This is a genomic window from Pseudomonas sp. HD57-3, from assembly GCF_056113135.1.
The window spans coordinates 4,156,056-4,210,159 of the sequence record NZ_CM148568.1 but is presented as its reverse complement, the minus strand read 5'-3'; the positions used below and the strand labels follow the sequence as shown (position 1 = coordinate 4,210,159).

Below are 54,104 nucleotides of genomic sequence, written 5' to 3'. Positions count from 1 at the left end.
CTCCAGCAATGAAAAGGCACGGCGTTGCACAACTATAGTTGCTGCGCATCTGTCTGCGACTTGATGCATATCAACGCGGGCGGCTGGTGGTCTGCGGGCAGGCCGGTATAATCGGCGCCCTTCGCTCGAACACCTTTTGACCGTGAGCCCCATGATCCTTCCCGAAATCCACGAATTCCTTGGTTGCCGCACGCCTGATGCCTGGGTTGAAGCCGCGCTGGCCGATCAGGAAACCCTGCTGATCGACCACAAGAACTGCGAGTTCAAGGCCGCCAGCACCGCGTTGAGCCTGATCGCCAAGTACCATTCCCACGTCGATCTGATCAACATGATGTCGCGTCTGGCCCGGGAAGAGCTGGTGCACCACGAACAGGTGATGCGCATCATGAAGCGACGCAAGATCGAACTGCGCCAGCTGCACGCCGGGCGTTACGCTTCCAGCCTGCGCAAAGTGGTGCGCAGCCACGAACCGGTAAAACTGGTCGACACTCTGGTGGTCGGCGCCTTCATCGAAGCGCGCAGTTGCGAGCGGTTCGAAGCGCTGGTGCCGCATCTGGACGAAGAACTCGGCAAGTTCTACTTCGGCCTGCTGAAAAGCGAGGCCCGGCATTTCCAGGGTTATCTGAAACTGGCCTATCAGTACGGTGACGCCAAGGACATCGCTCAGGTGATCGAGAGAGTCCGCGCTGCCGAGCAGGACCTGATCGAGTCACCGGACGAGGAATTCCGTTTCCACAGTGGCGTACCCGTCGCTGCATGAATTGTTAAAAACTCTTAAGAGTATGAAACTTCAACGAAAACCGGCCCCAGAGGCCGGTTTTTGCTGCCTGCAATAAACGTCTCGCCATTGAATGCCCGCATAATGTCGCCCACTTCACAAAGCGGTTGGCGGCGGTTGTTATGGATAACCTGGGTTTTGGCAGAGTCCTGCTGGTGGAAGACGATGAGCGGCTGGCTGCGCTGATCGCTCACTTTCTCGAACAACACGGCTACGAGGTACGCACGGTGCATCGCGGCGATCTGGCCGTGGCCGCGTTTCTCGAATTCAAGCCCAAGGTGGTGGTGCTCGACCTGATGCTGCCGGGGCAGAGCGGCCTGCACGTGTGCCGGGAAATCCGCAGCGTGTCCGACACGCCGATTGTCATCCTGACCGCCAAGGAAGACGACCTCGACCATATTCTGGGCCTGGAGTCCGGGGCCGACGACTACGTGATCAAACCGATCAAGCCACCTGTTTTACTCGCGCGCCTGCGTGCCTTGCAACGCCGGCAAGTCCCGGAAAGCGGCGTAGTGAGTTCGCTGGAGTTCGGCAACCTGATCATTGATCGCAGTTGCCGCGAAGTGCGTCTGGCGGGCGAGCTGATCGAGCTGACCACCATGGAATTCGAGCTGCTGTGGCTGCTGGCCAGCGCCGCCGGCAAGATCCTGTCGCGCGATGACATTCTCAACCGCATGCGCGGCATCGCCTTCGATGGCCTCAACCGCAGCGTCGACGTGTACATCAGCAAGTTGCGCAACAAACTCAAGGACAACCCTCGCGAGCCGGTCTGCATCAAGACCGTGTGGGGCAAGGGTTACCTGTTCAATCCGTTCGCGTGGGAGTTGTAGATGCTGCGGTTATTTCTCGGGCTGTTTCTGGTGATGACGGTCGGGCTGGTGGCGGCGCTGCAAACCGTCGAGCACACCTTCAACGCCTTGCTCGACAACCAGATGCAGGCCTACAACCGTGAAGCGGTGCGCGGTCAGGCCTGGTCGCTGGTCGAACACATGCGCGACCAGCAGGGCGCGGCGCGCGAGGCGCAACTGGAGGCGTTACGGCCGCACTACGGGCTGACGCTGAGCCTGGTCGAGGCTGACCAGTTGAAACTCAACGATCAGGAAAAAGCCGAACTGGCCCAGGATCTGCTGGTGATCCGCGATGACTACACCCAGTTCATCAGCAATATCGACGGTGGTTCACAGTTGCTCAGCATCAAGCTGCCGCCCGAGCCGAGCCTGATGCCGTTCTACATTGCCGGGGCTTACCTGATGCTGGCGGTGCTGCTCGGCATCGTCCTGTACTTCTGGGTTCGTCCGCACTGGCGCGATCTGGAAAAACTGCGGCTGGCCGCCGAGCGCTTCGGCGACAACGACCTCTCGGTGCGGATCCAGCTGTCCAAACGTTCCAACATCCGCGACCTCGCCGGTCACTTCAACCTGATGGCGGCGCGCATCGAAGGCCTGATCGCCAATCAGCGCGAACTGACCAATGCCGTGTCCCATGAACTGCGCACGCCGATTGCCCGGCTGTCGTTCGAACTCGACCAGCTCAAGCAACAACCGGACGCCAGCCAGAACCGCGAACTGATCGCCGACATGTACGCCGACCTTGGCGAGCTGGAAGAAATGGTCTCCGAACTGCTGACCTACGCCAGCCTCGAACGCGGCGCGACCGTGATCACCCGCGAAAACATTCAGGCTGCCAACTGGCTCGACAGCGTGGTCGGCAGCGTGGCGCTGGAGGCCGAGGCCGCCGGGGTGCAGCTGTTGATCGTTGATTGCCGGGTCGATGAAGTGCGGATCGAGCCGCGCTTCATGGCGCGGGCGGTGATCAATTTGCTGCGCAATGCCATTCGATATGCCGAGCAGAGGGTCGAGGTGTCGCTGGTGCGCATCGGCGATCAGTACGAAGTACAGGTCAACGACGACGGGCCGGGCGTGCCGCTGGCCGGTCGAGAGAAGATTTTCGAACCGTTCTCGCGCCTGGACGCCAGCCGTGACCGCCGCACCGGTGGCTTCGGTCTGGGACTGGCGCTGGTGCGGCGGGTGTCGCAATCCCATGGCGGGCAGGTCGAGGTCGGTGACTCTCCATGGGGCGGGGCGTCGTTTCGCATGACCTGGGCGCATCTGGATTGATGAGTCTCCCTCCCGGGAAGGGGGAGGCAGTCGATTAACTGAGGACGTAGTCCACCGGTTTCAGCGCCGGCGGCAACGGTTCAGTCCCCAGCTCCGCCAGAATGTCCCGCTCGATACCCCGCACCAGCGCATCGGTCGGCAAATCGTTTTCATCCCGGCCGAACGGGTCTTCCAGTTCATCGGCAATCGCATCCAGGCCGAAGAAGGTGTAGCTGACAATCGCCGTGAACAGCGGCGTCAGCCAGCCCAGCGGTTCGGCCATGGCGAACGGCAGCAAGATGCAGAACAGGTAAATCGTGCGGTGCAGCAGCAAGGTGTAAGGGAAGGGCAGTGGCGTGTTCTTGATCCGCTCGCACACCGCCTGCGCCTGGGTCAGGCTGGTCAGGTGATTGGCCAAGAGCATGTAGCGCCATTCGCTGAGATCGCCTGATTCGTGCAGATCAGAGCATTGCTGGCCGACGGTTTGCAGGATGCGCCCGCTGTAGTCCGGCACCTGCGCATCGTGCTGCGGGGTAATCCACTCGGCGCTGGCAGCAGCTTCGTCTTCCCGGCGCAATCGCGCATTCAGCGCGTGGGCGAAACCAGCGAGGTTGAGCAGCAACAGTCGGCGCTGCGCAGATTCGCGGATCACATGAGTCTCGCGAATCACCGAGCGCACATGCACGATCACTTCGCCCCAGGCCTTGCGCGCTTCGTACCAGCGGTCGTAGCAGGCGTTGTTGCGAAAATTCATAAAGATCGACAGTGACAGACCAAGCAAGGTGAACGGCGTGGCGTTGACCTTGGTGAAGTTGCTCGGGTGGAGCATTTCCACCAGCACGATGGCCGATGCCAGCAGCGTCACCATCAGGGCGCGCAGGGCGATGCGCTTGGCAATCGAGCCTTTGAGGGTGAAGAGAATGGCGAATTGATTGACCTTGGGTCGGATGATCATGCGGCTCTCTGCCTTGAAAACGTGGCGGATCAGCCGCCGGTCATGTTCATGAAACGCACCACTTGCACGTCGTCGTTCACTTCAAAGTTGTGCCGGTAAGGCTTGAGTTTCATCGCTTCGATGATGGCTTTCTCCAGCCGTTCCGGTTGACCCGGATGAGCGCGCAGCACTGCCTTCAAGTCCACCGAATGCTCGTTCCCCAGACACAGTAGCAAACGCCCCTCGACGGTCAGTCGCACCCGGTTGCAGGTGCCGCAGAAATTGTGGCTGTGGGGCGAGATGAACCCCAGCCGGATGTGCGGTGCTTCCGCCAGCCGCCAGTAGCGCGACGGGCCCTGCGTCGACTCGGCGGAGTCGATCAGGGTGTAGCGCTCGGCGATCTTTTCGCGCACCTGGGTGCTGGAAAAGAACGACTCGGCGCGGCTGTGTTCGCTGATGATCCCCAGCGGCATTTCCTCGATGAAGGAAATATCCAGATCCCGTTCGATGGCGAACTGCACCAGATCGTTGATCTCGTGATCGTTGCGGCCCTGCATCACCACGCAGTTGAGTTTAGTGCGGGTAAATCCGGCGGCGCGCGCGGCGTCGATGCCGTCGATCACTTGGGCGAGGTCGCCGGTGCGGGTCATCTGCTTGAAGCGCGCTGCATCGAGGCTGTCGAGGCTGACGTTGAGGCGTTTGACCCCGGCGTCGAACAGCGGACTGGCGAGTTTGCCGAGCAGAGAGCCGTTGGTGGTCAGGCACAGTTCGCGCAGGCCGGGCAGGGCCGCGATCTGCTTGCACAAGCCGACGACGCCGGGGCGAATCAACGGCTCGCCGCCGGTCAGGCGAATCTTGCGGGTGCCCAGTGCGACGAAGCTCTGCGCCAGTTGATGGATCTCCTCCAGCGTCAGTACCCGTTGGCGCGGCAGGAACTGCATGTCTTCGGCCATGCAGTACACGCAGCGAAAGTCGCAGCGGTCGGTGACCGACATGCGCAGGTAGTCGACGCGGCGGTTGTAACCATCGATCAAGACGCGCTCTGACATGACAGCCTCGCTTGGGTGAAATCCGCTATTGAGGGGATTGGGTCGGCTCAGGTTATGAGCAACTTGAGACAGCGTCCAATCACTCTTAATGACCGGCCGATTGATGCTGTCGATGATGAAATAATTATTCGCTGTTTTTCCCTTCTTAGTTTTGCAAGTGCCCGTATTTAAAGGGTTTAACGCCGTGATAGATGCTTTCGATAACGCAGTCATTAATAGCGATTAGACAAGTTTTTGCAGCGGTTCCTATCCTTGGCCCCGTCAAACGAAACGACCGCTTTTTTAACTTGAAAGTCAGTCGTCGCTGTTTAAACCCGATCAGGTTTTTGCCTGTGTGCATCGTCATGGAGAAGTCCCATGTCACAAGTCGACCGTTACAAACCCTACAAGGGCGCCGCTGCGGGTTGGGGCGCTGTCATCAGCCTCACCAAGAACTGGCTGGGCAGTGAAAACGCCCTGAAAAACATCCGCGCCATGCTCAAGACCAACCAGAACGGCGGTTTCGACTGCCCCGGTTGTGCCTGGGGTGAAGCGCCCGGCGCGAGCATGCTGAAGTTCTGCGAGAACGGCGCCAAAGCGGTGAACTGGGAAGCCACCGGCCGCCTGGTCGATCCGGCGTTCTTCAACAAGTACACGGTCTCGACGCTGGCCGAACAAAGCGATTACTGGCTCGAATACCAGGGCCGGATCACCCACCCGATGCGCTACGACGCCCGGGTCGACCGCTATGTCGAAACCACCTGGGACGACGCCTTCGCGCTGATCGCCAAACACCTCAAAGGCCTGAAATCGCCCCACGAGGCCGAGTTCTACACCTCGGGTCGCGCCAGCAACGAAGCGGCGTTTCTCTACCAATTGTTCGTCCGCGCCTACGGCACCAACAACTTCCCGGACTGCTCGAACATGTGCCACGAAGCCAGTGCGGTGAGCATGGGCGAGAGCCTGGGCGTCGGCAAAGGCACGGTGGTCTATGAAGACCTGCACCATGCCGACGCGATTTTCGTGATCGGCCAGAACCCTGGCACCAACCACCCGCGCATGCTCGAACCGCTGCGAGAAGCGGTGAAGCGTGGCGCCCAAGTGGTGTGCATCAACCCGCTCAAGGAGCGTGGGCTGGAGCGTTTTCAGAACCCGCAAAACCCGATCGAGATGCTCAGCAACGGCTGGGAAGCGACCAACACCGCGTACTTCCGCCCGGCATTGGGCGGCGACATGGCGATGATCCGCGGCATGGCCAAGTTCCTGCTGGAGTGGGAGCGCGAAGCCCAGGCCACCGGCGGCGAACCGGTGTTCGATCACGCCTTCATTGCCGAGCACACGTCGGGTCTCGACAGCTACCTGGCCGAAGTCGATGCCACAAGTTGGGAGCACATCGTCGAGCAGTCCGGCGTACCGCTGCATGACATCGAACTGGCCGCGCGCATGTATGCCCGGGCCAAGAGCGTGATCATGTGCTGGGCCATGGGCCTGACCCAACACGTGCACTCGGTGCCGACCCTGCAGGAAGTCATCAATCTGCAACTGCTGCGCGGCAACGTCGGTCGTCCGGGCGCCGGGCTGTCGCCGGTGCGCGGCCACAGTAACGTGCAGGGCGACCGCACCATGGGCATCAACGAACTGGCCCCGACCGAGCTGATGGACGCCCTGGAAAAGCGCTTCAACTTCAAGGTGCCGCGCATGCACGGCCACAACACGGTCATGGCGATTGGCGCCATGGAACGTGGCGAAGCCAAGGTGTTTATCGGGCTCGGCGGCAACTTCGCCCAGGCCACGCCGGACACTCCGCGCACCCACGCCGCGATGCGCAAACTCGACCTGAGCGTGCACATCTCGACCAAGCTCAACCGCAGCCATCTGGTGACCGGGCGTGATGCGTTGATCCTGCCGTGCCTCGGCCGTACCGACATCGATGTCCAGGCAGAAGGTCCGCAAGGCGTGACCGTGGAAGACACCTTCAGCATGGTGCATTTGTCGTTCGGCCAACTGAAGCCGAAGTCGGCGCACCTGAAATCCGAGCCGGCGATCATTGCCGGGATCGCTGCCGCCACATTGGGCAAACACCCAATCGACTGGGAATGGGCGGTCGGCGACTACGGGCGCATCCGCAACCTGATCGCCGACGTGATTCCGGGCTTCGATAATTTCAACGAGAAGCTGCTGATCCCCGGTGGTTTCCACCTCGGCAACAACGCTTCCGACCGGGTCTGGAAAACCGAATCCGGCAAGGCCCAGTTCACCCCGTGCGTGCTGCCGGAGCATCTGATCAGCGAAGGCGTGCGCAACCTGCCGGTCAAACCGCATCTGATCCTGCAAACCATGCGTTCCCACGATCAGTACAACACCACGCTGTACGGCCTCGACGACCGTTATCGCGGGGTTTACGGCATGCGCGACGTGGTGTTCGCTAACGAGCAGGACATCCGCCGGCTCGGTTTCGAACCGGGGCAAAAGGTCGATCTGGTGGCGCTGTGGGGCGACGAGCGCGAGCGTCGGGTCAGCGGTTTTACTCTGATCGCCTACGACATTCCGGCCGGGCAGGCTGCCGCGTACTACCCGGAAACCAACCCGTTGGTGCCGCTGGAAAGTTACGGTGACCGCACCTACACGCCGACCTCGAAATTCGTGGCGATCCGCCTCGAAGCGGCCGAGGCGAGCAACCTGATTCCGTCGTCGGTGGCCTGACCGAACCACGCGATCTAATCCTTTTGCATTTTGACTGGCTGCAGGCGTAAACGCCTGGCGGTGGCCCGGCCGTGTGCTGCCGCTTTTCAGCCTTGATGAGGACATCATCATGTTCAACCTGGAGGCACTGGACCTGGCGCGAATTCAATTCGCGTTCACGGTTTCGTTCCACATCATTTTCCCGGCGATCACCATTGGTCTCGCGAGTTTTCTCGCGGTGCTCGAAGGCCTGTGGCTGAAAACCCGTAACGACACTTACCGCGATCTCTACCACTTCTGGTCGAAGATCTTCGCCGTCAACTTCGGCATGGGCGTGGTGTCGGGGCTGGTCATGGCGTACCAGTTCGGCACCAACTGGAGCGGGTTTTCCGACTTCGCCGGCAGCGTCACCGGGCCGTTGCTGACCTATGAAGTGCTGACCGCGTTCTTCCTCGAGGCCGGGTTCCTCGGGGTGATGCTGTTCGGCTGGAACCGCGTGGGCCGTGGCTTGCACTTCTTCGCCACAGTGATGGTCGCCATCGGTACGTTGATTTCGACCTTCTGGATTCTTGCCTCCAACAGCTGGATGCAGACGCCGCAAGGCTTCGAAATCGTTGACGGTCGAGTGATGCCGCTGGACTGGCTGGCCATCGTGTTCAACCCGTCGTTTCCGTTCCGTCTGGCGCACATGGCGATTGCCGCGTTCGTTGCCACGGCGTTCTTCGTCGGCGCTTCGGCAGCCTGGCATTTGCTGCGCGGCAACGACAGCAAACCAGTGCGCAAGATGTTCTCCATGGCGCTGTGGATGGCGCTGATCGTGGCGCCGATTCAAGCGGTGGTCGGTGACGCTCATGGCTTGAACACCCTGGAACACCAACCGGCGAAAATCGCCGCCATCGAGGGCCACTGGGAAAACGCCGACAACGGGCCGACCCCGCTGGTGCTGTTCGGCATTCCGGACATGCAGGCGGAGAAGACCAAATACGCGATCGAGATTCCGTACCTCGGCAGCCTGATCCTCACCCACAGCCTCGACAAGCAGATCCCGGCGCTCAAGAGCTTCCCGAAAGAAGACCGGCCGAACTCGACCGTGATTTTCTGGAGCTTCCGCGTCATGGCCGGGCTGGGCATGTTGATGATCCTCGTCGGCGTGCTGGGTCTGGCGTTGCGGCGCAACGGCAAGGTCTACCGTCATCGCGGCTTCCAGCATTTGGTGCTGCTGATGGGGCCGAGCGGTCTGATCGCGCTGCTGGCCGGTTGGATCACCACGGAAGTCGGGCGCCAGCCGTGGGTGGTCTACGGCCTGATGCGTACCCATGACGCGGCGTCCCATCACTCGATGGCGCAGATGAGCACCTCGCTGGCGCTATTCGTCGTCATCTACTGCTCGGTGTTCACCGTGGGCATCGGCTACATGATGAAACTGGTGAGCAAGGGCCCGCAGCCGCACCACGAACATCCGCCCGAAGGCACTCAGGTGCAGACCCCGCGCCGGCCACTTTCGGCGGTCACCGACAACCTCGAATCCGCGACCCGGATCCACTGAAAAAGGAGCGTTGAGTCATGGGTATTCAAGGTATCGATCTCTCGTTGATCTGGGGCGTGATCATTGCCTTCGGGGTGATGATGTACGTGATCATGGACGGCTTCGATCTGGGCCTCGGGATCCTGTTCCCGATGATCAGCGACGAGCAGGAACGCGACGTGATGATGAACACCGTCGCCCCGGTCTGGGACGGCAACGAAACCTGGCTGGTGCTCGGCGGTGCGGCGCTGTACGGCGCGTTTCCGCTGGCTTACGGGGTGATTCTGGAGGCGCTGTATCTGCCGCTGATCTTCATGCTCGCGGGGCTGATTTTCCGTGGGGTGGCATTCGAATTTCGCTTCAAGGCGCCGGCTGAAAAACGCCATCTGTGGGACTGGGCGTTCATTGGCGGTTCGCTGCTGGCGACGTTCTCCCAGGGCGTGGTGATCGGCGCGTATGTGGCGGGGATTCCGGTGGTGGATCGGCAGTTTGCCGGTGGCGGTCTCGATTGGCTGGCGCCGTTCCCGCTGGTCTGCGGTGTCGGTCTGGTGATTGCCTACGCATTGCTCGGCAGCACTTGGCTGCTGGTCAAGACCGAAGGCATGCTGGAGTCGCGGATGCGTCACTACAGCCGTCCGCTGGCGTGGCTGTTGCTGGCGATGGTGGTGGTGATCGGCGCGTGGACGCTGCAACTGCACCCGGAACTGGCCGGCCGCTGGTTCAACCATGCGCACCTGACCGTGTTCGCCGGGCTGGTGGTGTTGGCGGTGCTGGCGTTGTTCGGGCTGTTGCGTTCGCTGCGTCAGCGCCACACTCACTGGCCGTTCGTGTTCACCCTGGTGCTGATGTTCCTCGGCTACATCGGCCTGGCGCTGAGCATCTGGCCGAACATCATCCCGCCGTCGGTCAGCCTGTGGGCGGCGGCATCACCGGCGACCAGCCAGCTGTTCGCCCTGATCGGCGCGCTGTTCATCCTGCCGGTGATCCTGATGTACACCTTCTGGAGCTACTACGTGTTCCGCGGCAAAGTGAGGATTGGCGATGGCTACCATTGATTCGCGTGAGGTGAAATCCAGCCCCTGGTACAAACGTCTGGGGTGGCTGCTGCTGATCTGGTTTGGCAGCGTGGTCTCGCTGGCGGTGGTGGCGAGTCTGCTGAAGCTGGCGATGTATGCGGCGGGGATGAGAACCCACTGAGCATAAAAAAACCGGAGCCTGGCTCCGGTTTTTTATTGCCTGCGATTTACCTCCTCCCTTTTGGGGGAGGAGCTGCCTTGATGTTTATTCCCCACCAAACATCGCAGTCCAGTAAATGCCGGCACTGCTCTTCGGATCGACTGCGTAGGCAGCACCAAGTTCACGGTACTGAGGGTTCATCAGGTTGGCACAATGACCGGGGCTGGCGAGCCAGCCGGCAACGACTTTCTGCACCGTGTCCTGCCCGGCGGCGATGTTCTCGCCGACCTGCTGGCCGCTGTAACCGGCAAGTTCCGCGCGGTCGCCAGGGGTGCGGCCGTCGCGGTCCTTGTGGTCGAAATAATTGTTGTTGGCCATCTCGCGGCTGTGTTCCTGGGCGACGCCGCCGAGCACCGCGTTCCACGCCAGCGGCGTGGTCGCTGCGAACGCCTGACCGCCGCACTGGCGCGGTTGAGCGCGGGCGGCGTTGAGTTGTTCAAGGAGTTTCTGGCCTTCAGCCTGACCGTCGCCGAGGCGGGCGGACAGCAGTGGCCGGGCGAGGGTGATGCGCCAGTCACGATCAGCGCGGCTGACGCCGATATCGACGAACTGCGGATCCAGCACCACCTGACAGAAACTTTCCTGAATCGCCTTCATCGCCGACGCCGCATCCCTTGGCCCGTTCAGGGTAATCGCCTGCACGTTGACCATCGGGTAGCGAGCGCTGGACATCGCCTGCTGCAAATCCACCACGCCGCTGGCCGGCAGAATCAGGCGCGGATCGGCCGACAGCGGCGGCAATTCGCTGGACGCCTGGCTGCCACAACGCTGCGGCTGGCTGCGGTAGCTGTTGATCGATTCGATCAATTGCGACTCGTCGGTGGCCATGGCCGAAGTGGCCAGCGCCAGGCCCACGGACAACGCGGCGAGTCGCAGAACGGATGGCATGAAGCGCATGGAAATCTCCCTTGGGCTGAGTGCGCACATCATGCGCGAAAGGGCCCCGGTTCGTGCAATGTCTTTTTCTTCACAACGCGGATTTTTCTGCCGAACGATTCCGTGCAATTTGCCGTCTACACTCTGCGAAGACCCCGGAAACCGGGCGTCTCAACCACGTAACACTTCGCCCGCATCGGGCCCTGCCGGAAGAATGATCATGCGATTGAACGGGTTGCTTTGCTGTCTTGTGTTGACCCTGCTGAGCGGCGCGGCACTGGCCACCGATCAGGCACCGATCAAGGAAAAGGCCGAAGCGAAAGCCGAGGTTCTGGAAGAGAAGGCCGCCGACAAACCCGACGCGCCTCCGGCACCCAAATCCGAAGCCATCACCCCGACCGAAGCGCAGGCGGTCGACCCCGCCGGCGCCGCACCGCTGGACGATCCGATCACCTGTCTGGCGCGCAGTATCTACTGGGAAGCCAAGGGCAAGGACAATGCCGACATGGAAGGCGTGGCGAGCGTGGTGATGAATCGCCTTGGGCATGACGGCTTTCCAGGCACGGTCTGCGAGGTGGTCAAGCAGGGCTCGGAGACCAAGAGCTGCCAGTTTTCCTGGTGGTGTGACGGGCGTCCGGATCAGGTCAAGGAAGATGCCGAATACGCGCTGGCCAAGGAAATCGCCGGCAAGGCGCTGAACCGTCAGCTCACCGATCGCACTCACGGCGCGCTGTATTTCCACGACCGCAACGTTCATCCGAGCTGGGCCAAGGAATACAGGAAAACCGCCGAGACCAAGAAATTCCTGTTCTACAAACCCGCAGGCGGGGACGCGCGTTAGGCGCAGACTTCCCGCACGCAATTGCGCAGCCAGCGATGCGCCGGGTCGGCGTCCATGCGCGGATGCCAGAGCATCGACACGCTGATGTCCGGCATCCGGAATGGCAGGGCGAAGCTGTGCAGACCCGTGCGCAGTTTGCTGGTGTGACGCTCCGGGACGGTGGCGATCAGGTCTGATTCACGGACCAGCGTCAGCGCCGCCGAAAACCCGCCGAACGAGGTGACGATGTCTCGCGTCAGGCCGAAGGCGAGCAATGCTTCGTCCACCGGTCCGCTGCTGCGTCCACGGCGTGACACCAGAATGTGCTGGCCCGAAGCGAAGCGTTTGGCGCTGATCTTTCCGCTGCTCAACGGATGCCCCTCACGCACCACGCCAATCCACTGATCGTGGAACAGGATGCGGCTGTGCAGCGTCGGATCGGTGCTGTCGTCGACCACGCCGGTTTCCAGATCCACCCGGCCAACGCGCAACAGCGTGCTGTCCTTGTCGGCCTTTTGCACAAAGCGCAGGCGCACGCCGGGCGCCTCTTCGGCGATGCGGGCGAGCAGGGCAGCGGCGAAGGTTTCGACAAAACCGTCGGTGTTGCGCAGGGTGAAGGTGCGCCGCAACTGGCCGGGATCGAGCACTTCTGCCGGGCGCAAAACCGCTTCGGCTTCCTGCACCAGGTAACTGACCCGGTCACGCAGCTCCAGCGCGCGCGGGGTCGGCACCAGTCCGCGACCTGCGCGCACCAGCAGCGGATCGCCGGTGGTTTCCCGCAGCCGGGCCAGCGCACGACTCATGGCTGAAGGGCTCAGACGCAGGCGTTCGGCGGCGCGGGCGACGCTGCCTTCGCTCAGCAGCACATCGAGGGTGATCAACAGGTTCAGATCCGGTGCATTCATGACATGGCGTTCCATGCAGGTATCAAGTGCAAAGCATGCGTCTTGCGCCTCGTATTGTCGAGGCTCAGGCTATGTCGCATGACTTCTGCCCAGTGAGCCCCCCATGCACCGAGAACCCCTGAGCCCTTCAGCCCGCTGGGCGCTGACCAGTCTGGCGCTGTCGATGCTGATGCCGTCTCTTGACACCAGCATCGCCAACGCCGGATTGCCCACGCTGGCGGCGGCGTTCGATGCGACGTTTCAACAGGTGCAGTGGATCGTGCTGGCCTATCTGCTGGCGGTCACCACGTTGATTGTCAGCGTCGGGCGGCTGGGTGACAGCTTCGGGCGGCGGCGCTTGCTGTTGATCGGCATCGGCATTTTTACTGCCGCTTCGCTGGCTTGCTCACTGGCGCCGAGCCTGGCCTGGCTGATTGGCGCGCGGGCGGTGCAGGGCCTGGGCGCGGCGATCATGTTCGCGCTGACGGTGGCATTGGTGGCCGATGCGGTGCCCAAATCCCGGGCCGGCAGTGCGATGGGCTTGCTGGCCACGATGTCGGCCACCGGCACCACCCTCGGGCCGTCGCTCGGTGGATTATTGATGGCGCATGTCGGCTGGCAGTCGATCTTTGTGATCAACGTGCCGTTGGGATTGCTCAATGCGTGGTTGGTGTATCGCTATCTGCCGAAGGATCGAATCGTACGTTCGGGTGTTGCATTTGATTATCCCGGCACCGCCGTACTGATGCTGACGCTGGCGGCCTATGCGCTGGCGATGACGATTGAAGGACTCACCCCGACGTTGCTGTTGCTCAGCCTGTTGGGTGTGGGGTTGTTCATCCTGGTCGAGAAACGGAGCAAGGCGCCGCTGATTCACCTGTCATTGTTCACCGACACGCGAATCAGCAGCAGTCTGGCGCTGACCTTGCTGGTGACGACGGTGATGATGACCACGCTGGTGGTCGGGCCGTTTTACCTGAGCCGAGGCCTGGGTCTCACCAGCACGCAGGTAGGACTGGTGCTGTCGATCGGGCCGTTGCTGGCGGCGTTCAGCGGCGTACCGGCCGGGCGGCTGGTGGATCGTTTCGGCGCGCGGCGAATGGTGCCGGGTGCGTTGCTCGGCCTGGCTTGCGGTTGCGGTTTGTTGGCGCTGTTTCCGGTGAGTTTCGGAGTGCTTGCATACGTGCTGCCGATCACGGTGGTGGCCTTGAGTTATGCGCTGTTCCAGGCCGCCAACAACACCGGGTTGATGTCCGGCGTTGCTCAGGATCAGCGCGGTGTGGTCTCGGCCATGCTCGGGCTGTCGCGCAACCTGGGGTTGATCACCGGGGCGGCGGCGATGGGCGCGGTGTTCGCCCTGGCCACGGACGATCCGACTCAGGCGCCGGCCGCGGTTATCGCAGGCGGCTTGCACATGACCTTCGGTGTGGCCACGGCGTTGATGTTCGCGGCGTTTGCGCTCGGTGCCTTCACGCACCTGCGTCTCGCGTCTCCCGTGCCGGAAAGAACAGTTCAAAGCAGGTAACACCATCAGCGCTGCTGACGCTGTAGCGGCCTTGATGCAATTGCATGATGGTCGCGACAATCGACAGGCCCAGTCCGTTGGATTGGGCGGAGCGCTCGCGGGACGGATCGACGCGGTAGAAGCGCTCGAACAACCGCGACAGATGTTCCGCCGGAATGGTCGCGCCCTGATTGCGTACCCGCAGGTAGCTGCCGTCCGCTTCGGCGATGGCTTCGACCTGCAACGTCGAATCCGCTTCGCCGTACTTGATCGCGTTGGCGCACAGGTTGGCCAGGGCCCGACGCAGCAGCATCGGCTCGGCCCAGATCACACCGCTGCCACTGGCCTCGATGGTGACGCCGACATCGGCGGCCAGGCCTTCGAAGTAATCGGCAATGCGTTGCATCTCATCGCCGGCGTCCAGTTCCTGCCGCTGGCTCAGCGCGCTGGCCGGATCGGTGCGGGCGAGAAACAGCATGTTGTCGAGCATCCGCGCCAGCCGTTCGAGTTCTTCGACGTTGGAGGCGAGCAACTGCTGATAGGCGTCGACGCTGCGGTTCTGTTGCAGGGCAACCTGGGTTTCACCGAGCAGGTTGTTGATCGGCGTTCGCAGCTCATGGGCCATGTCGGTGGAGACCTGACTCAGTTGCGCAACCCCTCGGTCGAGCCGGTCCAGCATCGCGTTGAAGGCTTCGATCATCGGCTGCAATTCCCGGGGTGTGCCTTGGCGGTCGAGACGTTCGCCAAGGTTGGCGATGCCGATGCCGTGGGCATGCCGGGCAATCTGCCGCAACGGCAGCAGGCCGCGATACACCAGCAGGCAGCCGACCAGCGCCAGCACAATCGCGGCCAATGATGCGAGGCCGTACACGCTGAGCCGGTAATTGGCGAGCATTGCCGTGCGCTCGGTCATCACCTTGGCGATGAGCACCTGCAGATTGCCCTGGTCGCCGGAGTCGATACTGGCCGCCACCGCCGAGAACGGCACGCCGTTGAGGCTTGGCAGATGCTGCACGTCGTTGAGGGCCATGACATGGTCGACCGGCACGGCGGGCACGTTCGGCAGTGCCAGGTCGCTGGGGTTGACCACGAACAAGGGCGGTTGCCCCGGCGCGCCGATGGTCAGCAGCGCTTCGCGGTTGCCCAGCATGTTCTGGAACAGCGCCGGTTTGGTCTTGATCAATTCCAGGGTGTTGCTGTCGTTGAGGATGGTGCGCAATTGATCGATGCGGCTGACCAACTGGATGTCGTCGCGGCGGGTGAGTTGCTCTTCCAGCTGGTTGTAAAGTGCCGCGCCCAGGCCTGCCAGCGCGGCGAAGGCGAGCACGGCGAACACCAGCGCCAGACGCAAGGTCAGGGAATAAGTGCCGGCGATTTTCATGGGTGGGTATCGAAGCGGTAGCCGATGCCGCGCACGCTGTGGATCAGCTTGAGCGGGAACGGATCGTCGATCTTCGCCCGCAGGCGGCGCACGGCGACATCGACCACGTTGGTGTCGCTGTCGAAATTCATGTCCCACACCCGCGAGGCGATCAGCGAGCGCGACAGCACCTGGCCGGTGTGGGTGGCGAACAGTTGCAGCAGGGCAAACTCCTTGTTGGTCAGGGTGATCCGGTTGCCGGCGCGGCTGACCCGACGTTTGAGCACGTCGATCTGCAGATCGGCCACCTGCAATTGTTCTTCTTCATGGATCGGCCCGCGCCGGGTCAGGGTGCGCAGGCGTGCCACCAGTTCGGCGAAGGAAAACGGCTTGATCAGGTAATCGTCGGCGCCCAGTTCCAGGCCTTTGACCCGGTCGGCGATGTCGTCGCGGGCAGTCAGGAACAGCACCGGCGTGTCGGTTTCCTTGCGCAGCCGGCGCAGGACTTCCCAGCCATCCATTTTCGGCATCATCACGTCCAGCACGATCACGTCGAAGTCGAACTCCAGCGCCAGGTGCAGACCGTCGGCGCCGTCCCGGGCCAGGCTCACGCTGTAGCCCAGTTCCTGCAAGCCGTTGAGCAGGTAATTGCCTGCCTTGGGTTCGTCTTCGACAACAAGGATATTCATGGGCACTGTGCCTCAATTGTCATCGATGCAGCCGCTGCCTTGCACCTGATAGTCCAGCACATGTTCACGGCCCTGGTGGTCGAGGTAGTTGAGCTGCGCGGGGATCACGCCGCAAGCCTGGGAAATATCGGTGCTGGAGAGGACTTTGTCGACATCCAGGTGCACGTAGAAGCCGTTGGTGTCGTGAATGACTGTGCGCTCAGGCATTTCAGCGGCAAACACGGAACCGGTGGCGAGGAGGGCGGTGAAGGCGAGGATCAGGGTTTTCATGATGGGTCACTCGAGTCGTTGAAGTTGATCGGCGTTCTGGCCGGGACAACTTCAAGCTACCGGGCGATCCGCTCGGCAAACCGACAACTCGATGACAAATCTGTAATAAACCGAACCTGTGGGAGCCAGCGCACTCCCACAGAGTATTCAGCTGGCGTGCGTGCTGAGAATGCTCGCGATCTGTTGTGGCTGGCAGTTGAGGTACGGCGAGGATTTCAGCCACTGCTGATCCGGGTACCAGGAGAACATGAATTGGCCATTCTTCAGGCTGTCGATCACCCGTTTGGCAACTTGCGGTCGCACCGCCGGGCAACCCTGGCTGCGGCCCAGACGGCCGGTGCGTTTGCTCCAGAACGGGTTCACGTAGTCGGCGGCGTGGATCACGATGGCGCGGTCGCGGGCCATGTCGTTGACACCCGGTTCCAGACCGTCCATGCGCAGCGAGTAACCGTGGGTGCCCTGGTAACTTTCCTGGGTGCGGAACAGGCCGAGGCTGGATTGAAAACTGCCTTCACGGTTGGAGAATCGGGTGGCGAAGTTTTCCCCGGAGTTCGAACCGTGGGCGACCAGATCGCGCAGCACCAGTTTTTTCCGGGTCAGGTCGAAGATCCACAACCGACGCTCGGTGGACGGCTGCGAATAGTCGATGATCGCCAGGTGACGGGACTGCTTCGCGCCGTTGTTGATCGCACATTGCATGGCGTTCAAGGCACCTTTCAGCGCCTGGGGATTGAGTTCCGGAGCGGCGTGCGCGAGGCTGGTGTACAGAACCGGCGAAGAGGTGCCGGCGGCAAAGGCTGGACTGGTCAGCACGCCAATGGCGGTGGCAGTCAGCAGAAGTCGGCGCAAAAACGTCAACATTTAACGTGAGTCTCCACTTGCTACTTGTTTGGCACTTAGGCTCCTGACGTCCAGTCGTTCCCGGCAAGCCCGCGAATCGGGCCTGACTGTTCACCGCACCTGAGGTAAGGTTGACCGTCAATCAAGACGGCCATGGATTGGAGTAAAGCAGTTGTTCAAAAAGTACGCATGCTACTTGAGCATTTGTTTGCTCGCTGCGCCGTTTGTCGCTTGCGCCGAAGAGCCGTTGCCGGGACTCCCGACGCTGCCGCCCGTGCCGACGGAAATGCCCATCGAGCCGCAGAGCCCGTTGCAGGCTGCGCTGATCAGCCTGCCCCAGGCGTGCCCGACGATCGGCACCAGCCTCAGCGGCCCGGCGCTGGATCAGTTGCGCGCGTTCTACCAGCAGCAGGACTGGCTGCCGGTGTGGGCCGATGGCGGGCAATTGCCGGCCTTGCATGCGCAATTGCAGCTGTTGGCCGACGATGGCCTGAACCCGAAACGCTATCCGGTGGCGCTCACCGCTCCGCAGGACGGCGAACTGTGCGCCGACATCGAGATCAGCCGTTACTACCTGCAAGCCCTGCAGGATCTGCATTACGGTCGCCTGCTGCAATCGCACTTCGAACCCCTTTGGCATTCCGACGAAACGCCACGCGACCGGCAGGCCGAATTGCTCGCCATCGCCGTACCGGGTGTGCACAACGTTCCGGCAGCCTTCGATCTGGCCCGCCCGCAGCTGGCGCAGTATCAGAACCTGCGTCATCTCTACGCAGCTCAACGCCTGAAAGCCTTGCCGCAGTGGACATCGGTGGGCAACGGCCCGTTGCTGCGTCCGGACATGGAAGACAAGCGCGTGCCGGAACTGGCTCGCCGGTTGTACAGCGAAGGTTATCTGAGCAGTGTGGTCGGCACGCCGGACAACGCTTATCACGGCGTATTGGTGGAGGCGGTGAAGAGCTTTCAGGCCAACCATTCGTTACAGGCCGACGGGGTGGTGGGTCCGGGGACGATTGCCGAACTCAACATCAGCCCGCTAACCCGTCGCGAACAGTTACGGGTCAATCTTGAACGTTTCCGCTGGATGGCCCAGGACATGGAGCCGGACGGTTTGCTGGTCAACGTCGCCGCTGCCGAGCTGACGCTTTATCAGGGTGGCATGCCGGTGTGGCAGACCCGAACCCAGGTCGGGCGCGCCGAACGCCAGACCCCGCTGCTCAAATCCCGGGTCACGCGCCTGACCCTGAACCCGACCTGGACCGTGCCGCCGACCATCTGGAAGGAAGACAAGCTGCCGGAAATCCGCAAGGACCAGACCTTCCTCAGCCGCCAGAACCTGCAAGTGCTTGACGCCAACGGCCAGCCGCTGGCCGCCGCCGACATCGACTGGGACAACCCCGGCAACATCCTCCTGCGTCAGGATGCCGGGCCGCGTAACCCGCTCGGGCAGATGGTCATTCGGTTCCCCAACCCGTTCTCGGTGTACCTGCACGACACGCCGAGCAAGGCGCTGTTCGACAAGGGGCCACGGGCGTTCAGCTCCGGCTGCGTGCGGGTCGAGCATCCGATGAAGCTGCGCGATTTCCTGCTCAGCCCGGCGGAGAAGGCGCGCACCGACACCTTGCTCGCCACCGGCACCACCCATGAATTCCGCCTGAGCAATCCGGTGCCGATCCTCATGACGTACTGGACGGCACAGGTCGACGGCCAGGGTCGCGTGCTCTACGCGCCGGACATCTACAGCCGGGACAGTGCGTTGCTGGCTGGGCTTGACCGGGCGCATTGATCCTCAGCGGCTGGCGCGTTTCCAGAAGAACCGCGCCAGCCACGCATCCACGCTCAACTTGCCTGCCCCTGCAAACACCAGCGGCACCAGCGCAGCCAAATAAATCGCCGGCAGCTTGAAGTTGCCGAACCCTTTGTTGGTGATCGCGTAGCCCTGGGCCAGTTCACTCAGCGAAGACCAGTCCGCCGGCCAGTGCACGGCAGCGGTGGCAACGACGGTCACGACAATCAGCGAAATCGCCGAAATCCGCGTGCCGAATCCGATCAGGATCGCCAGCGCGCAGATCAGCTCGGCCCACATCGACAGCTCCCAGTTCAGCGTGGCGGGCAAGTGGTCGAAGGGAAACGGGAACCGCTCCTGAATGTCTTCGAACCAGTTCTGGCCGTTGAATTTCTCCAGTCCCGATTCGAAAAATTCCCAGGCGATGAACAGGCGCAAGGTCAGCGGCGCGAGCCATTGGCCGGCACGGTCGAGGTTCACATGCAGGCCTTTGACGGCCGACGAGAGAGCTGTGGTCATGGGAAGGCTCCATTCATTCGAAAGAAAACGGGGCACCAACGTGCCCCGTGAAAAGGGTTACTCGCCGGCGCCGCACTTGCCTTCGCCGCATTTGCCTTCCGAGGTTTTTTCCGCCGAGTCGGCCTTGGCCTGGGTCTGGCTGTAACCGTGATCCAGTTGCTTGACGCTGAACGCTTCAGAAGCCGAAGCCGCGTTGGACAGGGCCAGGCCACCGGCAAGCAGCAGGCCGAGAGTCAAGGAGGTTTTCGAGCGCTTGGTCATGTTGAATCTCCGATGCGATAGGTGAGTTCAAAGGCTTGATCGGGGCTGCCGATCGACAGGTTCATTTGAACGCCGGGCTGTATCGCTGATGTGTCGCGAAGGGCCGGATTTGTGCGCGGGATGTGTCGGGCGTCGGGCCGTACACACTGAGATACAGAGCGCCGGTGTGATTCGATTGCCGGGCGCAGCGTCTAGCCACGGTGTCCCCACAATCCCATGGGGCGAGACTTCGAGACCCGGCATGCAAGCGCTGTTGAACGAGATCCTTGACGCTGTCCGGCCCCTGATCGGGCAGGGCAAGGTGGCTGACTACATTCCCGCCCTCGGCACCGTGCCGGCCAATCAACTGGGCATCGCCGTGTATGGCAACGACGGCGAGATGTATTGCGCCGGCGACGCCGAGACGCCGTTCTCGGTGCAGAGTATTTCCAAGGTGTTCAGCCTGGTGCAGGCCATCGAACATTCCGGCGAGGCGATCTGGGAACGCCTGGGCCACGAGCCGTCCGGCCAGCCGTTCAACTCGCTGGTGCAGCTGGAGTTCGAACGCGGCCGTCCGCGCAATCCGTTCATCAATGCCGGGGCGCTGGTGATCTGCGACATCAACCAGTCGCGCTTTGCGGCGCCGGCATTGTCGATGCGCGATTTCGTGCGACGGTTGTCGGGCAACCCGCAGGTGATGGTCGACGGCAAGGTCGCCGATTCCGAATACCAGCACCGCGCACGCAACGCTGCGATGGCGTACCTGATGCAATCCTTCGGCAATTTCCACAACGACGTGGAAGCGGTGCTGCGCAGCTACTTCAGCCACTGCGCGTTGCGCATGAACTGCATCGATCTTGCCCGGGCGTTCTGTTTTCTGGCCAACGACGGTTTCTGCAAGCACAGCGGCGAGCAGATACTTACTCGCCGCCAGACCCAGCAAGTCAACTCGATCATGGCTACCAGCGGCCTGTACGACGAGGCGGGCAACTTCGCCTATCGCGTCGGTCTGCCGGGCAAGAGCGGCGTCGGTGGCGGCATCGTTGCGGTGGTGCCGGGGCAGTTCACGGTGTGCGTGTGGTCGCCGGAACTGAACACGGCGGGCAACTCGCTGGCGGGGATGGCGGCGCTGGAAATGCTCAGTTCGCGGATCGGCTGGTCGGTGTTCTGAGGCCGTGTTGCTTTGAGGGAGGCCAACCTATACATTTTCCGGCCGCCCTCAATATGGTGAATCCGCTCCATGTCTCTCGCGCTCGAACGTCTCGTCGCTGGCACGCCTATCCCTTTCGCCGGTAACCGCGTCACCGTGGTCAGCCCCGAACTGGCCGAGCGTTTCCGACCCGGCGACCACCTTTTGGTGGAGCAGGTGAGCGGCGAGCTGTTGCTGATTCCGGTGGTGGATCAGCAGGCCGCATCAGTGGCGATCGAGCGTGCAGCGGCGGCGTTTACCGCGTTGTCCGCTGTGCCGGATGAGGCCATCAGCCGCTTCTTCGATCTGTTCGCGCAACGCCTGGAAAACCCGGACGCTTGGGCCCTGATCGAAACCGCCAACCTCGCCGACATCGAACGAGCCAAGGCTCGCGGTCGTTCCACTACCCGGTTGCTCGCCGACGAGCGCATGCGCCGCGACATGATCGCCGGCCTGCGCGCCTGGCGTGATGCGCCGGCCACCCGTGGCAAAGTGATCAGCAGCGTCGAGCATGACGGCTGGAAGGTCGAGCAGGTGGTGTCGCCGCTGGGTATCGTCGCATTCGTGTTCGAAGGCCGGCCAAACGTCTTCGCCGACGCCGCCGGTGTATTGCGCACCGGCAACACCGCCGTGCTGCGCATTGGCAGCGACGCGCTGGGCACCGCGCAAGCCATCGTCACTCACGCCCTGAACCCGGCGTTGGCCGATGCCGGTCTGCCGGCGGGCGCGGTGTCGCTGGTGGAGAGCGTCAATCACGCCGCCGGTTGGGCGATGTTCGCCGACCGGCGTCTGTCGCTGGCGGTGGCACGGGGTTCTGGGCGTGCGGTCAGTCAGTTGGGCAGCATCGCCCAGCAGGCCGGCACCGCTGTCAGCCTGCACGGCACCGGTGGCGCGTGGCTGATTGCCGATCGCGATGCCGACGCCAAGCGCTTTGCTGCCGTGGTGCGCAACTCGCTGGATCGCAAGGTCTGCAACACGCTGAACGTCTGCCTGATCCAGCGCGAGCGAGCGACCGAACTGGTGCCGCTGTTCCTCGATGCCTTGCAGCAGGCCGGTACGGCGCGCGGTCAGGGCTGCAAATTGCACATCGTCGAAGGCAGCGAAAGCTATCTGCCGAGTGACTGGCAGAACGCGACCGTCGAGGTCTATCGCGCCGAGGGTTACCAGACCGAAGCCCTGGCCGAACCCTTGCCGGAAGCGCAATTGGGCCGCGAGTGGGAATGGGAAGAAACCCCGGAAACCAGTCTGATGATCGTCGACGATCTGGATCAGGCCATCGCGCTGTTCAACCGCTACAGCCCGCAGTTCACGGTGTCGCTGATCAGCGAAGACGCGGCGGTTCAGGAGCGTTTCTACAGCGCGGTCAACGCGCCGTTCGTGGGCAACGGCATTACCCGTTGGGTCGATGGCCAGTACGCGCTGAACAAGCCGGAACTGGGGCTTTCGAACTGGGAAAGCGGCCGCCTGTTTGCCCGCAGCGCGATCCTCTCCGGCGACGGCGTGTTCACTGTCCGCAGCCGCATGACGCAGATCGATCTGGGCGTGAAACGCTGAACAGAACAACGCCGCGCCCGTCGCAATGACGGGCGCGGCGTTGTGTTTTCAAGCAGCATCGACTGCCTGACCGTACACCGCGCACGTCGACGGTTGCTCGGCCAGCGAGACAAAGGTGCGGCGGTCGGCACTCAGCGCGTCGATCGAGCCGGTCTCGATGTCGTACACCCAGCCATGCAGATTCAGCAGGCCTTTCTCCTGGGCCAGGCGCACGCTCGGGTGAGTCTGGATGTTCGCCAGTTGCGCGATCACGTTTTCCCGCACCATCGAACTCAGCTTCGCTGCGTCATTGGCGTGCGGCCGCGATTCGTTGACCACTTTCGCCGACTCGGCGTGTTGCAGCCAGCCGCTGACGGCGGGCAGGTGATCCATGCATTTGCACTGGGCGATGGCGGTCATCGCGCCGCAATCGGAGTGGCCGCAGATCACGATGTCGGTCACGCCGAGCACGGCTACCGCGTATTCCACCGTCGCTGAAACCCCGCCCGGATGCGGGCTGTAGGACGGCACGATATTGCCGGCGTTGCGGATCACGAACAGCTCGCCGGGTTCTTGCTGGGTCAGCAGTTCCGGGACGACGCGGCTGTCGGAGCAGGTGATGAACAAGGTGCCCGGGGTTTGGGTAGTCGCCAGGTGTTTGAACAGTTCGGTGCGTTGTGGAAACGCCTCGTTCTGGAACTTCAGGAAGCCTTCGATCAGGTTTTTCATGGTGTGTCCTCTCAGTTCGAACAGCCGGAGCCGAATTCGCTGTATTGAAGAATGTGTTTTGCGCCGTGGCTGTCGAGGTAAGTCATCTCGACCGGCACTACGCCGCAGACGTCGGCAACCGGGGTGATGCTCACGACTTCAGCGATATCCAGAGACATGCCGTAGCGATAGGCGACGGCCTCTTCATCAGCCTGGGCCTGGGCGGCAAGGCCGGCGAGCAGGGCCAGGGTCAACAGAATTTTTTGCATGGGGCAGCCTCCAGACAGATGGGGTGACGACTTGGCAATTCAGGTTTTGGAGGGACCCGTACGCGGGGTGCGGGCCCGGGATGGATCAGAACGGACGCAGCGGGAGGAACTTGCCGTCCAGGGTGACCACGGCGCGGGAACCGCCTTCAGGGTCTTCGACTTTCTTGATGTCGAGTTTGAAGTTGATCGCGCTGATGATGCCGTCGCCGAACTGCTCGTGAACCAGTGCTTTCAGCGTGGTGCCGTAGATCTGGATCATCTCGTGGAAGCGGTAGATGGTCGGGTCGGTCGGCACACCGTCGAGGCTGCCGCGCAGCGGGATGATCTGCAGGGCGGCGACGTCTTCGGCACTCAGCTCAAGCTTGTCGCCGACCACTTCGGCAGCGGCTTTCGGCAGTGGATGCTGGCCGAGGAGGGCGGCGGTGACGTAAGCCAGGCTCAGGCCGGTGCCGTCGGCCAGATCCTGCCACGACAGGTTTTTCTGAGCCTTGGCATCCAGGGCGCGGGTGGTCAGGGCGATGCGGCTGTCGTTGTAGGCTTGGGATTGCATGGTGCTTCTCCTTTCGGGGTTGGCTTGCTGTGTGGGATTCATCTTCTGCCGATTGATCAATAGCGTCCAAGACCGATATACAATGCAAAGCATAAGCACTGCCTATAGATGGAGCGTCCCATGCTGCTGCGACATTTGCGATACCTGCTGGCCGTGGCCGATCACGGCGGCTTCACCCGGGCGGCCGAGGCGCTGCACGTTTCGCAGCCGACCCTGTCGCAACAGATTCGCCAACTGGAAGAAAGCCTCGGTGTGGATCTGTTCGACCGCACCTCGCGCTCGGTCAAACCCACTGACGCCGGTCAGGCCTATATCGAATGCGCGCGACGGGTGCTGGTGGAACTGGAGGCGGGCAAGCGCGCATTGCATGACGTGAAGGATCTGTCCCGAGGCTCGTTGCGGTTGGCCATGACGCCGACGTTCATGGCGTACCTGGTCGGGCCGTTGGTGCGCGACTACGTGGCGCGGTATCCGGGGATTCACCTGGAGATTTTCGAGTTGTCGATGGATGACATCGAGGCCGGGCTGGCGGATGACTCGCTGGATATTGCGATTGCCTTCACGCCGGTGCGCAATCCGGACATTGAGTGCATTCCCGCGTTTGTCGAGACGTTGGGGGTGATGGTCGGGCGTGAACATCCGCTGTATGACAGTGCTTCTGTGCTGACCCCGGATGACATTGCGCAGCTGGATTTTGCCTTGCTGGCGCCTGACTTCTTCACGCGTTTGTCGATCGATGAGTACTTCCGCCACAACGGCATCACGCCCAAGGTGCAGATCGAGGTGAATTCGGTGAGTACGTTGCTGGAAGTGATCCGGCATGCGCCGATTGCGACCATGTTGCCGGAGGCGATTGCGACCGAGGACCGGGCATTGCGTCGGTTGCGTGTCGAGAGCGAGGCGCCGCAGCGGGGAGCGGCGTTGTTGCGGCGCCAGAATAACTATCACAGTGCGGCATCGGTGGCGTTCATGGAGATGGTGCTGCAAACCCGTTCATGAGCATTGTTTGCGAGCAATAAAAAAGGGCCTGCTCCTTATCGGAAGCAGGCCCTTTTGTTTATTGAAGTCAGAACTTAGTAGAACCGATCAATCACCCGAACTTCGTTGTTGTTCTGCATAGAGTCCCACGCCTGTTTCAGCGTTTGCAGAACATTACCGATGAAGTCCTTGTCAGCCGCGGCTTTCTTGCCGACATAGCCGTGGCCGCGGCGGTACATCTTCAGGCGGGCCAGCAGGTTCTGGTTGTTCCGGTCGAACTCTTCTTCACCAGCATGGGGCGACAGGCAGTCGATATGGACCTGACCCGACTTGCTGATCCACAGAATATGGCTGTCGTGGCTGTCTTTTTGCGCAGCGAACATACGAGCCAGTTCTTCGATAGTAGGTTGATTGTTCAGATTCATGATATTGCCCCTTGACCAGTCTGGTGATCTTTCAAAGTTGATTCGCTAATACAGGTAGCCCATCGGTTAGTTGATCCCTGGCACCGAAACCAGGACGTCAGCGGTCGCCCGTGTGAAGTACGGGGTCATGCGTCTGTTGCATGTAGTCGTGTTGAATAACTGCTACGCAATAGCGTCACAACGAGGAGAAGCAGCGAAAACCGGGAGGCTCCTTGACGACGTTTCCAGGGTCGACCACAAGCGTCTTGAGAATTTTCGCCAGCGCTTCTCGTCCTTGTACTGGACGTTCAGGCCAGGTCAGCTTCTTCAATCTGCCTTGTGGGCAGCGTGTATCCGGAAAAAACAGCTCGGCGGTCAGACGAGCTTGCTCAAGCGTGTTGCCAGTGCTCCCGATCGGGGAGACGTCTGCATCATGCAAAAGCCAAACGACGCCGTCAACGGTTTTGTAGTGATTATTTTTGGTCACTACATATTGTCGGACAAAGTCATTCTGGAATGAAAAAAGCGGCGTTCAGGCAGCGGGAGAAAGGCTGCGCAGGCAGTAAAACGTGCAGGGATAGCCGTCCACTGTTTTGGTCTGGCGGGTAAAGTCGCCGCCGCTCAGCTCGGGGATGAGCCGGGCCCAGAACCGCTGTGCAGGCAGGTTGGCGTCGACATGGAAAATCTGCCATCGACCGGGCAGGTGGCTCAAGAGGGCAGAGGCGACAAACTGCGCGACGCCTTGGCCACGCCAGCGCCGGCTGACGAAGAAGTAGCCGATGTTGTAGTCGGCGTCTTCGATGAGGAGGTGGTCATCCACGGTCACGAATCCCGCCAGTTCTCCGTCGACGTGGATCAGGAATGGCCGCGTCGCCGGCTGGCGCCAGTAATCGTCTTTCAACTGGATCGGGAAGAACCCATGCCCGCCGAGCTTCAGCGGCAGCCACTCGCTGAAGTCATAGGTGTAGAACTGCATCAGGTTTTCGAGGGTGTCCAGTTCGTCGCGCCGGGCGACGCGCAATTCGATGACAGACATGCCGCTGCCTCCTGACCATCACTGCAGAAACAGTAGCGTGCAGCGGGCTATTTGGCTGCCGGTTTCGCCGAGCGTTTGCTGGTTCCGGTGGTTTTGCGCCGGGTGGTCTTGCGTTTGTTCTTCCATGGTGCAGCGGCCTTGCCGGCGGGCGGCGGGCCGCTGATGGTAAGGCTCAGTCCGGCGCAACGGGTTACTTGCTTGCTCATCCACGCCGCCTGTTTGGTGACGAACTCTTCAAGACTCATCTCGCCACTCTGCACCATGTCCAGCGCTTGCTCCCAGATCGCCGTGGTGCCGGGGTCGGCAATCGCGCGCGGCACGGCGTCGATCAGGCTGAAGGCGGCAGGAGTGGCGGACAGGGCCTTGCCGTTTTTCACCAGATAACCGCGATCCAGCAACCCTTGAATGATCGAGGCGCGGGTGGCTTCGGTGCCGATGCCGGTGGTGTCCTTAAGTTTCTGCTTCAGCAGCGGATCTTCCACCAGTTTGGCGACGTTCTTCATCGCCTTGATCAGGTCGCCTTCGGTGTAGGGCTTGGGCGGCTGCGTCCACAGGTCCTTGAGTTTCACGTCCGCCACGGCGTACTCGGCGCCTTCGGTCAGCGTGGGCAAAGTCTGTGGCGCGGGGACTTCACGGCCCTTGGCCGGGGTAAGCGCTTCGGGTAACGCGCGTTTCCAGCCCGGTTCGATGATCTGCTTGCCAACCGCGCGCAAGGCTTCTCCGGCGCAATCGAAATCGGCCTGGGTGCGGTCGTATTCGTGATTGGGCAGGAACTGCGCCAGATACCGCGCGCGAATCAGCGTGTAGACCGCGCGGTGCTTGCCGGTCAGGCGTTCGAGATTTTTCGCGGCAGCGGTCGGGATGATGCCGTGGTGAGCGCTGACCTTGGCGTCGTTCCAGGCGCGGGAGCGGCGCTGTGGCTCCAGATGCTCGCGCAGCGCTTCGAGGCTCGGGTCGGCCTGACGCAGCGCTGCAAGAATCCCCGGCGCCTCGCTGTGCTGGCTCACGGGCAGGTAGCCGCAATCGCTGCGCGGGTAGGTGATGACCTTGTAGGTTTCGTAAAGGGCCTGGGCGATGTCGAGGGTTTCCTGTGCACCGAGGCCGAGTTTCTTCGAGCAGACTTCCTGCAAGGTGCCCAGATCGAAGGGCAGAGGCGCCACTTCGCGCATGCGTTCGGTGCGCAGCTTGATCACCCGGGCGCTGGCAGCGCTGCTGATTGCGGCGGCCGCTTGCTGGGCGAGGGCCTGATTGAGGCAGCGGTCCTGATCGTCACAGGCATCGTTTGGCGCACGCCATTGCGCCGTGAACGGCGTGCCGTTGTGCAGCAGTTGCACATCGATGGCCCAGTACGCGACCGGCACGAAATCGGCGATGCTGCGGTCGCGATCAACCACTAGCCGCAACGTCGGCGTCTGCACGCGGCCCACCGGCAGCACGCCTTGATAGCCGGATTGCCGGCCAAGCAGGGTGAACAGCCGACTCATGTTCATCCCGATCAGCCAGTCCGCCCGCGAGCGCCCCAGTGCCGAGTGATACAGGCTGAAGGTTTCGGCGCCCGGCTTGAGCGCCGCCAACGCCTTGCGAATCGAGGCTTCGTCCAGCGCCGACAGCCACAAACGGCGGATCGGCCCGCGATAGCGACAGTGCTCGACCAGCTCCCGGGCGATCATCTCGCCCTCGCGGTCGGCGTCGGTGGCGATGATCAGTTCGCTGGCCTCGCCGAGCAGACGCTTGACCGCCTTGTACTGGCTGGCAGTACGCGGCTTGACGGTCATTTTCCATTTGTCCGGGATGATTGGCAGGTCGGCCAGTACCCAGCGCTTGTATTTGGCGTCGTAGGCGTCCGGCGGGGCGGTTTCCAGCAAGTGGCCGATGCACCAGGTCACCGTGACATCCGTTCCCAGCCAGCAGCCGTCGCCCCGACGCTTTGCGCCGAGTACAGCCGCAATGTCCTTGGCCTGGGAGGGTTTTTCACAGAGGTACAGCCGCATAACCACCGTCGTCGATCATTGCCCGAAGAGGCGCACAGGATGGCCTGACTCGGGCGAACGGGCAACTTTTATCTGTATGGATATACAGATAAAAGGATTGCCGGTCATGACAGCCCGCGTCGGGGCAATCCGGGACGCTATCGAGAAATTGATTAGCGCCCCCGTTGGCGGCTGTGGCAGGTTCAATCTGCCTAACAGGGCGAGTGACAGGACGATCTCGCCAGAAGATCGCCGTTTTTCTGTCTGATACCGACTCTTCAGAAACAAGGACGTACACCATGTCTCAACCTTCCTCCCAGGCCAGCAGCGCCTTCACCGCCGTCGACACCTTCAGCCACCTGTACGATCGCGGCACCGGGACCGTCAACGGCAAGCCGTCGTTCACCGCCGACCAGGCCGCCGACGAAATCCTGCGCAAGGGCATGTCGTGGCAGGACAAGAATGCCGACGGCAAGATTGATCTGACCTACACGTTCCTGACCGACAAACCGTCGAACTACAACCCCAAACTCGGCAACTTCAGCGAGTTCAGCGCCCAGCAGAAAGCCCAGGCCGTGCTGGCGATGCAATCGTGGTCGGACGTGGCCAACGTCACCTTCACCGAAGGCAAGGGTGGCGACGGTCACATGACCTTCGGCAACTACGACGTCAGCACCGGCGGCGCAGCGTTCGCCTACCTGCCACAGGGCAGCAGCTACGACGGCCAATCGTGGTACCTGATCAACGATCAATACCAGGTCAACAAGACCCCGGACACCAACAACTACGGGCGTCAGACCCTGACCCACGAAATCGGCCACACCCTTGGCCTGTCGCACCCGGGCGCCTACAACGCCGGCAATGGCAACCCGACCTACGGTGACGCCAAGTACGCTGAAGACACCCGTGGCTACAGCCTGATGAGCTACTGGAGCGAGGCCAACACCGACCAGAACTTCAGCAAGGACGGCAGCGGCGCCTACGCCTCGGCACCGTTGATGGACGACATCGTCGCGGTGCAGAAACTCTACGGTGCCAACTACCAAACCCGTGCCGACAACACCGTGTACGGCTTCAACTCCAACGCCGATCGCGACTTCTACAGCGCCACCTCGAACACCTCCAAAGTGGTGTTCTCGGTGTGGGATGGCGGTGGCAATGACACGCTGGATTTCTCCGGCTTCAGCCAGAACCAGAAGATCAACCTCAACGAAGGTTCGTTCTCCGATGTCGGCGGTCTGGTGGGCAACGTGTCCATCGCTCACGGCGTGACCGTGGAAAACGCCATTGGCGGTTCGGGCAATGACCTGCTGATCGGCAACGCAGCGGCCAACGACCTGATTGGTGGCGCGGGCAACGACATCATTTACGGCGGTGGCGGCGGTGATTCGCTGTGGGGCGGTGAAGGCGCGGACACCTTCGTGTTCGGCGCGGCCAGCGACTCGACCATGACCGCGCCGGACTGGATCATGGATTTCACCAGCGGCCTGGACAAGATCGACCTGTCAGGCATCGCCGGGTTCGCCACCGGCGCAGCCACGCTGAACTTCGTCAGCGGCTTCACCGGGCACGCGGGCGACGCAATCCTCACGTACTTCGAACAGACCAACCAGACCAGCCTGATGATCGACCTCACAGGCCAGGGTTCGGTGGATTTCGCCGTGGGTGTGGTGGGGCAGGCCGTGGCGACCGATATCGTCGCCTGATCTGAAAACGGAAATCTGAAACGAAAAAACCGCAGTCCTTCGCAGGCTGCGGTTTTTTTGTTTTTGGACATCGCTCTACGACAGTGAAATCCGTTACTGCTCGGTCTCGAGGATCGACGTGGCGTGGGCATTACGTACTCTGGCAAACCACCAGAGAGCCGCCACGCCCAGCAGCGTCGCCAGCACGGCCAGAATCAGAATCACACGTTGCGTCCCCAATGGCGCGGCGAGCAGTGCGACCAGCAGACCGGCCAGCGGTTGCGACAAGTTGTTGAGCAGGGTGATCACGCCCACGGTCTTGCCGAAGTCCTGAGGGGGAATGACTCGCTGGCGAATGCTGCGCATGTAAACGTTGAACATCTTGTCGAAACCGACGATCAGCAGGAAACCCAGCACATAACCCGCGAGGTTCGGGCTCAGGGCGCTGATGAAGGCGCCGGCGGCGAGCATCGAATAGGCAACGCCACCCAGTACGCGCAACGGCAATACCACCCGGGCGAGGAAAAACAGAATCACGATGGTGGTCACCGCGCCAGCCGCTTGCAGCACGGCGTAGTCGTCCTTGCCGGCGCTGTATTGACCGAGCACCATGGCCGCCGAAGTGGCCAGGGTGACCCCGACAATCAGGTTGACCCCGACCGCCAGGGTGATGATCTTTTTCAGCTCCGCCAGTTCGCGGATATGCCTGAGCGCGATGCGCAGAGGCTGCAGCCAGATATCCTGATGCTGCTCGAACACCTCAAGGGTGATGCGGCTCAAGCGTTGCCACACCAACATGCTGAGGTCGGCCAGCAGGAACAGCCCAGCCACCCACAGCACCACCCAGTGCCAGGCCGAAACTTCGAGCAGTAACGCCGCCACCAAGGGTCCCAAAACCAGTCCGGTCTGGTCGGCTATCTGCGAGTAGGAAAGGGTTTTGGTGTAGCTGTAGTGCTGGAAAATATGCGGCATCAGCACTTCGCGGGCCATGATGCCCTGAGTAGTCAGAACGCCGCACAGCGCTGACAGCACCACCAGCCATGCGATACCGCCGAATACGGCATAAAGCCCTACTGCCAACACGCAGAGCAGCGCCCGGTAGACCTGACTGATGTGCAGGATTCTGATGGGCGAGAACTTGTCGCACAGGGCCCCGCACAGCGGAAACGCGAGAAAGCGCGGCAGCGACTCGACGAAGAATGCGAGCCCCGCCCAGGACGCGCTGTTGGTGGTCTGGAATACCACCAACGGCACGATGAACAACAGGATCTGATCCGCCAGCCGCGACAGGAACAGCGAGATGAAAAAAGCCAGGTAATCCTTACGCATGATGACTCCTGTCGGTGGGCGTTTTTTGGCCGTTTTGCGCGTGATATGAAACCAGAAACCGCCGCCCTCGCAAGCGGCGGTCATATCTGATCGAAGAAAAGCCGTTCGGCTGCGAACCCGACGAGATTCCCCTGCATGGGTTATACCTGAACCGGTGCCTTCGCCGCAGTCAGGAGAAACCGATGAAAAGTTCCGGTCCCAGTCCCGTCATCACCGTCGCCGAGCAGCCTGGCTGCCTGCTGGTAAAATTCCACGGCATACAGGTCGCCGCCTCGGCCCGAGCCCTGGTGCTGCTCGAAGCCAATTACCCGCCGGTCTACTACATCCCGCGCGAGGATATCGACGAGAAATACTTCGCCCGCACCGACCACACCACCTACTGCCCGTACAAGGGCGATGCCAACTATTTCAGTCTGCAAGTGCCGGGGCATGAAGGGGCGAATGCGGTGTGGACGTACGAAAATCCGAAGATTTCGGTGAGCCAGATCAAGGACTACGTGGCGTTTTATCCCGATCAGGTGAAGTTTGAATTGCTGGAGGCGGAGGTCTGAAATTCCGCAGGGTGGCGAGGGCATTGCGCCCCCCGCCACTCGTTTATCAATCAGTTTTTGTCCAGATCGATATTCTTCGTCTCACGCAGACAGATCATTCCCACCACCAGGCTCACCCCGGTAATCAGCACCGGGTACCACAGCCCGTAGAAAATATCCCCGGTGTACACCACCAGCGCAAACGACACGGTTGGCAGGAAGCCGCCGAACCAGCCGTTGCCAATGTGATACGGCAGGGACATCGAGGTGTAGCGGATGCGGGTGGGGAACAGTTCGACCATCAGCGCGGCGAGCGGGCCGTAGCACATGGCGGAGATGATGATCAGGGCGACGATCAGGGCTACGATCATCGGTTTGTTGATTTGCTGCATGTCGGCCTGTTGCGGGTAGCCGGCGAGTGTGATGGCGCCGCGCAGTGCTGCCTCGTCGAAACCGTCGAGTTTCACATCGCCGACGCTTACTTGCACCGCGCTGCCCGCCGGGGCGGCGACGCTGGAGTAGGGCAGGCCTTGCTTGACCAGGAAGGTCTTGACCTTGTCGCACGGGCTGTCGAATTTGGCCTTGCCCACCGGATCGAACTGGAAGGTGCAGGTCGCCGGGTCTGCGACAACGGTGATCGGCGCCTGTTGGCTGGCGTGGTCGATGGCCGGGTTGGCGTAGTGGGCCAGGGATTTGAAGATCGGGAAGTACAGCGCAGTGGCCAGCAACAGGCCGAGCATCAGCACCGGTTTGCGTCCGACCTTGTCCGACAGCCAGCCGAAAATGATGAAGAACGGTGCACCGATCACCACGCTGATGATCAGCAGACTGTTGGCCACTGCCGGGTCCATTTTCAGGAACTGGGTGAGGAAGAACAGCACGTAGAACTGCGCGGCGTAGAAGGTCACCGCTTGCCCGGCGTTGATGCTGAACAGGGCGATCAGCACGACTTTGAGGTTTTCCCATTTACCGAAAGATTCGCGGATCGGCGCCTTGCTGGTCTTGCCTTCCTCTTTCATTTTCAGATAGGCCGGCGACTCATGCAGGCTCAGGCGAATCCAGGTGGAAATGCCCAGCAGCACGATCGACAGCAGGAACGGAATGCGCCAGCCCCAGACTTCGAACTGATCGCCGGTGAAGTAGCGGCAACCGAGCACCACCAGCAGTGACAGCAGCAAACCGAGGGTCGCGGTGGATTGAATCCAGCTGGTGTGGAAACCGCGCTTGCCGATCGGCGCGTGTTCCGCCACGTAAGTCGCGGCGCCGCCGTATTCGCCGCCGAGGGCCAGGCCCTGAAGCATCCGCAGCACCACCAGAATGATCGGCGCGGCGATGCCGATGCTGGCGTAAGTCGGCAGCAGGCCCACGGCGAATGTCGCCACACCCATCAGGATGATGGTCGCGAGGAAGGTGTATTTGCGCCCGATCATGTCCCCCAACCGACCGAACACCAGCGCCCCGAACGGCCGCACGATGAAGCCTGCGGCGAACGCCATCAGCGCGAAGATGAACGCCGTGGTGTCGTTGACCCCGGCGAAAAACTGTTTGCTGATGACCGCCGCCAGGGCGCCGTAGAGAAAGAAGTCATACCACTCGAACACCGTCCCCAGGGACGAGGCGAAGATGACCTTTCGGGTATCGGGGCTGGCGTCCGTGCTGCGCACGGCGTCCAGAGGCTGAACGTGTTCTGACATATCGGTATCCCTCACAGTGATTGTTTTTGTTGTTTCCACTGTCGGCGCCGGCCTTGTGGGCGTGCGCCGCTGTTCCTTTGGTCAAGAGAGTGCGGTCAGTGCTTTTTCTTCGGCGGGAAAACTCCGGGCGGTTGGGTTGAGAATCAGCTGTGCCGCTTTTTCAGCAATCATCAGCGTAGGCGAACAAGTGTTGCCCGAGGTAATGCGCGGCATGATCGACGCATCGGCAATTCGCAGGCCCGGCACGCCGTGCACTCGCAATTGCGCATCGACCACCGCGTCCGCGTCGTTACCCATGCGACAGGTGCCGACCGGGTGGAAAATCGTCGTGCCGATCTTCGCCGCCGCTTCGTGCAGTTGTTCTTCGGTCTGCAGGCTGGCGCCGGGCAGGTACTCCACCGGATTGAAGGCTTGCAGGGCGGGGGCGCTGACGATGCGCCGGGTCAGGCGAATCGCATCGGCGGCCACGCGCAGGTCTTCGGGATGGCTGAGGTAGTTGGGTTGAATAAGCGGGGCTTCTTGCGGATCGGCTGAGCGAATCTCGACCCGCCCCCGGCTCTGCGGCCGCAAATCACACACCGATGCGGTGAACGCGGGGAAGCTGTGCAGCGGCTCGCCAAAACGCTCCAGCGACAGCGGCTGCACGTGGTATTCGAGGTTGGCCGAGGCCTGTTCGGGCCCCGAGCGGGCAAACGCGCCCAGCTGACTCGGCGCCATCGACAACGGCCCGCTGCGGTCATACAGATAACGCAGGCCCATGCCCATCTTGCCCCACACGCTGCCGGCAATCTGGTTGAGGGTGCGGGCGTTTTCCAGTTTGTAGATCAGCCGCAGTTGCAGGTGATCCTGCAGGTTGCCGCCGACGCCCGGCAGCTCATGCACGACGCCGATGCCGAGCTTTTCCAGCAGCGGACGCGGGCCGATTCCGGAGCGTTGCAGAATGCTCGGCGAGCCCACGGAGCCGGCGCACAACACGATCTCCTTGCGCGCCTTGAAGCTCTTTTGTTGACCCTGCCAACGGGCGCTGACCTTCGAGGCACGGCCGTCTTCGAACAGAACGCGATCCACTTCGACTTCGGTCAATACCGTTAGATTGGCCCGATCGCGAATCGGCTTCAGAAACGCCTTCGCCGCATTCCAGCGCACCCCGGCCTTCTGATTGACCTGAAAGTAGCCGCAACCCTCATTGTCGCCCTGGTTGAAGTCATCGATGCTGGCAATGCCGCTTTGCTCGGCAGCGCTGCGGAACGCATCGAGAATCGGCCACGACAGACGCTGGCGTTCGACTCGCCACTCACCTTTGTCGCCATGAAAGTCCGCCGCGCCGGCGAAGTGGTTTTCGCTCTGTTTGAACAGCGGCAGCACGTCATTCCAGGCCCAGCCCGGATTGCCCTCGGCAGCCCAGCCGTCGTAATCGTTGGCCTGGCCGCGCATGTAGATCATGCCGTTGATCGACGAACAGCCGCCCAGCACCTTGCCGCGCGGATAACTCAGCGCGCGGCCATTGAGGCCCGGTTGCTCTTCGGTCTTGAAGCACCAGTCGGTGCGCGGGTTGCCGATGCAGAACAGATAACCCACGGGGATGTGAATCCACGGATAGTTGTCGCGCCCGCCGGCTTCCAGCAACAGCACGCGCTGCTGTGGATCGGCCGACAGCCGATTGGCCAGCAAACACCCGGCCGGCCCGGCGCCGACCACGATGTAGTCGAATTCATCGAGGGAAGTCTGCATTCCCTGACCTCGCTTATTGTTTTTGTTGTCGGTCATCCTAGTTGTTAGCTTTCGTCAAAAGAATGTTAGTTTTTGCGCAGCCGCTGTGCGTTTTCAAACAGCGCTCCCTGACGATAGCCGACAAGGACAAGCCATGTTCGACTGGAACGACCTGCGGTTCTTTCTTGAGTTGCAGCGCAGCGGCCGCTTGCTCACCGCCGCCCGCCGCCTGAACACCACGCACGCCACCGTCGCCCGGCATATCGAGGCCATCGAAAAAAGCCTCGGCACCGCGCTGTTCGTGCAGCACGCCCAAGGCTACGAAATGACCCCGGCGGGGGAGGCGCTGCTCAAACACGCCGAAGCCATGGAAAACGTTGCGCTGCTGGCTCAGGAAGAAATCACCCAGTCCACCGCGCCGCTGGGCAAGATCCGCGTTGGCGTGACGGAAGGGCTGGGCATCATGTTTCTCGCCAGTCGCATGATCGGGCTTTTCGAGCGTTATCCAGGGCTTGAGGTGGAACTGGTGGCGGTGCCGCGCTTCGTCAGCATCCTCAACCGCGAGGCGGAAATCAGCATTCACCTGGAACGGCCGGCGGCGGACATGCTGGTCACCCGCAAACTCACTGATTACCGGCTCGCGCTCTATGCCAGCCGCGCCTATCTCGACAACGCGCCGCCGCTGCGCAGTCGCGAGGATCTCGGGCGGCACGCGTGGATCGGTTATGTCGATGATCTGCTGTTCAGTCAGGAGCTGATGTTTCTCAACAGCTTCTGCCGCAATCCACGGGTGGTGTTTCACAGCACCAGCGTGATTGCCCAACAACAGGCGGCGCGCTCGGGGCTGGGGATTGCGGTGCTGCCTTGTTACATGGCGGCTTCGGATCCGGATCTGGTGGCGTTGTTGCCGGATGAGAGTATCGAGCGCAGTTACTGGATCAGCACGCGGCGGGAGTTGCACAAGTCGGTGCGGTTGCGGGTGGTTTGGGATTACGTCGTGGGTTTGTGTGAAGGCGAGCGCGAGTTGTTGATGGGGCAGTAACGGACGGCTGTTTCATGCAACTAAAACGCCCGGCAAAAGGTCATTCGATTTGCGGAGGTTGAGTCATCTCGCAGAACCTCGACAATGAAGACGTTACCCGTGGCCACTCACCTCGATCGCCGCAATAACCTGTCCCTCGACAGCCTGAATTTCTTTCTCGCCGATGTGCGTGACGGGCTCGGTCCCTATCTGGCGATTTACCTGTTGGCGGTTCACCACTGGGAGCCGGCGAGCATTGGTCTGGTCATGACGATTGCCGGGATCGCCGCGCTTATCACGCAGACCCCGGCAGGCGCGCTGGTCGACAGCACACGCTTCAAACGGGCGCTGATCGCGATTGCTGCGCTGGTGGTCACCGGAAGCTGTCTGCTGCTGCCGTTTGTGACGTCGTTCAGCCTGGTGGCCCTGACACAAGCCGTCAGCGCTGTCGCCGCTTCAATCTTCGCCCCGGCCATTTGCGCGATCACCCTTGGCATTACCGGGCCTCGCGCGTTTACGCGAAGAACCGGGCGCAATGAAACCTTCAACCACGCCGGCAACGCTTGCGCTGCGTTGCTGGCCGGTTTGTCCGCGTACCTGTTCGGCCCGGTCGCGGTGTTTTATTTGATGGCGGTCATGGCGTTGGCCAGTGTGATTGCCGTTTCCTTTGTATCGGCCGACGCCATCGACCACGATCTCGCCCGAGGTCTGGAGCCCAGCGAAACGGGGCAGGGCAAGCAGCCTTCGGGCTTTTCCGTGTTGCTCACCAACCGACCGTTGCTGATGTTTGCGATTTGCTGCGCGCTGTTTCATCTGGCGAACGCGGCGATGTTGCCGCTGGTGAGTCAGAAACTGGCGCAGGCCAATCTGCAGATGGCCACGCCGCTCACGTCTGCCTGCATCGTCGCGGCGCAACTGGTGATGGTCCCGGTTGCACTGCTGGTGGGGGCGAAGGCCGATCTGTGGGGACGCAAGCCGTTGTTGCTGGCAGGGTTCCTGATCCTGCCATTGCGTGGCGTGTTGTATGTGCTGTCGAACGATCCGTGGTGGCTGGTTTCGGTGCAGTTGCTCGATGGCATCGGCGCGGGGATTTTCGGCGCGCTGTTTCCGGTGGTGGTGAAAGACCTGACGCTGGGCACCGGGCATTTCAATATCAGCCTTGGGGCGATTTCGACGGTGTTTGGTCTAGGGGCTGCGCTGAGCAACAGCCTTGCGGGGATTGTGGTTCAGGAGGCGGGATACAGCGCTGCGTTCCTGACCTTGGCGGGGGTAGCGATGGCGGCGCTGGTGCTGCTTTGGGTGGCGGTGCCGGAGACGGTGTCGCGCTCCAATACCGAATCAAAGGCATTGCACAGCAAGGCGCCACCAATGGTTGCGCCATGACTCAACGGTCGCAAGACTTGTTCAACCGGCGGGAATCGACAGTGTCGCCCTCAAACCGCCCTCGACCCGGTTTTCCAGTGTGACTCGCCCGCCCAGACGGGTCGCGATGGTATGGACGATGGTCAGCCCCAGCCCCGCACCTTGGGGATTGCCCCGGCTGTAGAACCGTTCGAACAACCGCGCTCGATCCGCTTCATCGATTCCCGGCCCCTGATCTTCAACGCTCAAATGGTAGAAGCCGTCGGCCTGGGTCAATTGCACGCCGATCACGCCCTGTTCGGGAGAGAAACTGGCAGCGTTGGTGATCAGGTTGTTCAGGGCGATGTCGATGGCGGCAGCATCGGTGAGGGCATTGAAGGAGGGGGCGCTGACGTCGAAGGCCAGTTCCAGATGTTTGCTCAACAGCCACGGCGTCAGTTGCACCAGACTGTTGCGTACGGTTTCACCGAGATCGATGCGTTTGTTGGCAGGCGCCTTGGCCTCTGGTTCGAGGCGGGCCATGGTCAGCAACTGATTGACCAGGCGGCTGGTGCGATCCACCCCGGCGATCAAAAACTCGAGTGACTCGCGCCGCTCCTGTTCAGTGCCGGCCTCCAGCAGGTTTTGCGCATGGACACGCAGTACCGCCAATGGCGTGCGCATTTCGTGGGCGGCGTCGGCGATGAAGCGCCGTTCACGGCCCAGCACTTCCTGGATCTGCGCGAGCATGCGGTTGAGCGCGGCCTGCATCGGTTCCAGTTCGCTGGGCAGGGGTGTCAATTGCAGCGGTTCGAGGGAGCCGCTGTGGCGGGCGCGCAGGGTCGCCGCCATGTTGGCCAAAGGCTTGAGCCCCCAGCCGATGGCCAGCCAGATCATCGCCGCAAGAATCAGGCTGCCGATCACGTTCGGCCACAGGGTGTGCCGGACGATCCGGTCAACCAGGTCCGCTCGCACGTCACCGCGTTCACCCACCCAGATGCGCAAACCGTTCTGTCGGTCTTCCAGGACAAACGCCCGCCAGTGGCGCTTGTTCAAATCCACCACATCACTGAAGCCTGGCTGGATCGGCGGCGTGCTGAAGGAGGGCGCGCTGGCGGTATGCACCAGGACCTCGCCCTTGGCATTCCAGACCTGAAAGGCGAGCTTTCTTTCGTAGGGATGGCCGTCACCCTTGGGCACGGCTTCAGCCAGGGCCGAGTTGAACCCCCGATAAAGATCCGCGTGCTCCTGCCCCGGCAACGGCATGCGCATCACGCCTTGCAGCAACCGTGCGTTCTGCGCCAGTTGCGCGTCGTAGACTTCGGCGATTTCGTGGTTGCTGTCGTGCAGATTGAACAGGCTGAGCACGGTCAGACCGGCGAGCATCAGGCCGATGATCAGGGTCAGGGTGCGGCGCCGGATCGAGGTCATCGGCGCTCCTCCACCAGATAACCCACGCCACGGATGGTGCGGATCAGGTCGGTGGAGAATTTCTTGCGCAGGTGATGAATATGCACTTCGAGAGTGTTGCTTTCGGCTTCTTCGTTCCAGCCGTAAAGCAGTTGTGTGAGGTGGTCGCGGGTCATGACCCGACCCGGCGGCGAGAGCAGTTCGTGCAACAACTGATATTCCTTGGGTGTGAGCACCACCGGCTGCCCCAGGTAGCTGACTTGCTGGGTGCCGGGGTTGAGGCTGATGCCGGCATGTTCGATCAGCATCTGCGCGCGTCCGGCACTGCGTCGCAGCAGGGCGCGCAGGCGGGCCTTGAGCTCGGCCAGGTCGAAGGGTTTGATCAGGTAGTCATCGGCGCCGGCGTCCAGCCCCGCGATGCGGTCTTCGGTGGCATCACGGGCGGTGAGGATCAGCACCGGCAGGTTCGAACCGCTGCCACGCAGACGACGCAGGACTTCGAGCCCGTCCATGCGCGGCAGGCCGAGATCGAGCACCGCCAGATCAAAGGTTTCGCTGAGCAGGGCGTGCAGGGCGCTGCTGCCGTCCTTGAGCCAGTCGACGGTGTAACCCTCGCGCCCCAGCGCCTGATGAATGCCCTCGCCGAGGGCCACGTCATCCTCGATCAGTAATAAACGCACACGGACTCCTGTCAGTCGAGTTTCTTGTTCACGTCCACCAGCAACGCGGCGATCTCTTTGCGGCGTCCGGCATCGGCACTTTCCCGGCCTGGGCGAGGAGCGGCTTGCAGGGCCTTGAGCAGCGCTGCTTTGGCTTCAGCGTAGCGTTTTTGACGGTAAAGGTGATCGCCCCAGAAGTACAGACTGTCGATTCCCTCGGGGTTGAGTTGCAAAGCCTGTTTGAACAGTTGTTCGGCTTTGTCGCTGTCGCCGAAACCGATCGGCCAGCCCGGTACCCGGTCGTACAGCGCGGCGAGGCTGGTGTAGGCCGAACCTTGCAGCGCCTTGGGATCGAGGGTCAGGGATTTTTCCAGATCGGCCTTGGCGTCCTTGGCTTTGCCCAGGGCACCAAGTCCGCCCTCGGCACCGGCCCAACTGCTGGTGACGATGCCTTTCCAGATCCAGGCCTCGGCGACGGCCGGCCGTTCGGTGGTGAAGTGCGTTGCCTGAACGGCCAGTTGTTCGAACGCGGCGGCGCGCTGTTTTTCCGGCGTTTCGTATTGGATGTGCGCCCAGCTCTGCTGGATGCTGTTGAGGCGTTGCTGATCGGCGGCGTCCATCGCCAAGGCTGATTGACTTAGGGCGCCCAGCAGCAGGCACGCGAAGAGTCTTTTCATGGTTTTGGCGTCTCGTTTTCAGGTTTTTCACTCAGGCGACGGATCAACGGCAATTGCTTGCGCAGACCGCGATCCACCAGATTGGGCAGCAGGCTGTTGAGGCGCACGAAAAAGCGCTCCGGCCAGCCCAGATAGAGGTCGCGGCGATCACCGGCAATCGCATGGATCACCGCAGCGGCGACGGCCTGCGGATCGTCGACGCTGGCTTTGAGTGCATCGTTCAATGCCTGCGCAGCGGGGCTGTTCATGCTGGTGCGGGTGGCGCGCGGTGCGACATACAGCACGCCGACCCGGGTGTCCGCCAGTTCCCGGCGCAAGGCCTCGGAAAACCCGCGCAAGGCAAATTTGGTGGCGCAATAACTGGCATAACCGGGATAGCCGATTGAACCGTAGGTAGAGCCGACATTGACCACCATGGCGCTGTCGGCCTGCTTGAGCAGCGGTAGCAACAGTTTGGTCAGGCAGATCGGCGCACTGATGTTCACCGCCAGCATGGCGTTGATGTCGCTGTCGTCGAGCTGTTCCAGCATTGCGAAGTGATTGACCCCGGCGGCGTTGATCAGCAGGTTGATGCCGCCGATGGCCTCGGCGGCGGCCAGCACCTTGCGCCGGTCGCTGAGGAATGTCAGGTCGGCAGCGACCCAGCACAGATTCTGTGGGTAAAGATCGAGCAACGGGCGCAGCGATTCCTGATGTCGCGCCACCGCCAGGACTTGCGCACCGGCGGCGCACAGGGCACGGGTGATGGCCAGTCCGATGCCGCCGCTGGCACCGGTCAGCACCACACGGGCTTCATGCAGCTGCATGTTGAACCTCCGCGTCACGGGGCAGGCTTCGGAACATGTCGGTGTAGAGCCGATAGACGACTTTCGAGGCATGAATCACCGCCGCCTGATCGGCCGGATCTTCCAGCTGATTCATCAACCGGCGATAGGTGTGCATGTGCTCGATGTCGAGCGAACCGTGGGAGCTGAGATAACTGAACGCCGTTTCGGGCAGCGCCAGTCGTTCGCGAATGCTGCCTGCCGCGTGTGTGGCCAAAGCGATGCTGGTGCCTTCAAGCACATTCACCATGCCGAACAATCCCACCGGGTTGTCCCGGGCGATCAGGTCGTAGAGGAAACTGACCATCAGCTCGATCGGCAACGAAGGCTGACCGTCCCGGACCGCGTCACGATCACCGCCACAAGCGGCGATGTCGTCGAGTACCCATTGCTCATGACCGTATTCGTCCTCGATGTATTCGCACACGGCTTTGCGCAGCCATTCCAGGTGCGTCGGAAGGCGTGCGCCACAGGCCATCATCAGCGGTACGGTGTGGCGCACGTGGTAGTAGGCCTGGGCGAGAAACGCGCGATAGCTTTCAAGACTGACCTTGCCTTGCAGCGCATCGAGGATGATTGGCAAATTGAACAACTCGTGGCGTTCCTGTTGTGTGGCTTCTTGCAGGGTGTCGAAAAAACTCATGGTGCCGATTCCTCGGAAAGGACTGATTCAGTGAGCAAGGTGCGGTACTGCGCGACGATCGCATCGCGGCGCGGGCGGCCGTTGGCGGTGAGCAGGCCATTGGCGGCGGTGAAGGGTTGCTTGAGGCGCGTCCAGTGATGCACTTGGGCGTAATCGGGCAATACCTCGTTGGCAGCGGCGACGGCGGCTTCCAGTTGTGCATCGGTGCAATCAGGGCGATGTGGCCAGAGCAGGGCGTGGTTGTGCGGCAAGGCCTCGCCATACACAAAGGCCTGAGCGATGTGATGGCGCTGGGTCAGTTCGGACTCGACCCATTCCGGGTTGACGTTGCGCCCGAAGCTGGTGACGAACTGATGCTTCTTGCGGCCCTTGAGGTAGAGAAAACCCTCCGGATCGAATTCGCCCAGATCACCGCTGGGCCACCATTCATCACTGAATGCCGGTTCGCCCAGGTAGCCGATCAGTGTCGAGCCCTTGATCAACACCTCTCCGTCTTCGGCAAGGCGTACGTCGACATGGGGCAGGGGCCGCCCGACACTGCCCGGACGCCGAGCCCCGGGCCGGTTGAGGCAGACCACCGATGCGCACTCGGACAGGCCGTAGCCTTCGTAGACCGGCAGGCCGACCCGTTGCGCGCGGTGCAGCAGATCTTCGGAAACCCGTGCGCCACCGACGGCGGCAAAACGCAGCGATTGCGGATCGAAGGCTTTCTGTTCGGCGGCGCTGACCAGTAACAGCAGCAACTGCGGCACCAGGATCAGGCTCTCGGGTGCCCGGCTGGACAGACAGCCGAGCAAGCGCGGCAGGTCGACGCCGCTGGCGCCCTGGATGCCCAGGGTTTTCTGGCTCGGTACGCTCAGCGTCGCGCCGGCGTACAGGGCCGCGTAACAGCCGAGGTTTTCCAGCAGGATCGCCAGCGGCAGCAACGCCACGTGATGTTGAGGGGCTGTGGGTTTGCTGGATTCTTCCAGCTCCCGAGCGACCCGCAGCAGACTGTCCGCGCTCAGGCACACGCCCTTCGGTGTACCGGTGGTGCCGGAAGTAAACGTCAGTTTGGCAGTGCCGGCCGGCAGGCGGTTCGGGCCTTCAAAAGCGCGGCACCAGAATTCACCGCGTTGTTGATAACCGGCGGCGAGCAATTCTGGCTCCAGCTCCGGTTCAGCGATCACCCGTTCGGCCTGGCTTTGTTCCAGACAATGGGCACGTTGTGCCGGACTGAAAAACGGCGGCAGGGTCACGCACGTCAAGCCTTCAAACATTGCCGCCAGGTCCCAGAGTATCGCTTCGACGCCGTTGTCCAGCGCCAACGCAATGACCGTCACCTGTTCATCGCGCAGGCGCTGCTGGCGGTACATCACTTCGGCGTACAGCGTCGTGTAGCTGATTTTCAGCGTGTCGCCCCACAACGCCAGGGCGTTGTCATTGCGCCCTGCGTGGCTGCGCAGGGTTTCCTGAAATCGTTGACGTTCAAGCGACATGGCAGGCTCCCTCAACGGATGTCGGCAATCCCAGCCGGCTGAACAGACCGATGTTGCGCAGATGGATAAAGCCGGCGCGGATATTGCCGACATGCACCCAGGGTTTGCTTTCGTAGTAACTGCCCCAGTGGTGACGGTCATCGCCCAGACGCTCCGGGTCAGCGGCGCACAGCGTCACCGGTTTCAGACCCAGACGATGGAAGCTGTTGACGAGGCCGATATTGCCGGTGAAGGTCACCCATTCCAGACCGCCCATGGCCAACAGGTAAGTAATGGCAATGATGCTCAGGCGTGCGCTGCCGGTGTCGTTGGCGGCAAGGTTGCCGACTTCGACAATCGCGCTGCGCTCCACCGGTCGCTCGGCGGCTGCGCTAATCAACGGCTCGATCGGCTCATCCAGGTAACGTTCGAGAAACAGCGATTCAAGATGCGCGCGGCGTACGCCGGCCACCGCGCACAGGTCGCCGGAGTCGTTGTGCACGCCAAACAGTTCGGGCATGAAATGGCGGATGTCGGCGCCGTGGGCCTTGCGAAAGCGTTGTTGAATGAACGCTTCGAACGATGCCCGCTGAGCGTCGCCCGGCAGCGAGCTGGACAATTGCATCGGTGGTGTTTCGGCATGGCCGAAGTGCAGGGGCAGGGGGATGTTCCAGTCAGAATCGGGCATGGGCTGAAGGCCTCCCTCAATAGGTTTGAGTGGAGTATCCGGGCCATTTCTTAACGAAGTCTGAAGGTGAAAAAAGGTTAACGAACGACGGATCTTCAGATTGTCTTAAGACTGTCAAGGCAGTGTGACGCCGTCGGTTCGCCCGGCAACCGGATCGAGACAGCCGGACGAGTCGGCCGTCGCTCACAACAATCACGAGGCAACTATGACCCGCGACATGGCCGCACCCCGTTATGGAAAACTGTCGATCACCTTGCACTGGCTGATGCTGGCGCTGTTCGTCGGCGTGTATGCCTGCGTTGAAATAAAAGGCTTCATGCCCCGAGGCAGCGAAGCGCGGGGCCTGCTCATGGGCCTGCACGGGCTATTCGGCGCGAGCATTTTCGTTCTGGTGTGGGTTCGTCTGCTCGGGCGCTTGACGCCGCGTCCGCCGATCACGCCGAAACCTCCCGCCTGGCAGACCGCAATCGCGCATCTGATGCACCTGGCGCTGTATGTGCTGATGATCGTCACACCGGTGCTGGCCTGGATGATGCTTGCGGCCGGAGACAAACCTTTCCCGTATTTCGGCTTTCATCTGCCGTCGCCGCTGGCGGTGGATACCGACATGGCCAAGCAGCTCAAGTACTGGCATGAGCTGATCGGCAATGCCGGTTACTGGCTGATCGGCCTGCACGCGGTGGCGGGGCTGTTTCATCACTATTGGGTGCGGGACAACACGCTGCTGCGCATGCTGCCGTCGCGTCAGCGTTGAGTTCGGTGTTGAGTCAAGTGTTCAAAAGCGAGAGGCAATCTGCCGGGCAGGTTGCCGAAATCAAGATCGGCGTCCAATCTGATGCCGGACGACAGGGAGCGTTATCCGACACTCCGCCGCAAAGGGAGCTTACAACATGAGCGAAGACGCAAAAGTAAAAGGCCCGGCATCCTACTTTCCTTCAATCGAAAAGAAGTACGGCCAGCCCATCGAGCACTGGCTGAATCTGCTCGCCAGCGTTACCGACAAAAAACACATGGAACTGGTCGCGTGGCTTAAGACCGAACACGGCATGGGCCACGGGCATGCGAATGCATTGGTTGCCCATCATCTGGCAAGTGGCAAGAAGTGAGGGCAGGGCAACCATGAACGCATGATCGACAGAGAGCGACTCATAGGCGGTCTTGGTGGAGTGCTGTCAACGCTACACCGGAAACGAAAAAAACCGCCATTTTGGTGCACGGGTTTTTCGTTCCCGGTGATGATTACCTACTCATGGAAAACGATATGAATATGGGATCGCCCGCGCGCTGGTGATGCCTTATCGTTTCAAGCCGCGACCGGAATCGGGCTGATCGCTTGTTGCTTCCAGGCTTTCGGCGACATGCCTTCAGCTTTCACGAACGTACGGCAGAAGTGTGCTTGATCGCAGAAGCCGCATTCCAGTGCGATCTCTGTGAGCAGCAAGGTGGAGTCCTTCATCAGTTCTCTGCTTTTCATGACCCGCTGTTCACGCAGCCATTGCTGCGGGGACATCCGGGTGCTTTGCTTGAACATGCGGGAGAAGTGACTGCGCGACAATGCGCAGGCTTCGGCCAGTTCAGTCACAGTAATGCCGGTATCCAGCCTGTCGAGCATCAGTTGTTGGGCAGTCCTTATCTGCCAGGACTTGAGCTGTCCTGTCGAAGTCAGGGTGAGCGTCGCCAGCACGGTAGATTTGTCCATGTTCATACACATCCGGAAATTCAGGTAACAGGATGCGCGCGACTGACTCGACTCAGTCGACAGCGCACCCTTTGCAAGTCTGGACAGCCCCCGGGGCAGGGGCCGGCGATGGTTCAGACAGAAGCAGCGACAGGCGCCAGGGAGGGGCCATGCTGAACGCGCTCAGGCGCTTTGTGCACCATGGTGTAGGCGTAGTCGACGCCCATGCCGTAGGCACCGGAATGTTCCCTGACCAGTTCCATCACGGCGTCGTAGGTGGCGCGGTTCTTCCAGTCCCTTTGCCATTCCAGCAGCACCTGCTGCCAGGTCACCGGTACGACGCCGGCCTGGATCATGCGCTGCATGGCGTAATCGTGGGCCTCTTTGGTGGTGCCGCCGGAGGCGTCTGCGACCATATAGATCTCATAGCCGGCATCGTTCATTGCCGACAGGGCGAAGGTGGCATTGCACACCTCGGTCCACAGACCGGAGACGATGATCTTGTTGCGACCATTTTTCTTGAGTGCGTCGCGCACCTTCTGATCGTCCCAGGAGTTCATGGAGGTGCGCTCCAGCAGCGGGGCGTCCGGAAACACAGCGAGTAGCTCGGGATAGGTGTGACCCGAGAAGCTTTCTGTCTCAACCGTGGTGAGGGTGGTGGGGACATTGAAGATCTTCGCTGCCTTGGCCAGGGCAACGGTGTTGTTCTTGAGCGTTTGCCGGTCGATGCTCTGCACGCCGAAGGCCATCTGTGGCTGGTGGTCGATGAAAATCAGTTGGCTGTTCAGTGGAGTCAGGACTTCAGTTTTAGGATTGTTCATTCTTGTTTCCTTTCAGCTCGATGCTGTTCAGTCGCACAAGTCTCGGGCCCTTCAGGTATCACCGTAAACACAAGTGCGTTCCTCAGCGTCATTGCTGAGGGCAAGCAAAAGATAACGAAACAAAATGTTTATTGGTGGCGCATTTTTGCGCCTTTGTGGGCTTATTCATGCGCCATAAGATGTGCGCTCGCACTGCTAGCATTCGCCCACCCATACGGATCAGACCGATCCCTCATGAGCTGGAGAGTGCAATGGCAGTTTCACAACCGTTCAACAAACAGACCGTCTACTGGGGCGTTCCCTGGGAGGAGGCCTATGGCTATCCGCAGGCGCGGCGGGTAGGAAACGAGATCTACGTATCAGGTCAATTCAACCATGATGAAGAAGGTAATCTGGTCGCCCCGGCGCCGCTGAATGCCGACGGAAAACCCAGTGATTTCTCTTCGATGGGAGAGCAGATGCAGGTCTCTTACGACAACATTTCGAAGCTGCTCGCCTTGTATGGCGCAACGCTGCAAGACGTTGTCGAGGAAACGCTTTACGTGCTGGATATGGATGCTGCGTTCGCAGTCGTCGGCAAAGTGCGCAAGGCTGCCTATGGTACTGAGCGGCCTCAGTGCGCGAGCAATATCATTGGGGTGTCAAGGCTTGCCCAGCGCCCGCAACTGATCGAGATCGCATGCAAGGCCGTGATCGGTGCGCGAAACATCTGAGCTGCACTCCCGGTTTCGATCTAGGTGACCGGGAGTATCGACTGCCCTTCGACCAAGGGCTTCTGACTGGTCACGGCAGCCGCGCAGAAGGTCATGAATGCCTTGACTCGCCACGATTTTCGAATGTCCTGGTGAGTCAGCAGCCATAACTCATCCTGAAGCTCCGGCACCACCGGCCCGGCGCGTACCAACCCTGGGGTGATGTCGCCCAACATGCAGGGAAGGAATCCAAATCCCAGGCCCGCCGCGATGGCTACGCTTGCCGCTGCAACGGAATCGGTGCGGTACGCTATGCGCTCCGCAGCGACTCTGCTTTCGACATAACGGGTCGCCCTCAAACCGCAGAGCGCTGCGGAGTAGGAGACCCATGCCTTGCCCTCTTCGAAAAGGGGCGAGTCAGTCATCTGCCTGGCAGAGCAGTAAGGTGCCCAGGCAATGTTTGCCAGTTTGCGGCCCACCAGGCTTTCCGCGGGTTTTCTCGTCGCCCGAATGGCGATGTCCGATTCATCCCGGGCGAGGCTGAGGGTTTCATTGCCCACCAGCACCTCGATGGTGATTCCCTCATTCAGAGCCTTGAAGTCCGCGATGATGGGGGTGAAGAAGTACAGCAGCAGCGAGTCGCTGGTGGTAATTCGAAGTTTTCCGAGGGGACCCTGTCCTGAACGTGAAACACGCCGCGTGACACTGACGATATCCAGCTCCACACGCTCGGCGAGCGCTCGCAATTCAGCACCCTCGGCGGTGAGCAGATACCCTGATTTGCGGTGATCGAACAACGCGACGCCGAGCGTGCGCTCAACTTGAGTAATCCGGCGCGAAACGGTGGATACATTGATGCCAAGCTTTTTGGCCGTCGCCGAACGATTGCCGCAATCACTGAGCGTCTTGATGATGCGCAAGTCGTCCCACGAGAGCTGACTGGCAGCCTCGCCTGCGTCCCATTTCGTCCTGTCAGGGGAAGCCAGAGCTTTATCGGTTGGCGATTTCACACAGTTCGTTCCAGATGCGAAGGCGCTGATGATACGAGAAGCGGTTAGGTGAAGCAGCCACATTGTTCTGGCAATTGGTTGAAAGCTATTATTCCGCTGACTCAGCGGCCGTATGTGGATCAGGCGACGACGGTGGCGCAGCGGTGTAATCCGTACTGAGGTTTTTCGCGGTGAAATCCGGTCTGCCGATGCCGTGGGTGTCGGCAGACCGTTCTGTTTTCCGTTGGTCAAACAGCGTATTGACATATCGAATAATCTCGATATTCTCGCGGCATGGACCTGATCGAAGTATTCAAAGCACTCTCAAACCCGGTACGGCTTGAAATCCTGAAAGGCTTGAAGGACCCCGTAAAGAACTTCCCCCCGCAGGACGAGGGCGATGTTCACACGGTGGGCGTGTGTGTGAGCAGTATTCAAGAGGGCATCGGACTCTCGCAATCAACGGTGTCCGGTTATCTTGCAACGCTGCAGCGCGTGGGCCTGGTTGAAGTCAGGCGCATCGGTCAGTGGACCTACTACAAGCGCAATGAAGCCAACATCAGCGCTTTGGCTGAGGTCATAGGGAAAGAGCTGTAAAAAAATTTACCGCATGATATCGAGATATCTCGATATCCCTTATTATCGATACGAGGATTCACCATGAAAGCGATGCTGCTTGAATCATTTGGCAACCCTGAATCGTTCACACTCTGCGACGTACCCAAGCCCGTGCCGGAAGCGGGACAAGTGCTGGTCCGGGTACACGCCACCTCGATCAATCCATTGGATTATCAAGTCCGACGCGGCGACTATTCCGACCTGGTGCCACTGCCGGCCATCACCGGACATGACGTCTCCGGCGTAGTCGAAGCGGTCGGCCCGGGTGTGACGGCTTTCGCCCCCGGAGACGAAGTCTGGTACACGCCGCAAATCTTCGACGGCCCCGGCAGCTATGCCGAGTACCACGTGGCGTCCGCCAGCATCATCGGCAAAAAGCCTTCCTCGCTGAGCCATCTAGAAGCCGCCAGCCTGAGCCTGGTCGGCGGGACGGCATGGGAAGCCCTGATCGTGCGGGCAGCGCTCAGAGTCGGCGAGAGCATTCTGATCCACGGCGGCGCGGGAGGTGTCGGACATGTCGCCATCCAGCTCGCCAAGGCGATGGGCGCCAAAGTGTTCACCACCGCACGCGAAGCAAACGCCGAGTTCGTCCGCCGCATGGGCGCCGATGTGATCATCGACTACGAAAAGGACGACTACGTCGACGCCATCCTGCGAGAAACCAATGGCCTCGGAGTGGACGTGGTGTTCGACACAATCGGCGGCGACACCCTCGCGCGCAGCCCCGACGCCCTCGCACAACTTGGCCGCGTGGTCTCGATCGTCGACATCGCCAAACCACAAAACCTCGTTCAGGCGTGGGGCAAGAACGCGAGCTATCACTTCGTTTTCACCCGCCAGAACCGCGGCAAGCTCGATGAGTTGAGTGCGTTGGTGGAGCGCGGTCAACTGCGGCCACATGTTGGTGCGGTGTATTCGCTTGCGGAGATTCCGCTGGCCCATGCTCGGCTGGAAAGTCCCAATAACGGTCTTCAAGGGAAGATTGCGATTGCGATCGAGCCGTCGCTTCGGGCGGGTTCTGTGGGGGATGCGTCATGATTTATGAGATCGCTTTGTTGCCTGTTCACGCAGAACGCATTGATGAGTTCAGAGGTGCATTTGCCGAGGTTGCGCCTTTGCTCCGCCGTGCGAATGGGTACGGCGGGCACATGCTAGCGCAGGGGATTGAAACGCCGGAGCGGTTCAATTTGATCGTGCGGTGGGAATCGCTTGGGGCTCATACGGAGTTTGAGGCGGGCGAAGACCACAGGATCTTTATGCTTGAATTGGAGGGGTATTTTTCGGAGGAACCGCAGGTGTATCACATTGAAGGGGCGGCTTTTACTGCGGGTGGAGATGATGGGGCGCTTTGGCCCGGAAACTGAATCAGGAGTCCTTCAGAAAAAAGGGGCAGATTCATTACCTGAATCTGCCCCTTTTTTTTCGTTGAGCTCAGCCGTTGGCGTTTGCTCTCTTTTCCGCCGTCACGATGCAAGCCTTGTAGAAATTGGAATGGAAATCGCTGATCGCTTTCTGCTGCAAGCTCTCGCTTGAGTATTGAGGAATCTCGTACGCCTCGCGAATCAACGACTTGAACACCTCACCCACATACTCGTTCTGCTTACCTGCCGCTTCGGCCAGTTCCAACACCGAAGCCATGGGCGCGCCTTGCTGCCTGGTTTTCATGACCTGTTTGGCCGAGTTTTCTATTCGTTGGCACTCTTCGAGCTCTTCCTGCGGCACAGGAGAGGCAAGAGCGGAAAAACTGATGGCGAAGGTTACTGCTGTTGCCAGACATTGTTTGTGCACGAGGTGTCATCCCTGATTTTGAGGCTGAACCTTATCATTCGTGGCTCGGCGCCACCAATGCAGGCAGGGAGAAAGAGCGCCAGGTGCTGGCACGCGGCCACGCCTTGCGCCCCCCGATTTCCGCTGTCACCCTTCGGCCCGTTCTTCAAGGATCAGAAGAAGGAATCAAGGATTGACTGGCTACATTCCCAACCCGCCTAAAAACTATCGCAACAAAGGAACCGACCCCGTCGATATTCATGCCCAGCGTTGGGCTGAGTATGAGAAACACGGGAAGGAACCTGCATCGGCTCGTGAAAAAATCGGCATTGCCCTGCGGATCGGAGTGTTCTTCGATGGTACGGGGAATAATGTCAATAACGCGGCTGCAGGGTTACTTTGCGGTGCCCATCATCCCATTGCTGCTCAAGATATTGATGCCAGTTGCAAGCCGTTCATGAAAGATCCGGACAGCAGCTACGGTAATGACACCAGCAATGTGCAGAAACTGAGTGACTTGTACTACGCACCTCAGAAAGCCGAAGGAGAGGGGGCGCAGAAGCAAGCCTTTCGCATGGTGTATGTCGAGGGGATCGGTACCCGCTCAGGCATGGAGGACAGTACGCTTGGGGCCGGCACTGGTCGAGGTGAGACGGGGGTTGCAGGTCGTGTTCAGCTTTCGTTTTCAGAGATCAAACTGCGTATTGAAGGGGTACTGGCTAGCCATCCTGAGAGCGAAATTACTTCTCTGACATTCGATACGTTCGGTTTCAGTCGTGGAGCTGCTGCCGCTCGGCATTTTGCCAATGAAATTGCACGCGGAAAGCAGGGCCCTCTTGGGGATGTGATGCGCAGTAATGCGAGAGGATTCAGTTCTACTTTCAATGATCAATACAAAAGCAGCATCAACATGGGCTTCATTGGTCTGTTCGACACCGTACCCTCGATTGCCGGATGGTCAAATCTGGGCAATATCAAAAGCCCTGTTGCCACTGGTATCAGGTTGTACCTGGATCGTCGCTATTTCACAGATGTTGTCCAGCTGACTGCGCGTGATGAATGCCGGGCGAATTTCGCTTTGAGTCGCGTCAAGCCCGATCATTTGGAAATCGTTTTACCGGGAGTTCATTCCGACCTTGGGGGTGGTTACCTCGAAGAAGCACAAGAGAATGTACTCGTCAGTCCAATGCAAAGCTTGGACGTGTCGCAGAATACTGATGTTGTGACAACCTCGATTTATCGTGATGCAGAGATAGTGAAGGATCAGTTGCTTGCCAAAGGTTGGCCTGCGGAAATGCTGGAGATTGTCACGCCAGCTGCGTTGCCCTTGCCTAATGCCTTACAAGATCGGCTCAGTCCGCGCTTAAAACGGGTGTACGCCGCAGTCCAACTAAAACGACCGGTGAGTGGCATGCTTTCCCGGGTGTACCTGCGCTTGATGCACCAGTTGGCGAAAGAGAAGGGCGTTCGCTTTAAAGACATTCCGGATACACCGGAATTGGCTGTTCCTTCAGAGCTTCAAGCATTGTGTGATCGGTTCTTGGCGGGTGACTACAGCGTTACTCCGCAAGAAGAAAAGCTGTTGAAACTGAAGTACATTCACACGTCCGCAAACTGGAACCATCCCCTTGGACGCAGAGACGGCAGTGGAATGAGAGCGGTCTATATCAATGCTCCTACCGCAGACTCGATTCGCGTACAACATCCTCACGTACCTGACTGGACACTCTGGTAATGAAATTGCTCGTCACTCTGTTTTGCTCGTTGTTCATGGCTGGGTGCCAGTCTGCTGACCCGCTATCAGGCAAAAACGACCCCAAATCCGAATGGTGGGAATTGGCATTCATCGAACCTGATTACATGCAGGTTTGGGTGGAGGACAGTTCTGTGCAGGACATTACCGGCAAGGTCTACTTCAAGGCCAATGGCGGCTCTGCAGCCGGTGGCGAGCCTGAGGACGGCACCGAGTCGGCTCGCGGCTGGTCCATCGTGGACGGCAGCGGAAAACGAGTGGTGGGTGCCGATCTTCCCGTGCGGATATATGTTCGATGGCAGTCAATCGTTGAAAAGAAAACCTGGCAAGCCTGGGTGGATATTCCAGAACACGCCAGACAATTGATGGTGGAATCCACCAGCAAACGTTGCCCGCAAACACCTGAACGAGAGGCGCGGTTTATGGCGTCGGTTTACTTGGGGCTGGCGCCCGGCGGGGTGGTGCAGGCTTGGGTTAAAGACTCGTGTCATAAGGCGATCAAGGTCGCTCGGGCGCAAGCAGAGATTGAGCCGTTAGGGCCTAGTCAGGGTAAGAACCAAGGACGTTACGCCTATCCGGTCAGTGAGAAGTCGCAACGCTACATTGAGAAGTTTGGCATTCCGTACGGCAGTTGGTAGCTGTCAGCAAATGAGGCAAGTCATAAGTTTGCTATGCCTGCTGTTGATTGCTGGGTGTCATTTGACTGATCCGTTGTCAGGCGAAAATGATCCCAGGTCCGAATGGTGGGAGCTCGGCTTTACCGAACCTCGCTACATGAAGGTCTGGGTTGAAGACACCGTTGTGGAAGACATCAAAGGAAGAACGTTCCTACGAACCGGCGGGGGATCCGCCTCGGGCGGGCAACCAGAGGATGGCACAGAGTCAGCCCGAGGTTGGCATGGCGTAGGCGGCTCTGCAAAAGCAGTAGTAGGCGCCGATCTTCCCAAGCGAATCTTTGTTCGTTGGCAATCTATTGTGGAGCCTCAGACCTATCGTGCTTGGGTGGATATACCGGAAGAAGCCAGGCAACTAATGCTGACATCGGTCAACCAGCGATGCGCGAAAAGACCGGAGGAAACGGCCACTTATATTTCTTCGGTTTATTTAGGGTTGGCGCCGGGCGGAGTTGTGCAAGTGTGGGTTAGAGATTCTTGTCATCACCCGGTCAAAATGGCTAGGACGCGAGCTGAGATTGAACCGCTGGGTCCAAGCCAAGGCAAAAAACAGGGGCGTTACGCTTACCCGGTTAGTGAGAAATCCAAACGCTATATTGAGAAGTTCGGCATTCCATATGGCAGTTGGTTGTTTTGGAGGAACGAGGAGGAAAAAATAGGGCGGACTTCTAAGGGGTAAATCCTTCCCATTTTTTCATGTGTTGTCGGGACTTTTTTTGATCAGCTCTCAGATGAAACTC

58 protein-coding genes (1 of these 58 only partly in view) are annotated in these 54,104 nt (G+C 60.8%); 27 read left to right on the top strand and 31 right to left on the bottom strand.

Going from position 1 to position 54,104, the window contains the following annotated elements; genetic code table 11:
* The first annotated feature begins 151 nt into the window (after window positions 1–151).
* The 3 genes from AC0R79_RS18880 to AC0R79_RS18870 all read left to right on the top strand — a co-directional run bounded on the left by AC0R79_RS18880 (window position 152) and on the right by AC0R79_RS18870 (window position 2,895).
* The gene (locus tag AC0R79_RS18880) at window positions 152–760 is read left to right on the top strand and encodes a MiaE family protein (RefSeq protein WP_085602796.1); all 609 of its coding nucleotides are present in this window, start codon (window positions 152–154) and stop codon (window positions 758–760) included.
* A gap of 140 nt (window positions 761–900) precedes the next feature.
* On the top strand, window positions 901–1,608 hold the full coding sequence (locus AC0R79_RS18875) for a response regulator (protein ID WP_007958821.1): 708 nt from the start codon (window positions 901–903) through the stop codon (window positions 1,606–1,608).
* Window positions 1,609–2,895 (top strand): ATP-binding protein, encoded by a 1,287-nt coding sequence (locus tag AC0R79_RS18870; RefSeq protein WP_127798526.1) that lies wholly within the window; start codon window positions 1,609–1,611, stop codon window positions 2,893–2,895.
* A 34-nt stretch (window positions 2,896–2,929) separates the two neighbouring features.
* Here the strand turns inward: AC0R79_RS18870 and AC0R79_RS18865 are convergent, their stop codons facing one another.
* Both AC0R79_RS18865 and moaA read right to left on the bottom strand, forming a co-directional pair.
* The gene (locus AC0R79_RS18865; protein WP_127798524.1) at window positions 2,930–3,829 is read right to left on the bottom strand and encodes a bestrophin family protein; all 900 of its coding nucleotides are present in this window, start codon (window positions 3,827–3,829) and stop codon (window positions 2,930–2,932) included.
* Window positions 3,830–3,858: 29 nt separating this feature from the next.
* Window positions 3,859–4,857 (bottom strand): GTP 3',8-cyclase MoaA, encoded by a 999-nt coding sequence (gene moaA, locus AC0R79_RS18860; protein ID WP_474731222.1) that lies wholly within the window; start codon window positions 4,855–4,857, stop codon window positions 3,859–3,861.
* Window positions 4,858–5,214: 357 nt separating this feature from the next.
* Between moaA and AC0R79_RS18855 the strand changes: the two genes are divergently transcribed.
* The 4 genes from AC0R79_RS18855 to AC0R79_RS18840 all read left to right on the top strand — a co-directional run bounded on the left by AC0R79_RS18855 (window position 5,215) and on the right by AC0R79_RS18840 (window position 10,240).
* A complete protein-coding gene (locus tag AC0R79_RS18855) occupies window positions 5,215–7,539 on the top strand; it encodes an FdhF/YdeP family oxidoreductase (RefSeq protein ID WP_474731221.1) in 2,325 nt (774 codons plus the stop codon).
* 109 nt (window positions 7,540–7,648) lie between these two features.
* The gene (locus tag AC0R79_RS18850) at window positions 7,649–9,064 is read left to right on the top strand and encodes a cytochrome ubiquinol oxidase subunit I (protein ID WP_474731219.1); all 1,416 of its coding nucleotides are present in this window, start codon (window positions 7,649–7,651) and stop codon (window positions 9,062–9,064) included.
* 17 nt (window positions 9,065–9,081) lie between these two features.
* A complete protein-coding gene (gene cydB, locus AC0R79_RS18845) occupies window positions 9,082–10,098 on the top strand; it encodes a cytochrome d ubiquinol oxidase subunit II (RefSeq protein WP_007950588.1) in 1,017 nt (338 codons plus the stop codon).
* Window positions 10,085–10,240 carry a DUF2474 domain-containing protein gene (locus tag AC0R79_RS18840; RefSeq protein ID WP_007950587.1) on the top strand — a complete coding sequence of 52 codons (156 nt, stop codon included), beginning with the start codon at window positions 10,085–10,087 and terminating at the stop codon, window positions 10,238–10,240. Before cydB ends, AC0R79_RS18840 begins: the two co-directional genes overlap by 14 nt.
* Window positions 10,241–10,324: 84 nt before the next feature.
* Here AC0R79_RS18840 and AC0R79_RS18835 read toward each other — a convergent pair whose 3' ends face one another.
* Window positions 10,325–11,176 carry a CAP domain-containing protein gene (locus tag AC0R79_RS18835; RefSeq protein WP_085602807.1) on the bottom strand — a complete coding sequence of 284 codons (852 nt, stop codon included), beginning with the start codon at window positions 11,174–11,176 and terminating at the stop codon, window positions 10,325–10,327.
* 199 nt (window positions 11,177–11,375) lie between these two features.
* On the opposite strand from AC0R79_RS18835, the gene AC0R79_RS18830 reads away from it, so the two are divergent.
* Window positions 11,376–11,996, top strand: a complete 621-nt coding sequence (locus tag AC0R79_RS18830; RefSeq protein WP_474731215.1) for a cell wall hydrolase — start codon at window positions 11,376–11,378, stop codon at window positions 11,994–11,996.
* Here AC0R79_RS18830 and AC0R79_RS18825 read toward each other — a convergent pair.
* A complete protein-coding gene (locus AC0R79_RS18825) occupies window positions 11,993–12,880 on the bottom strand; it encodes a LysR family transcriptional regulator (RefSeq protein WP_375748037.1) in 888 nt (295 codons plus the stop codon). The two genes, AC0R79_RS18830 and AC0R79_RS18825, sit on opposite strands and share 4 nt — an antisense overlap.
* 103 nt (window positions 12,881–12,983) lie before the next feature.
* On the opposite strand from AC0R79_RS18825, the gene AC0R79_RS18820 reads away from it, so the two are divergent.
* Window positions 12,984–14,384, top strand: coding sequence for an MFS transporter (locus tag AC0R79_RS18820; RefSeq protein WP_474731212.1), 1,401 nt, complete (start codon window positions 12,984–12,986; stop codon window positions 14,382–14,384).
* Here AC0R79_RS18820 and AC0R79_RS18815 read toward each other — a convergent pair.
* From AC0R79_RS18815 to AC0R79_RS18800, 4 genes are all read right to left on the bottom strand, one after another.
* Window positions 14,329–15,744 carry a heavy metal sensor histidine kinase gene (locus tag AC0R79_RS18815; protein ID WP_474731210.1) on the bottom strand — a complete coding sequence of 472 codons (1,416 nt, stop codon included), beginning with the start codon at window positions 15,742–15,744 and terminating at the stop codon, window positions 14,329–14,331. The two genes, AC0R79_RS18820 and AC0R79_RS18815, sit on opposite strands and share 56 nt — an antisense overlap.
* Window positions 15,741–16,412 (bottom strand): heavy metal response regulator transcription factor, encoded by a 672-nt coding sequence (locus AC0R79_RS18810; RefSeq protein WP_474731208.1) that lies wholly within the window; start codon window positions 16,410–16,412, stop codon window positions 15,741–15,743. The genes AC0R79_RS18815 and AC0R79_RS18810 overlap by 4 nt, the downstream gene beginning before the upstream one ends.
* A 12-nt stretch (window positions 16,413–16,424) precedes the next feature.
* Complete coding sequence (locus tag AC0R79_RS18805) at window positions 16,425–16,682, bottom strand: DUF2790 domain-containing protein (protein ID WP_474731207.1); 258 nt, start codon at window positions 16,680–16,682, stop codon at window positions 16,425–16,427.
* Window positions 16,683–16,829: 147 nt separating this feature from the next.
* Entirely contained in the window at window positions 16,830–17,543 is a 714-nt protein-coding gene (locus tag AC0R79_RS18800) for a murein L,D-transpeptidase catalytic domain family protein (RefSeq protein WP_007950579.1), read from the bottom strand.
* A gap of 151 nt (window positions 17,544–17,694) precedes the next feature.
* On the opposite strand from AC0R79_RS18800, the gene AC0R79_RS18795 reads away from it, so the two are divergent.
* The gene (locus AC0R79_RS18795) at window positions 17,695–19,308 is read left to right on the top strand and encodes a L,D-transpeptidase family protein (RefSeq protein ID WP_474731205.1); all 1,614 of its coding nucleotides are present in this window, start codon (window positions 17,695–17,697) and stop codon (window positions 19,306–19,308) included.
* A gap of 3 nt (window positions 19,309–19,311) precedes the next feature.
* Here the strand turns inward: AC0R79_RS18795 and AC0R79_RS18790 are convergent, their stop codons facing one another.
* On the bottom strand, window positions 19,312–19,827 hold the full coding sequence (locus AC0R79_RS18790) for an HvfX family Cu-binding RiPP maturation protein (RefSeq protein WP_236195080.1): 516 nt from the start codon (window positions 19,825–19,827) through the stop codon (window positions 19,312–19,314).
* A gap of 57 nt (window positions 19,828–19,884) precedes the next feature.
* A complete protein-coding gene (locus tag AC0R79_RS18785) occupies window positions 19,885–20,088 on the bottom strand; it encodes an HvfA family oxazolone/thioamide-modified RiPP metallophore (protein WP_039767107.1) in 204 nt (67 codons plus the stop codon).
* A 241-nt stretch (window positions 20,089–20,329) separates the two neighbouring features.
* Between AC0R79_RS18785 and glsB the strand changes: the two genes are divergently transcribed.
* A complete protein-coding gene (glsB, locus tag AC0R79_RS18780; RefSeq protein WP_011334745.1) occupies window positions 20,330–21,238 on the top strand; it encodes a glutaminase B in 909 nt (302 codons plus the stop codon).
* Window positions 21,239–21,307: 69 nt separating this feature from the next.
* The gene (locus AC0R79_RS18775) at window positions 21,308–22,810 is read left to right on the top strand and encodes an aldehyde dehydrogenase family protein (RefSeq protein ID WP_127798500.1); all 1,503 of its coding nucleotides are present in this window, start codon (window positions 21,308–21,310) and stop codon (window positions 22,808–22,810) included.
* A 48-nt stretch (window positions 22,811–22,858) separates the two neighbouring features.
* Here AC0R79_RS18775 and AC0R79_RS18770 read toward each other — a convergent pair whose 3' ends face one another.
* The 3 genes from AC0R79_RS18770 to cynS all read right to left on the bottom strand — a co-directional run bounded on the left by AC0R79_RS18770 (window position 22,859) and on the right by cynS (window position 24,316).
* Window positions 22,859–23,518, bottom strand: coding sequence for a carbonic anhydrase (locus AC0R79_RS18770; protein WP_007950573.1), 660 nt, complete (start codon window positions 23,516–23,518; stop codon window positions 22,859–22,861).
* An 11-nt stretch (window positions 23,519–23,529) separates the two neighbouring features.
* The gene (locus AC0R79_RS18765; RefSeq protein WP_007950572.1) at window positions 23,530–23,766 is read right to left on the bottom strand and encodes a DUF2790 domain-containing protein; all 237 of its coding nucleotides are present in this window, start codon (window positions 23,764–23,766) and stop codon (window positions 23,530–23,532) included.
* Window positions 23,767–23,851: 85 nt separating this feature from the next.
* Complete coding sequence (gene cynS, locus AC0R79_RS18760; protein ID WP_011334741.1) at window positions 23,852–24,316, bottom strand: cyanase; 465 nt, start codon at window positions 24,314–24,316, stop codon at window positions 23,852–23,854.
* Between the two features lie 120 nt (window positions 24,317–24,436).
* Here cynS and cynR point away from each other — a divergent pair, with 120 nt between their 5' ends.
* Complete coding sequence (cynR, locus tag AC0R79_RS18755) at window positions 24,437–25,315, top strand: transcriptional regulator CynR (RefSeq protein ID WP_474731201.1); 879 nt, start codon at window positions 24,437–24,439, stop codon at window positions 25,313–25,315.
* A gap of 74 nt (window positions 25,316–25,389) precedes the next feature.
* Here cynR and AC0R79_RS18750 read toward each other — a convergent pair whose 3' ends face one another.
* Complete coding sequence (locus AC0R79_RS18750; RefSeq protein WP_007950569.1) at window positions 25,390–25,719, bottom strand: hypothetical protein; 330 nt, start codon at window positions 25,717–25,719, stop codon at window positions 25,390–25,392.
* A gap of 127 nt (window positions 25,720–25,846) precedes the next feature.
* On the opposite strand from AC0R79_RS18750, the gene AC0R79_RS18745 reads away from it, so the two are divergent.
* Window positions 25,847–26,218 (top strand): hypothetical protein, encoded by a 372-nt coding sequence (locus tag AC0R79_RS18745; protein WP_474731199.1) that lies wholly within the window; start codon window positions 25,847–25,849, stop codon window positions 26,216–26,218.
* 12 nt (window positions 26,219–26,230) lie between these two features.
* On the opposite strand, the gene AC0R79_RS18740 is transcribed toward AC0R79_RS18745, so the two are convergent.
* Together AC0R79_RS18740 and AC0R79_RS18735 are read right to left on the bottom strand one after the other, a co-directional pair.
* A complete protein-coding gene (locus tag AC0R79_RS18740; protein ID WP_474731197.1) occupies window positions 26,231–26,734 on the bottom strand; it encodes a GNAT family N-acetyltransferase in 504 nt (167 codons plus the stop codon).
* A gap of 47 nt (window positions 26,735–26,781) precedes the next feature.
* Entirely contained in the window at window positions 26,782–28,725 is a 1,944-nt protein-coding gene (locus AC0R79_RS18735; protein ID WP_375747372.1) for a DNA topoisomerase III, read from the bottom strand.
* Between the two features lie 278 nt (window positions 28,726–29,003).
* Here AC0R79_RS18735 and AC0R79_RS18730 point away from each other — a divergent pair, with 278 nt between their 5' ends.
* Window positions 29,004–30,410 (top strand): serralysin family metalloprotease, encoded by a 1,407-nt coding sequence (locus AC0R79_RS18730; protein ID WP_375747371.1) that lies wholly within the window; start codon window positions 29,004–29,006, stop codon window positions 30,408–30,410.
* 93 nt (window positions 30,411–30,503) lie between these two features.
* On the opposite strand, the gene AC0R79_RS18725 is transcribed toward AC0R79_RS18730, so the two are convergent.
* Window positions 30,504–31,718: an MFS transporter gene (locus AC0R79_RS18725; protein WP_375747370.1), complete on the bottom strand. Its 1,215-nt coding sequence runs from the start codon at window positions 31,716–31,718 to the stop codon at window positions 30,504–30,506.
* 182 nt (window positions 31,719–31,900) lie between these two features.
* Here AC0R79_RS18725 and AC0R79_RS18720 point away from each other — a divergent pair, with 182 nt between their 5' ends.
* On the top strand, window positions 31,901–32,269 hold the full coding sequence (locus tag AC0R79_RS18720) for a DUF427 domain-containing protein (RefSeq protein WP_414882838.1): 369 nt from the start codon (window positions 31,901–31,903) through the stop codon (window positions 32,267–32,269).
* A gap of 50 nt (window positions 32,270–32,319) precedes the next feature.
* Here AC0R79_RS18720 and AC0R79_RS18715 read toward each other — a convergent pair whose 3' ends face one another.
* A complete protein-coding gene (locus AC0R79_RS18715; RefSeq protein WP_474731194.1) occupies window positions 32,320–33,942 on the bottom strand; it encodes an MFS transporter in 1,623 nt (540 codons plus the stop codon).
* Between the two features lie 81 nt (window positions 33,943–34,023).
* Window positions 34,024–35,673, bottom strand: coding sequence for a GMC family oxidoreductase (locus AC0R79_RS18710; RefSeq protein WP_474731192.1), 1,650 nt, complete (start codon window positions 35,671–35,673; stop codon window positions 34,024–34,026).
* Between the two features lie 133 nt (window positions 35,674–35,806).
* Here AC0R79_RS18710 and AC0R79_RS18705 point away from each other — a divergent pair, with 133 nt between their 5' ends.
* Together AC0R79_RS18705 and AC0R79_RS18700 are read left to right on the top strand one after the other, a co-directional pair.
* Complete coding sequence (locus tag AC0R79_RS18705; protein ID WP_039767081.1) at window positions 35,807–36,694, top strand: LysR family transcriptional regulator; 888 nt, start codon at window positions 35,807–35,809, stop codon at window positions 36,692–36,694.
* Window positions 36,695–36,793: 99 nt separating this feature from the next.
* Window positions 36,794–38,056, top strand: a complete 1,263-nt coding sequence (locus tag AC0R79_RS18700) for an MFS transporter (protein WP_474735146.1) — start codon at window positions 36,794–36,796, stop codon at window positions 38,054–38,056.
* Window positions 38,057–38,077: 21 nt separating this feature from the next.
* Here the strand turns inward: AC0R79_RS18700 and AC0R79_RS18695 are convergent, their stop codons facing one another.
* From AC0R79_RS18695 to AC0R79_RS18665, 7 genes are read right to left on the bottom strand one after another with little or no spacing between them, the layout of a single operon-like run.
* Window positions 38,078–39,445: a sensor histidine kinase gene (locus tag AC0R79_RS18695; protein WP_474731190.1), complete on the bottom strand. Its 1,368-nt coding sequence runs from the start codon at window positions 39,443–39,445 to the stop codon at window positions 38,078–38,080.
* The gene (locus AC0R79_RS18690) at window positions 39,442–40,104 is read right to left on the bottom strand and encodes a response regulator (protein ID WP_064379489.1); all 663 of its coding nucleotides are present in this window, start codon (window positions 40,102–40,104) and stop codon (window positions 39,442–39,444) included. Before AC0R79_RS18690 ends, AC0R79_RS18695 begins: the two co-directional genes overlap by 4 nt.
* 11 nt (window positions 40,105–40,115) lie before the next feature.
* Window positions 40,116–40,760, bottom strand: coding sequence for a tetratricopeptide repeat protein (locus AC0R79_RS18685; protein ID WP_474731188.1), 645 nt, complete (start codon window positions 40,758–40,760; stop codon window positions 40,116–40,118).
* Entirely contained in the window at window positions 40,757–41,566 is an 810-nt protein-coding gene (locus tag AC0R79_RS18680; RefSeq protein ID WP_258711911.1) for an SDR family oxidoreductase, read from the bottom strand. The genes AC0R79_RS18685 and AC0R79_RS18680 overlap by 4 nt, the downstream gene beginning before the upstream one ends.
* The gene (locus AC0R79_RS18675) at window positions 41,553–42,227 is read right to left on the bottom strand and encodes a TenA family transcriptional regulator (RefSeq protein ID WP_127798485.1); all 675 of its coding nucleotides are present in this window, start codon (window positions 42,225–42,227) and stop codon (window positions 41,553–41,555) included. The genes AC0R79_RS18680 and AC0R79_RS18675 overlap by 14 nt, the downstream gene beginning before the upstream one ends.
* Entirely contained in the window at window positions 42,224–43,705 is a 1,482-nt protein-coding gene (locus tag AC0R79_RS18670; protein ID WP_474731185.1) for an AMP-binding protein, read from the bottom strand. The genes AC0R79_RS18675 and AC0R79_RS18670 overlap by 4 nt, the downstream gene beginning before the upstream one ends.
* Window positions 43,695–44,372, bottom strand: a complete 678-nt coding sequence (locus tag AC0R79_RS18665) for a thermostable hemolysin (RefSeq protein WP_127798483.1) — start codon at window positions 44,370–44,372, stop codon at window positions 43,695–43,697. Before AC0R79_RS18665 ends, AC0R79_RS18670 begins: the two co-directional genes overlap by 11 nt.
* A 205-nt stretch (window positions 44,373–44,577) precedes the next feature.
* Here AC0R79_RS18665 and AC0R79_RS18660 point away from each other — a divergent pair, with 205 nt between their 5' ends.
* A complete protein-coding gene (locus AC0R79_RS18660) occupies window positions 44,578–45,126 on the top strand; it encodes a cytochrome b (protein WP_127798482.1) in 549 nt (182 codons plus the stop codon).
* Between the two features lie 136 nt (window positions 45,127–45,262).
* Window positions 45,263–45,478 (top strand): DUF4287 domain-containing protein, encoded by a 216-nt coding sequence (locus AC0R79_RS18655; protein ID WP_474731182.1) that lies wholly within the window; start codon window positions 45,263–45,265, stop codon window positions 45,476–45,478.
* Between the two features lie 197 nt (window positions 45,479–45,675).
* Here AC0R79_RS18655 and AC0R79_RS18650 read toward each other — a convergent pair whose 3' ends face one another.
* Window positions 45,676–46,077 (bottom strand): helix-turn-helix domain-containing protein, encoded by a 402-nt coding sequence (locus AC0R79_RS18650; RefSeq protein ID WP_474731180.1) that lies wholly within the window; start codon window positions 46,075–46,077, stop codon window positions 45,676–45,678.
* A 107-nt stretch (window positions 46,078–46,184) separates the two neighbouring features.
* Entirely contained in the window at window positions 46,185–46,871 is a 687-nt protein-coding gene (locus AC0R79_RS18645; RefSeq protein WP_085711437.1) for a hydrolase, read from the bottom strand.
* Window positions 46,872–47,122: 251 nt separating this feature from the next.
* On the opposite strand from AC0R79_RS18645, the gene AC0R79_RS18640 reads away from it, so the two are divergent.
* Complete coding sequence (locus tag AC0R79_RS18640; RefSeq protein WP_474731177.1) at window positions 47,123–47,584, top strand: RidA family protein; 462 nt, start codon at window positions 47,123–47,125, stop codon at window positions 47,582–47,584.
* A gap of 20 nt (window positions 47,585–47,604) precedes the next feature.
* Here AC0R79_RS18640 and AC0R79_RS18635 read toward each other — a convergent pair whose 3' ends face one another.
* Entirely contained in the window at window positions 47,605–48,573 is a 969-nt protein-coding gene (locus AC0R79_RS18635) for a LysR family transcriptional regulator (RefSeq protein WP_474731175.1), read from the bottom strand.
* A 273-nt stretch (window positions 48,574–48,846) separates the two neighbouring features.
* Between AC0R79_RS18635 and AC0R79_RS18630 the strand changes: the two genes are divergently transcribed.
* The 3 genes from AC0R79_RS18630 (at window position 48,847) to AC0R79_RS18620 (ending at window position 50,534) form a co-directional block, all read left to right on the top strand.
* Window positions 48,847–49,149: an ArsR/SmtB family transcription factor gene (locus tag AC0R79_RS18630; protein WP_007950555.1), complete on the top strand. Its 303-nt coding sequence runs from the start codon at window positions 48,847–48,849 to the stop codon at window positions 49,147–49,149.
* A gap of 63 nt (window positions 49,150–49,212) precedes the next feature.
* Window positions 49,213–50,208: a zinc-dependent alcohol dehydrogenase family protein gene (locus tag AC0R79_RS18625; RefSeq protein WP_474731172.1), complete on the top strand. Its 996-nt coding sequence runs from the start codon at window positions 49,213–49,215 to the stop codon at window positions 50,206–50,208.
* Window positions 50,205–50,534 (top strand): antibiotic biosynthesis monooxygenase family protein, encoded by a 330-nt coding sequence (locus AC0R79_RS18620; RefSeq protein ID WP_474731170.1) that lies wholly within the window; start codon window positions 50,205–50,207, stop codon window positions 50,532–50,534. Before AC0R79_RS18625 ends, AC0R79_RS18620 begins: the two co-directional genes overlap by 4 nt.
* Before the next feature lie 67 nt (window positions 50,535–50,601).
* On the opposite strand, the gene AC0R79_RS18615 is transcribed toward AC0R79_RS18620, so the two are convergent.
* Entirely contained in the window at window positions 50,602–50,958 is a 357-nt protein-coding gene (locus AC0R79_RS18615; RefSeq protein ID WP_474731167.1) for a hypothetical protein, read from the bottom strand.
* Window positions 50,959–51,130: 172 nt separating this feature from the next.
* Between AC0R79_RS18615 and AC0R79_RS18610 the strand changes: the two genes are divergently transcribed.
* From AC0R79_RS18610 to AC0R79_RS18600, 3 genes are read left to right on the top strand one after another with little or no spacing between them, the layout of a single operon-like run.
* The gene (locus tag AC0R79_RS18610) at window positions 51,131–52,672 is read left to right on the top strand and encodes a DUF2235 domain-containing protein (RefSeq protein ID WP_474731164.1); all 1,542 of its coding nucleotides are present in this window, start codon (window positions 51,131–51,133) and stop codon (window positions 52,670–52,672) included.
* A complete protein-coding gene (locus AC0R79_RS18605) occupies window positions 52,672–53,328 on the top strand; it encodes a DUF2931 family protein (RefSeq protein ID WP_474731161.1) in 657 nt (218 codons plus the stop codon). The genes AC0R79_RS18610 and AC0R79_RS18605 overlap by 1 nt, the downstream gene beginning before the upstream one ends.
* A 10-nt stretch (window positions 53,329–53,338) precedes the next feature.
* On the top strand, window positions 53,339–54,043 hold the full coding sequence (locus AC0R79_RS18600) for a DUF2931 family protein (RefSeq protein ID WP_474731159.1): 705 nt from the start codon (window positions 53,339–53,341) through the stop codon (window positions 54,041–54,043).
* 59 nt (window positions 54,044–54,102) lie between these two features.
* Here AC0R79_RS18600 and AC0R79_RS18595 read toward each other — a convergent pair whose 3' ends face one another.
* Window positions 54,103–54,104, bottom strand: partial view of a KAP family P-loop NTPase fold protein gene (locus AC0R79_RS18595; RefSeq protein ID WP_474731157.1) — a 2-nt sliver only. The gene runs 1,381 nt beyond the window's last position; only 2 of the gene's 1,383 nt are visible here; its start codon lies beyond the right edge, outside the window; the stop codon is cut by the window's right edge — 2 of its three bases fall inside, at window positions 54,103–54,104.

Bases quoted from the DNA above. Each gene is read 5' to 3' on its own strand.
- AC0R79_RS18820 (WP_474731212.1), top strand. From the start codon at position 12,984: ATGCACCGAGAACCCCTGAGCCCTTCAGCCCGCTGGGCGCTGACCAGT.
- AC0R79_RS18770 (WP_007950573.1), bottom strand. From the start codon at position 23,518: ATGAAAAACCTGATCGAAGGCTTCCTGAAGTTCCAGAACGAGGCGTTT.
- AC0R79_RS18695 (WP_474731190.1), bottom strand. From the start codon at position 39,445: ATGACCTCGATCCGGCGCCGCACCCTGACCCTGATCATCGGCCTGATG.
- AC0R79_RS18705 (WP_039767081.1), top strand. From the start codon at position 35,807: ATGTTCGACTGGAACGACCTGCGGTTCTTTCTTGAGTTGCAGCGCAGC.
- AC0R79_RS18750 (WP_007950569.1), bottom strand. From the start codon at position 25,719: ATGAATCTGAACAATCAACCTACTATCGAAGAACTGGCTCGTATGTTC.
- moaA (WP_474731222.1), bottom strand. From the start codon at position 4,857: ATGTCAGAGCGCGTCTTGATCGATGGTTACAACCGCCGCGTCGACTAC.
- AC0R79_RS18880 (WP_085602796.1), top strand. From the start codon at position 152: ATGATCCTTCCCGAAATCCACGAATTCCTTGGTTGCCGCACGCCTGAT.
- AC0R79_RS18835 (WP_085602807.1), bottom strand. From the start codon at position 11,176: ATGCGCTTCATGCCATCCGTTCTGCGACTCGCCGCGTTGTCCGTGGGC.
- AC0R79_RS18785 (WP_039767107.1), bottom strand. From the start codon at position 20,088: ATGACCAAGCGCTCGAAAACCTCCTTGACTCTCGGCCTGCTGCTTGCC.
- AC0R79_RS18645 (WP_085711437.1), bottom strand. From the start codon at position 46,871: ATGAACAATCCTAAAACTGAAGTCCTGACTCCACTGAACAGCCAACTG.
- AC0R79_RS18775 (WP_127798500.1), top strand. From the start codon at position 21,308: ATGTCTCTCGCGCTCGAACGTCTCGTCGCTGGCACGCCTATCCCTTTC.
- AC0R79_RS18640 (WP_474731177.1), top strand. From the start codon at position 47,123: ATGGCAGTTTCACAACCGTTCAACAAACAGACCGTCTACTGGGGCGTT.
- AC0R79_RS18685 (WP_474731188.1), bottom strand. From the start codon at position 40,760: ATGAAAAGACTCTTCGCGTGCCTGCTGCTGGGCGCCCTAAGTCAATCA.
- AC0R79_RS18865 (WP_127798524.1), bottom strand. From the start codon at position 3,829: ATGATCATCCGACCCAAGGTCAATCAATTCGCCATTCTCTTCACCCTC.
- AC0R79_RS18745 (WP_474731199.1), top strand. From the start codon at position 25,847: ATGCGTCTGTTGCATGTAGTCGTGTTGAATAACTGCTACGCAATAGCG.
- AC0R79_RS18815 (WP_474731210.1), bottom strand. From the start codon at position 15,744: ATGAAAATCGCCGGCACTTATTCCCTGACCTTGCGTCTGGCGCTGGTG.
- AC0R79_RS18660 (WP_127798482.1), top strand. From the start codon at position 44,578: ATGACCCGCGACATGGCCGCACCCCGTTATGGAAAACTGTCGATCACC.
- AC0R79_RS18620 (WP_474731170.1), top strand. From the start codon at position 50,205: ATGATTTATGAGATCGCTTTGTTGCCTGTTCACGCAGAACGCATTGAT.
- AC0R79_RS18710 (WP_474731192.1), bottom strand. From the start codon at position 35,673: ATGCAGACTTCCCTCGATGAATTCGACTACATCGTGGTCGGCGCCGGG.
- AC0R79_RS18625 (WP_474731172.1), top strand. From the start codon at position 49,213: ATGAAAGCGATGCTGCTTGAATCATTTGGCAACCCTGAATCGTTCACA.
- AC0R79_RS18830 (WP_474731215.1), top strand. From the start codon at position 11,376: ATGCGATTGAACGGGTTGCTTTGCTGTCTTGTGTTGACCCTGCTGAGC.
- AC0R79_RS18680 (WP_258711911.1), bottom strand. From the start codon at position 41,566: ATGCAGCTGCATGAAGCCCGTGTGGTGCTGACCGGTGCCAGCGGCGGC.
- AC0R79_RS18875 (WP_007958821.1), top strand. From the start codon at position 901: ATGGATAACCTGGGTTTTGGCAGAGTCCTGCTGGTGGAAGACGATGAG.
- AC0R79_RS18870 (WP_127798526.1), top strand. From the start codon at position 1,609: ATGCTGCGGTTATTTCTCGGGCTGTTTCTGGTGATGACGGTCGGGCTG.
- AC0R79_RS18725 (WP_375747370.1), bottom strand. From the start codon at position 31,718: ATGCGTAAGGATTACCTGGCTTTTTTCATCTCGCTGTTCCTGTCGCGG.
- AC0R79_RS18765 (WP_007950572.1), bottom strand. From the start codon at position 23,766: ATGCAAAAAATTCTGTTGACCCTGGCCCTGCTCGCCGGCCTTGCCGCC.
- AC0R79_RS18720 (WP_414882838.1), top strand. From the start codon at position 31,901: ATGAAAAGTTCCGGTCCCAGTCCCGTCATCACCGTCGCCGAGCAGCCT.
- AC0R79_RS18715 (WP_474731194.1), bottom strand. From the start codon at position 33,942: ATGTCAGAACACGTTCAGCCTCTGGACGCCGTGCGCAGCACGGACGCC.
- AC0R79_RS18675 (WP_127798485.1), bottom strand. From the start codon at position 42,227: ATGAGTTTTTTCGACACCCTGCAAGAAGCCACACAACAGGAACGCCAC.
- AC0R79_RS18665 (WP_127798483.1), bottom strand. From the start codon at position 44,372: ATGCCCGATTCTGACTGGAACATCCCCCTGCCCCTGCACTTCGGCCAT.
- AC0R79_RS18810 (WP_474731208.1), bottom strand. From the start codon at position 16,412: ATGAATATCCTTGTTGTCGAAGACGAACCCAAGGCAGGCAATTACCTG.
- cynS (WP_011334741.1), bottom strand. From the start codon at position 24,316: ATGCAATCCCAAGCCTACAACGACAGCCGCATCGCCCTGACCACCCGC.
- AC0R79_RS18850 (WP_474731219.1), top strand. From the start codon at position 7,649: ATGTTCAACCTGGAGGCACTGGACCTGGCGCGAATTCAATTCGCGTTC.
- AC0R79_RS18670 (WP_474731185.1), bottom strand. From the start codon at position 43,705: ATGTCGCTTGAACGTCAACGATTTCAGGAAACCCTGCGCAGCCACGCA.
- AC0R79_RS18800 (WP_007950579.1), bottom strand. From the start codon at position 17,543: ATGTTGACGTTTTTGCGCCGACTTCTGCTGACTGCCACCGCCATTGGC.
- AC0R79_RS18740 (WP_474731197.1), bottom strand. From the start codon at position 26,734: ATGTCTGTCATCGAATTGCGCGTCGCCCGGCGCGACGAACTGGACACC.
- cydB (WP_007950588.1), top strand. From the start codon at position 9,082: ATGGGTATTCAAGGTATCGATCTCTCGTTGATCTGGGGCGTGATCATT.
- AC0R79_RS18790 (WP_236195080.1), bottom strand. From the start codon at position 19,827: ATGACCACAGCTCTCTCGTCGGCCGTCAAAGGCCTGCATGTGAACCTC.
- AC0R79_RS18655 (WP_474731182.1), top strand. From the start codon at position 45,263: ATGAGCGAAGACGCAAAAGTAAAAGGCCCGGCATCCTACTTTCCTTCA.
- AC0R79_RS18855 (WP_474731221.1), top strand. From the start codon at position 5,215: ATGTCACAAGTCGACCGTTACAAACCCTACAAGGGCGCCGCTGCGGGT.
- AC0R79_RS18600 (WP_474731159.1), top strand. From the start codon at position 53,339: ATGAGGCAAGTCATAAGTTTGCTATGCCTGCTGTTGATTGCTGGGTGT.
- AC0R79_RS18730 (WP_375747371.1), top strand. From the start codon at position 29,004: ATGTCTCAACCTTCCTCCCAGGCCAGCAGCGCCTTCACCGCCGTCGAC.
- AC0R79_RS18825 (WP_375748037.1), bottom strand. From the start codon at position 12,880: ATGAATGCACCGGATCTGAACCTGTTGATCACCCTCGATGTGCTGCTG.
- glsB (WP_011334745.1), top strand. From the start codon at position 20,330: ATGCAAGCGCTGTTGAACGAGATCCTTGACGCTGTCCGGCCCCTGATC.
- AC0R79_RS18805 (WP_474731207.1), bottom strand. From the start codon at position 16,682: ATGAAAACCCTGATCCTCGCCTTCACCGCCCTCCTCGCCACCGGTTCC.
- AC0R79_RS18735 (WP_375747372.1), bottom strand. From the start codon at position 28,725: ATGCGGCTGTACCTCTGTGAAAAACCCTCCCAGGCCAAGGACATTGCG.
- cynR (WP_474731201.1), top strand. From the start codon at position 24,437: ATGCTGCTGCGACATTTGCGATACCTGCTGGCCGTGGCCGATCACGGC.
- AC0R79_RS18650 (WP_474731180.1), bottom strand. From the start codon at position 46,077: ATGAACATGGACAAATCTACCGTGCTGGCGACGCTCACCCTGACTTCG.
- AC0R79_RS18605 (WP_474731161.1), top strand. From the start codon at position 52,672: ATGAAATTGCTCGTCACTCTGTTTTGCTCGTTGTTCATGGCTGGGTGC.
- AC0R79_RS18840 (WP_007950587.1), top strand. From the start codon at position 10,085: ATGGCTACCATTGATTCGCGTGAGGTGAAATCCAGCCCCTGGTACAAA.
- AC0R79_RS18630 (WP_007950555.1), top strand. From the start codon at position 48,847: ATGGACCTGATCGAAGTATTCAAAGCACTCTCAAACCCGGTACGGCTT.